The organism is Shinella sp. (genome assembly GCF_052438155.1).
Taxonomy (GTDB): Bacteria; Pseudomonadota; Alphaproteobacteria; order Rhizobiales; family Rhizobiaceae; genus Shinella.
The window spans coordinates 54,911-109,990 of sequence record NZ_JBQVPI010000009.1 but is presented as its reverse complement, the minus strand read 5'-3'; the positions used below and the strand labels follow the sequence as shown (position 1 = coordinate 109,990).

The window sequence follows — 55,080 nt, the reverse complement described above, 5'->3', positions numbered from 1 at the left end:
CCAAGCAGCGTGATTTCGCGCACGCCGCCGTCGACGAGGCGCTCGGCCTCGGAGACGATCTGCGAAACAGGGCGGGAAACTTCGGATCCACGCGTGTAAGGCACCACGCAGAACGTACAGAACTTGTCGCAGCCTTCCTGCACGGTGAGGAAGGCGGTGACGCCGCGGGCGCGAGTCCTGGCCTTTTCCGGTGCCGGCAGGTGTTCGAACTTGTCCTCGATCGCATAGTCCGTCTCGACGACGCGCTCGCCACCCTTGGCGCGACGCAGCGCGTCGGGCAGGCGATGATAGGTCTGCGGGCCGATCACCAGGTCGACGGCGGGCGCGCGGCGCAGGATTTCCTTGCCTTCGGCCTGGGCGACGCAGCCGGTGACGCCGATCACCATTTCGCGGCCATCCTTGGCGCGGGCCTTCTTCATGTCGCGCAGACGGCCGAGTTCGGAATAGACCTTTTCCGCCGCCTTCTCTCGGATGTGACAGGTGTTGAGGAGGACGAGGTCGGCCTCTTCCAGCACATCCGTCGCCTGATAGCCGTCCTTCGCCAGCGCATCCGTCATGCGCTCGCTGTCATAGACGTTCATCTGACAGCCATAGGTCTTCACGAAGACCTTGCGGGTGTTTGGCGTGGCGATTGCGACGGGCGTGGAGAGGGATTGTTCGCTCATGGCCGCTTCCATAGTGGAAAAACCCCGGAAAATGAAGCCCTGTCTGCCGTGGATCTACCGGCCGCGCAGCCGCGCACCCAGCATGGCGCGGATGCGCGCCTCCACATGGCGGCTCACCTGCTTGCGATTGCTCGCCCGGGTGTAGTCCACGCGCTCGCCAAAATCGACGTCGACATCGACCGCGCCTTCGCGCGCCACGCCGAGCAGATGCGGCAAGAGTTGGATATCGCCCGGCCAGGCGGCGAGCGGTCGGTGGAAACGCCCCATCGCCATGCCATGCACGCCGGTATAGGCAATCGACACCGGCTGGATATGCACCACGCCGCCCGGCGCATGCGGCACGGCGGACGCGGCGGCGCCAAACAGCGAGGTCTTCATCTCCAGCAGGCGATTGCCGTCCGAGGTCGTACCTTCCGGGAAGAGCACGACGATTTCGCCATCGGTCAGGCGGCGTGCGATCTCGTCCACCTGGTCGCCGGTCTTCTGGCGCTGCTCGCGCTCCACGAAGATCGTCGCCTGCAAGCGGGCAAGCAGGCCGAAGACCGGCCAGCCACGCACCTCGGCCTTGGCGATATAGACGACATCGGCCACCGAGCCGAGCACCATGATGTCCTTCCAGGAGGCATGGTTGGCGGCGATCAGCAGCGGACGGCTGGGCTCCAGCGTACCGTGCACGCGCACCTTCAGACCGAGCACACGGCAGGCGACGCGATGCCAGAGACGTGGCACGCGGCGGCGGAGTTTCAGATTGAAGCGCAGGCCGACAAGCTGGATCGGCAGCAGGACCAGCGTCACCGTGACGAGGACGATCAGGGCAATGGCAAGGCGCAGCCAGGTGATCAAATGATCACCGGCAGGCATTCAAAGAGAGCAAGGGTTTGCCTCACTCGCCCTCCTTGAGGGGAACGCCGTAGAGCTCCAGGCGGTGGTCGACGAGCCGAAAACCGTGCTCGCGCGCGATGCGCTCCTGCAAGGCCTCGATTTCCGGCGAATGGAACTCGATGACCAGGCCGGTCTTGAGGTCGATCAGGTGGTCGTGATGCTCGTCCGGAACCGTCTCGTAGCGTGAGCGACCGTCGCGAAAATCGTGACGCTCGATAATGCCGGCATCCTCGAAGAGTTTGACGGTGCGATAAACGGTCGAGATGGAAATGCGCGCATCGACAGCGGACGAACGGCGGTAGAGCTCCTCGACGTCCGGATGATCGGCAGAACCTTCCAGCACGCGCGCGATGATTCGGCGCTGCTCCGTCATGCGCATGCCGCGCTCGACACAAAGCTCTTCCAGCGTTTTCTCCACTTCCGTCATGCGACCCGCCCTTGTTCGTTCAGCCTCCCAATACAGGGGAACTAGCGAAGATCACGCCGCATGACAAGCGCCGTGGACCGGCGGCCATCGGCTGCGGCATAATAGGCCTTGCGCTCGCCCACCTTGATGAAGCCAAGCTTGGTGTAAAGCCCGCAAGCCGCAACATTGCCGTCATCGACCTCGAGGAAAATATCCTCCGCGCCGCGCATTTTCGCCTCGCGAAGCGCCGCCTGCATCAGCCGCCAGCCGAGGCCGGCCCGCTCGAAGCGCAGATCGACGCCGATCGTCAGGATTTCTGCCTCACCGGCCACGGCGCGCGCCAGCACGAAGCCGCCGGCGGTTCGGCCGAGTACGCCTTCCCGCAGCGCGACGAAGCCGTAGACCGGCTGCTGCGACAGCAGGGAATGGAATTCGCCGTCGTTCCACGGCTGGGGAAACCGCGCGCGATGCAGCGTCGCGGCAATGCCGGCATCGGCGGTTTCGAGCGGGAAGATGTCGAAGGCCGGCTTGCGGGTGAAATAGTCGGTGAGCGACATGAGATCACGCCCTCCGGATCGCGAATCCCGCCTGCGGCTTGGCATCGGGGCCGCGCAGATAGAGCGGTTTCGGCAGGCTGGTTTGCGGATCAAGGCTTGCACCGAGGCGGGCTACGGTGGCGATGGAGACGCCATCGCCCGTCTGCGGGGCGCCATCGCGCAGCAATGCAGCGGCAGAGCCCGCGAGTGCGCCATCATGTGCCGCGGCAATGCCGCGCGCCTCGTCAAGGGCGGCGATCGCAGGCGGCGATGCTTCCGCGCCATCGGCTGCAAATCGCTGCCAGTAGACCTCGTCGCGCTTGGCATCCATCGCGACCATGAGGGGCGTTCCCGTCTTGTGGTCGGCAGCGAGCGCCGCAAGCGTCGAGACGCCGACGGCCGGCACGCCGAGCGCCAGCGCCAGGCCACGGGCCGCCGCCACGCCGACGCGAATGCCGGTGAAGGAGCCGGGGCCGACGGTGACCGCGATGCGGCCGATGTCCTGCAAGGTCATGCCGGCGGCATCAAGTGCCGCATCGACGAAATCCATCAGCCGCTCGGCATGGCCGCGGCCGATATCGGCGCCGGCGGCGCCGAGGATCGTGTCCTGATCGGTGTCATAGAGCGCCGCGTAACAGCCCGTGCCCGCCGTATCGATCGCAAGGAGGATCATGTCGGCGACCTGCGGTTCGCGGGGCAGGCATTACATAACGGCTTCAACTTCCTGCACTTCCGGTACGAAATGGCGAAGAAGGTTCTGCACGCCGTGCTTCAACGTCGCCGTCGAAGACGGGCAGCCCGAGCAGGCACCCTTCATGTTGAGATAGACGACGCCATCGCGGAAACCCTTGAAGGTGATGTCGCCGCCGTCCTGCGCCACGGCCGGGCGGACGCGGGTGTCGAGTAGTTCCTTGATGGTCGCGACAATCGTTTCGTCGCCTTCGTTGAAGAACTCGCCCTCTTCCGGTTCGCCGTGGCCGGCAAGCGCACCGCTCGCCACGACCGGCTGGCCGGACATGAAGTGTTCCATGATGTTGCCAAGGATCGCCGGCTTCATGTGCTGCCAGTCGGCGCTGTCCTTGGTGACCGTGATGAAATCGTAGCCGAGGAACACGCCGGTGACGCCGGGCACGCCGAAAAGGCGGGCGGCGAGCGGAGAGGCGGCACGCGCCTCCGTCTCGTCGCGGAACTCGGCCGTGCCGCTCTCCAGCACGATCTTGCCTGGCAGGAACTTCAGGGTCGCCGGGTTCGGCGTCGCTTCGGTCTGGATGAACATCTTTCTCTCCGTGCGGCACGGCGCTTGCCGGCCGGCCAAGACATTTAGAATAATTCAAAAGAAGATAGGCTTTTCCGCGCCCGTCTTCAAGACCGAGGCCATCCTTGCCGGTCGCAAATCCGCAGCGCACTTTTGCTGGAATTGCTTTAGCTCAGCGCGTCGAGTTCCTCGTCGCTGAGCTGGTCAGGAATGACGGTGACCGGGATCGGAAACGCCTGCGCACGGCTTGCGAGCGACGAGACCAGCGGCCCCGGCCCTTCCTTGGCGGATCCGGCCGCCAGAACGAGGATCGCGATATCGCGGTCCTCCTCGATCAGCCCGTTGATGGCTTCGCTTGCGACACCTTCGCGGATGACCATTTCCGCCTCGATGCCGACCGCTTCGCGCAGCGCCTGCGCCGCCTTGGCGAGCACGGCTTCCGCCGCCTCGCGCGCTTCCGCCCGCATGATCTCCTCGACGCCCAGCCATTGCTGGAAATCGGCGTTGGCGATCACATAGAGCAGCACGACGCCGCCATTGGAATTCTTCGCCCGGCTTCCCGCATAGTGGACGGCGCGCTGGCATTCCGGCGTGTCGTCGATGACCGCCAGAAATTTCCGGCGGTGGCCTTCAAGGCGGGAAAGTCGTCGAGAAACCATACGGCCCCTTTTCTTTGTTTCCTACGCAATTCCAGGCGCAAAACCGCTGCACACTTTTGCCGAATTGCGTCAGGACGTTTCGCGGCGACCTTACTGCACAAAACCGACGATGTCGCGAACTTCCTTCATAGTTTTTTCGGCCCGCGCCCGCGCCCTTTCGCCACCATCCCGCAGGATCGCGTCGATATGGGTCGTGTCGTCCATCAGGCGGCGCATCTCGTCGGTGATCGGCGACAGCACGTTAACGGAAAGGTCGACCAGCGCTGGCTTGAAGGCGGAAAACTGCTGGCCGCCGAACTCGGACAGAATCTCGGCCTTGGTCTTGTCGGAGAGCGCCGCATAGATGCCGACGAGGTTATCCGCCTCGGGGCGACCCTTCAGGCCTTCGACTTCGCTCGGCAACGCGTCCGGGTCGGTCTTCGCCTTGCGGATCTTCTTGGAGATCGTGTCGGCATCGTCGGTGAGGTTGATGCGCGAGAGATCGGACGCATCCGACTTCGACATCTTCTTCGTACCGTCGCGGAGCGACATGACACGCGGCGCCGGACCGCCGATCAGCGGCTCGACCATCGGGAAATAGGCATGCACCGGCTCCTCGCCGACAACGATATCGACGCCGGTACCGGCGTTGCGGATGTGGCTGCTGAAGTCGATGTTGAATTTCTGGGCGATGTCGCGGGTCAGTTCCAGGTGCTGCTTCTGGTCGTCGCCGACCGGCACGTGGGTGGCGCGGTAGACAAGGATGTCGGCCGCCATCAGGCTTGGATAGGCAAGCAGGCCGAGCGAGACCTGCTCGGCGTTCTTGCCGCCGGTCTTGTCCTTGAACTGGGTCATGCGCTCCATCCAGCCGATGCGCGCCACGCAGTTGAAGATCCAGGCAAGCTCCGCATGCTGCGGCACCGCGGACTGGTTGAAAACGATGTGTTTCGTCGGGTCGATGCCCGACGCGATGAACGCCGCCGCAATCGAGCGGATCTGGCCGCGCATGTCCTCGTGCACCAGCTGCGCCGTGAGAGCGTGCAGATCCACGACACAGTAGATGCAGTCGTTGTCGGCCTGAAGGGCCACAAACTTGCGGATCGCGCCCAGATAGTTGCCGAGATGGAGGTTTCCGGTCGGCTGGACGCCGGAGAAGACGAGAGGCTTGAATGCGCTCATGACGTTTATCCTTCAGGCGGGTGGAGGGCCTGATCCTGTTGCTGAAGCCGTTCCAGGGCGGTTTTCCGTCCGGAATTGCACGAAAAATATGTGGGCGCTTATGCACGGCGCGGGGATGTCGATCAAGAGGGCCAGCACGGCGGGTTCTGCGCGCCGAAGCCTCAATCGGCCTCTCATCAGCAGCTCCTCATAAATGACACTTTCCGGGCCTCTGCTCCCGGCGGGGAAAAGGGGCAATCGGATTTTGATCGGCCGCGTTTCGACGCGGTGGCGCAAACCGGAGTGTGCCATGCGCAACAATTGCTCGACCTTATTTGCCTGTGTGATCGCACTGACATCGATTTTCGCGGCCGAAGCCACGGCAGGCGGCAATCACAGACACGTCGCCAAAAACGAAAAAGGCGGCGTCGCGAAGGTCTACACCGTCCAGACGACACGCGTGCGGCACCGATGTTTTCCGGGCAAATTGCGGGTGATCCTCTCCCATATTGCTCGCCAGGTCGGGCGGCGCCCGCTTGTCACGTCCGGTCATCGTTCAGGTGGTCGCCGCGGATCGCTGCACCGAAAATGCCTCGCCGCCGATATCCGGGTGCCGGGCGTTTCCGTGAAGCGGATTGTTGCCGCCGCGCGATCCGCCCCGTCGATCGGCGGCATCGGCACCTATTGCAACGGCATCGTCCATGTCGATGTCGGGTCGAAGCGGCGCTGGCACTATTGCGGCGGACTGGCCCGGCTTGGGCGGCGCACGGCACTCGCCGCGCGCTGAAAGCCTATTCCGACGGCTCGTCCGTGGGCGTTGCCGCAGCCTTCGGCTTGCGCTTGATGTTGCGGCGGATCATGCCAAGGTTTGCGCCGCCGATCAGGAAGGCGACGGAAAAATAGACGACCATGGCAAGGCCGATGAGCAGGCCAAGCGCCAGAAGCTGCTCGTAGAGCGGCGATGCAGGCGCAAGTCGATCGGCGAGATAGTCGGAGGCATAGTCGAGCGCCACGGCCATGATGACCGTCGCGATCAGCAGCCTTGCGACACGCCAGAGCAGCGCTTTCTCCAACGGCCAATGGCCACGACGCACCAGCGTCACGAAAAGCAGGATTGCCGTCAGCCAGCCGGACACGGCTTCCGCCGTGGCGATGCCGCGCTCGAAAAACAGCGGGAAAAGCGAGACCGCGAGCACGCAGTTAATGACGACCGACATGAGCGTGATGCGCATCGGCGTCTTGGTATCCTCGCGGGCGAAGAAGCTGGGGTTCAGCGCCTTGATCATCACGAAGCCCGGCAGGCCGAGACCGTAGATAGCGAGCGTGCCCGCCACAATAGAAGTGGTTTCCGGGCTGAAGGCGCCGCGCTCGTAGAGCACGCGCACGATCTCGTCGGAAATCACCCAGAGGGCACCGGCGGCCGGCAAAGTCAGGAAGAGCACGAATTCCAGCGAGCGGTTCTGCAGGTTGCTGGCTTCCCGCTCCTGTCCGCCCTTCAGCGCCCGCGCCAGTTCCGGCAGCAGCACGACACCGACGGCGATGCCGACGACGCCGAGCGGCAGTTGGTAGACGCGGTCGGCATATTGCAGAACGGAAATCGCGCCGTCCCTGGTGGAGGCGATCATCTGGCCGATGATCTGGTTGATCTGGGTGATGCCGCCGGTGACGGCTGCGGGAAACGCCAGCCACAGCAGACGCTTGACGTTCGGCGTGATGCGCGGGCGGCGAAAGCCGATCTTTATGCCCGCATGGCGCACGCCGGCATAGAGCACGGCCATCTGCAACAGGCCGGAGACAAGCACGCCCCAGGAGAGATACCACGCCGTCTCAAGCGGCGAGGCGCCCTGCCAGAGACCGTAGCCGAGTGCGCCGATCAGCACGATATTGAGGAAGACAGGCGCGATGGCGGCGGCGAAATAGTGATGCAGCGAGTTCAGCATGCCCGACAGCATCGCCGTCAGCGACATGCACATCAGGTAGGGGAACATGACGACGGCAAGCTTGACCGTCACGTCGAACTTTTCCGCATCCCCCACGAAGCCCGGCGCGATGACCCAGGCGACGAGGAGCGGCATCAACAGCTCCATCGCGATGGTCAGCAACAGAAGCACGGAGAACAGCACGCCAAACACTTCTTCGGAGAAGCGCTTTGCCCCGTCGATACCGCCGGCCTCGATCTCCTTGGCGAAGAGCGGCACGAAGGCGGCGTTGAAGGCGCCTTCGGCAAACAGGCGGCGGAAGAGGTTCGGGAAACGGAAGGCGGCGTAGAAGGCGTCGGCCATCGGCCCGGTGCCGAGTGCCGCCGCCATCAGCGTTTCGCGCGCAAAACCGAGCACGCGGCTGCCGAGCGTCGCGCCGCCGACGGTCGCGAATTTCTTGACCAGACTCATTGTTGTGCCTTGACCCTTCTCGGCGCCGGGGCGGCCGGCGCGATCATGCCCGGCGGCATGCGGTCACGCACTTCATCCGCCTCGTCCGCCATCACAGCCTTCAACCGGGCGATGATGTTGGTATGCCTGTTGTCGTTGGTGACCTTCTGGCCGACGAGATCGGTGACGTAGAACGTGTCGATGACCTTTTCGCCGAAGGTGGTGATATGCGCCGAGGCGATGTCGAGCGACAGATCCGACAGCACCGCCGTCACCTCGGACAGCAGGCCGGGCCGGTCGAGGCATTCGATCTCGATGACCGTGAACTTGTTCGACAGCGTATTCGAGATGGTGACGGCCGGCGGCACGGTGAAAGTGCGGTTGCGCTTGCGGCTCTTGGTGCGGGTCGCGATCACCTCCGGCAGGCGCTTGCGGCCGGACAGCACGTCCTCGATCATCCGGCCGATCGTGGCGGCGCGGCGTGTCTCGTCGGCATCGTTGGGGAACTCGCGGTTGACGAGGATCGTGTCGAGCGCCCGCCCGTCGGAGGTCGTGAAGATCTGCGCGTCGACGATGTTGGCGCCCGCTGCCGCACACGCTCCGGCAATTACCGTCAAGAGACGCGGATGGTCGGGCGACAGCACCGTGATTTCGGTGATGGCGTGGAATGAATGCGTGCGCACCATGGTGGCGAGCGGCTTGCCGGCCTTGTCCGCCTCGCGGATGAACGCGGCATGGCGCACCTGATCCTCCAGCGACACAGTTAGCAGGTAGGGATCGTAGTGCAGCTTCGTGCAGGCCTTGCGGTCCTTCTGGCTCCAGTCGGCCGGAAGCGCATTGGACAGGACTTCGCGCGCCGCCTGGGCACGCTCCTTGCGTGACAGCTCGGAAAAACCACCGGAAATCAGCAGCTCGGTTTCGTAGTAGAGTGTGCGCAGCAACTGGCCCTTCCAGCCGTTCCACACGCCGGGGCCGACGGCGCGGATGTCGCAGACCGTCAGCACCAAGAGCATCTTCAACCGCTCCATCGACTGCACTTTTTCGGCAAAGTCGACGATGGTCTTGCGGTCGTTCAAGTCGCGTGTCTGCGCGACCATCGACATGGTGAGGTGTTCCTCGATCAGCCAGACCACCAATTCCGTCTGCTTCGGCGAAAGACCGAAGCGCGGGCAAAGTTTGCGCGCGACTTTCGCGCCCGCTTCGGAATGGTCCTCCGGCCGGCCCTTGGCGATGTCGTGCAGCAGGACTGCGACATAAAGCGATATGCGGTCCTCGATGCCGGGCATCACCTGATAGCTCAGCGGGTGCGCTTCCTTCTCGCGGCCCTGGTCGATGTCGGCGAGCACGCCGACAGCCCGGATCAGGTGTTCGTCGACCGTGTAGTGGTGATACATGTTGAACTGCATCATCGCGACGATCTTGCCGAATTCCGGGATGAACTTACCGAGCACGCCGGCCTCGTTCATGCGGCGCAGAATGAGCGCCGGGTCGCGCGGCGAGGTCAGGATCGACAGGAAGAGACGGTTTGCTTCCTCGTTCTCGCGCAGTGCCCCGTTGATGAGCTTCAGCGAGCGCGTCACCTGTTTCAACGCATCGGGATGGAACTCCAGCCCGTTGATGTCGGCGATATGGAACAGCCGGATGAGATTGACCGGGTCGCGCTTGAAGACGTCAGGATCGGCAATCGTGATGCGGCCGCGGTCTTCGAGGAAATCCAGCGTGCCGGCAATCTTTCGCGTGCGGCGGGTAAAGCGGCTGATGGCGGCCGAGATGCCGGGCGCTTCCTTCGCCTGCTGGTCCTCCAGCGTGGCGCAGAAGATGCGCGTCAGGTCGCCGATGTCCTTCGCGACCAGGAAATAGTGCTTCATGAAGCGTTCGACGGCGGAGAGACCCGGATGCGGCTGGTAGCCCAGGCATTCGGCGATCTCGCGCTGGATGTCGAAGGACAGCCGCTCCTCTGCCTTGCCCGTCAGGAAATGCATGTGGCAGCGCACCGCCCAGAGGAAATCGTCCGCCTTCTGGAAGAGCTTGTATTCCTGCCGCGACAGCACGCCGAGCTTCACCAGTTCGGCCGGATCGCGGATGTGATAGAAGTACTTGGCGATCCAGAACAGCGTGTGCAGGTCGCGAAGCCCGCCCTTGCCTTCCTTGACGTTCGGCTCGACAAGGTAGCGCGTATCGCCGGCCTTGCGGTGGCGTTCGTCACGCTCGGCGAGTTTCGCCGCGATGAATTCCGGGCCGGTATTGCGCACGATCTCGCGGTCGAAGCGCACGGCCAATTCCTCGAACAGCGCGACCGAACCGCAGATATAGCGGGCCTCGAGGATCGCGGTGCGGATCGTCATGTCGCCCTTGGAGAGCTGGATGCACTCTTCCAGATTGCGCGTGGCATGGCCGACCTTGAAGCCGAGATCCCACAGGATATAGAGCATGAACTCGATGGCCGGCTCGCTCCAGGCGGCGGGTTTCGCCGGCAGCAGGAAGAGCAGGTCGATATCCGAGCCCGGTGCCAGCGTCCCGCGGCCATAGCCACCGACGGCCGTGACCGTGATGCGGCTGGCAGGCGAGGCCTGGCCGGCACTGAAGACGTGGTTCAGGGCGAAATCGTGCAGGACGGCGATCAGCTGGTCCTGCAGCCAGGAAATGCGGGCGGCGCATTGCAGGCCGCTGCCATCGGCAAAAAGCAGTTCGCGCGCCCGTTCGCGCCCGGCCGCATTGACCTTCTTGAATTCGGCCAGAAGTGCGCTGCGCATGCGGTCGCGGTAATCGGCATTGGTGCTGGCGATGAATTCACATCTGGCGCGCAACGCCGGCACGTCGAGAAGGCCGGAATCGGCCGGTGCCAAAAGCTTATGTTCCATCGGATGCCGGCCTGCGTCCCGCTTGTCTTCCACCGCCCGTTCGGTTCGCATGCGCTATAGACCCTTTCAGCGCCGGAAAACAGCCATCCTAGGCGCTAGCGATTGCCAAGTTCTTTCTTCAGCGCGTAAAGGGCATCAAGCGCCTCGCGCGGCGTCATGTCGTCCGGGTTGATATCCTTGACCAGCGCCTCGACCTTGGACGGCGCAGGATCCCGCCTGGCCTCCTCGCGACGCACCGCAACCTGGAACAGCGGCAGATCATCGATGAGCTGGCTTGCCGGATTCTTGCGGTCCGCATCCTCCAGTTTGGCGAGCACGTCTTTTGCGCGCGCCACCACGGAGGCCGGCAGACCCGCAAGCCGCGCCACCTGTATGCCGTAGGAACGATCCGCCGCACCGGGGCCGACCTCATGCAGGAAGATCACGTCGCCGTCCCACTCCTTGACGCGCATTGTGGCGTTGGAAAGGCGCGCGAGTTTTTCGGACAGCACCGTCAACTCGTGGAAATGCGTGGCGAAAAGCCCGCGGCAGCGATTGGCCTCGTGCAGGTGCTCGACGGCCGCCCAGGCGATGGACAGGCCGTCGAAAGTGGCGGTGCCGCGGCCGATTTCGTCGAGGATGACGAGCGAACGGTCGGTCGCCTGATTGAGGATCGCCGCCGTCTCGACCATCTCGACCATGAAGGTCGAGCGGCCACGGGCCAGATCGTCGGAGGCACCGACGCGTGAAAACAGCCGGTCGACGATGCCGATATGCGCGCTTTCGGCCGGAACGTAAGACCCCATCTGGGCAAGGATGGCAATCAACGCGTTCTGGCGCAGGAAGGTCGACTTACCCCCCATGTTCGGACCGGTGAGCAACCAGATCGCGCCATGACCCTTGCCGTCCGCAGGCGAGAGGTCGCAGGAATTGGCGACGAAGGCGGCACCCTGCTGGCGGCGCAGCGCTTGCTCGACGACCGGATGCCGCCCGCCGACGATGGCGAACATGGTGGAATGATCGACGATCGGCCGGCAATAGGCCTGCTCCTCGGCCAGTGCCGCAAGCCCGACGGACACATCGATGACAGCAAGTGCGCGGGCCGCCGCCTTGATGGGCTCGGCTTCGGCCACGACCGCTTCGACAAGGCCGTCGAAGGCTTTCAGTTCGATGGCGAGCGCCCGGTCGGCGGCGTTGGCGATCTTCGTCTCCAGTTCGGAGAGCACGGTCGTCGTAAACCGCATGGCGCCGGCCATGGTCTGGCGATGGATGAAGCGCGCCTTCGCCTCGTCGCCATCGGTCAGTGCCGAAGCGTTGCCGGCGGAAACCTCGATGAAATAGCCCAACACATTGTTGTGTTTGATCTTGAGCGACTTGACGCCCGTCTCCTCGGCATATTGCAGCTGGAGGCCTGCGATGACCCGGCGCGACTGGTCGCGCAGCGCCCGCATCTCGTCGAGTTCGCCATCCGCCGCCTCGCGAACGAAGCTACCGTCGCGCTTGAGAAGCGGCAGTTCGTCGGCCAGCATGAAGGCGAGGCGGTGCGACAGATCCACCGGCAGGGCGACAATCGCGCCAGCGGCCGCCGCAAGTTCACCCTCCAGCGCCTCGGCGGCCATCAGGCGTGCGACCTCGGCAGAGGTGGAAAGGCCCTGCAAGATCGCGCCGAGATCCCGCGGGCCGCCGCGGCCGAGCGCGATGCGGGAAAGGGCGCGCGGCATGTCGGGAAGCCGCTTCAGAGCCCGTCGCAAGTCTTCACAGAAAGACGCACGGTCAGCGAGGGTCGAAATCGAATCGAGCCGCGCATTGATCGCGTCGGGATCGGTGAGCGGCGACATCAGTCGTTCGGCAAGAAGCCGCGCACCGCCCCCCGTCACAGTGCGGTCGATGGCCTTCAACAGCGTGCCGCTACGCTCGCCGGAAAGCGTGCGCACCAGTTCGAGATTGGCGCGCGTGGCGGGATCGATGAACAGCGTGGAGGCCGAGCTTTCGCGCTCCGGCCGACCGAGCGGCGGGCGCTCGGCAATCTGCGTCTTTTCCACATAGGCAACAGCGGCGGACGCTGCCGCCAGCTCGGCGCGCGAAAAAGTGCCGAAACCGTCCAGCGTGGAAACGCCGAAATAGCGGGCGATGCGGCCTTCCGCCGTCGCGCTGTCGAACAGCACCGCCGGCTGCGGCACCGCCACGCGGCCGACGACATCCAGCACCGGCCGGAACTCCGGATCATGGAACAGCGTGTCCGGCACGATCAGTTCACGCGGGTCGATGCGCAGGATGTCGGCGAGAAGCTGGCCCTGCGCCGTCTCGGACAGGCGAAAGATGCCGGTCGAGATATCGATCCAGGCAAGTGCCATGGCAGGCTCGCCGCCGCCGCGGATGCGAACGACGGTCATCAGGTAGTTGGCGTCGGACGGCGAGAGCAGCCTTTCTTCCGTCAGCGTGCCGGGCGTCACCAGGCGCACGACGTCGCGGCGCACCACGGATTTCGAGCCGCGCTTCTTCGCCTCCGCCGGGTCCTCGACCTGCTCGCAGACAGCGACGCGGAAGCCGACGGAAATCAGCCTTTGCAGGTAATCGTCCGCCGCATGCACCGGCACGCCGCACATCGGGATGTCGAGCCCCATATGCTGGCCGCGTTTGGTGAGCGTGATGCCGAGCGCGCGGGACGCGTCCACAGCGTCCTGAAAGAACAGCTCGTAGAAGTCGCCCATGCGGTAGAACAGCATGCTGTCGGGATTGTTCGCCTTGATCTCGATATATTGTTCCATCATCGGCGTCGCCGATGCGCGGCTTTCGTCGCTGGCAAGCTCGGCTGTCGAGAGGATATCGTTCTGGCGGGCGATCTGATCGTTCACGGACTGACTGTTCTTCCCAAAAAAGAGGTGTCACCCTAGCCATGCAGCGATATAGAAAACAACAGCTGTGAGCAGCTATGGGTCTATCGCCCACAGGAGTGTAAGGGGGGAACATGCCGGGTACCGACAAAACCGATCGCCAGAGGGCAACCGTCACGGACAAGGAAGCGCTGGATTTCCATTCGTCCGGCCGTCCCGGCAAGCTGGAAATCACGCCGACCAAGCCGATGGCGACGCAGCGCGACCTTTCGCTTGCCTATTCGCCGGGCGTCGCCGTGCCGGTGAAAGCCATCGCCGAGGATCCCTCCAAGGCCTATGACTACACGACGCGCGGCAACATGGTCGCCGTCATCTCGAACGGCACCGCCATCCTCGGCCTCGGCAATCTCGGCGCGCTCGCCTCCAAGCCGGTGATGGAAGGCAAGTCCGTCCTCTTCAAGCGCTTTGCCGACGTCGATTCGATCGACCTCGAGGTCGACACGGAAAATGTCGACGAATTCATCAACTGCGTGCGCTACCTCGGCCCCTCCTTCGGTGGTATCAATCTCGAGGACATCAAGGCGCCTGACTGTTTCATCATCGAGCAACGCCTGCGCGAACTGATGGACATACCGGTCTTCCACGACGACCAGCACGGCACCGCCATCATCGCCGCCGCCGGCCTGATCAACGCGCTGGCGCTGACAGGACGCGACTTCAAGACGACCAAGCTCGTCTGCAATGGTGCTGGTGCTGCTGCCATCGCCTGCGTCGAGCTCATCAAGTCGATGGGTTTTGCGCCGGAGAACGTCATTCTTTGCGACACCAAGGGCGTCATCTATCAGGGTCGTGAAGAGGGCATGAACCAGTGGAAATCGGCGCATGCGGTGAAGACCGACCGCCGCACGCTCACGGAGGCGATGGACGGCGCGGATGTCGTTTTCGGCCTTTCGGCCCAAGGCGCCTTCTCGGAAGAGATGATCCGCTCCATGGCGCCGCGGCCGATCATCTTCGCCATGGCCAACCCCGACCCGGAAATCACGCCGGAAGAAGTCGCGCGCATCCGTGACGATGCGATCGTCGCGACCGGCCGTTCGGATTATCCGAACCAGGTCAATAACGTACTCGGCTTCCCCTACATCTTCCGCGGCGCGCTTGACGTGCGCGCCTACACCATCAACGACGCGATGAAGATCGCGGCAGCCGAAGCGCTCGCCCATCTCGCCAAGGAAGATGTGCCGGACGATGTCGCCGCCGCCTATCAGGGCGTACGCCCGCGTTTCGGCGCGCAGTACATCATCCCCGTGCCGTTCGATCCGCGGCTGATCTCGGCAATCCCGGTCGCCGTCGCCAAGGCGGCGATGGAGACGGGTGTCGCGCGCAAGGATATTCCGGATCTCGACGCCTATGCCCGCGATCTGAAGGCGCGGCGTGACCCGATCGCCTCGACACTGCAGCAGATCTATGCCCGTGTGCGCCGCCACCCGAAACGGGTCGTCTTCGCCGAGGGCGAGGAAGAGCAGATGATGCGCGCCGCCGTGTCCTATGCCAACCAGCAGCTCGGCACGGCGATCCTCGTCGGCCGGGATGACCGCATGCGCGAAGTGGCGGAACGTGCCGGCATCGATCTCGACCGGCCGGGCATCGAGCTGCTCAATGCCCGCATCTCGACGCGCAACGATGCCTATATCGACTATCTCTACGCCCGCATCCAGCGCAAGGGTTACCTCTACCGTGATGCGCAGCGCCTGATCCACAACGACCGCAACCACTTCGCGGCCTGCATGGTGGCGCTCGGCGATGCGGATGCGATGGTGACAGGTCTGACCCGCAACTATTCCACCGCGCTGGAAGACGTGCGCCGCTGCATCGACGCCAAGCCCGGCCATCGCGTCATCGGCGCGTCGCTGGCGCTTTGCCGCGGTCGCACGGTGCTGGTTGCCGATACGGCCGTGCACGACATGCCGTCGTCGGAAGAGCTGGCCGACATTGCGGAAGAAGCAGCCGGCCTTGCCCGCCGCCTTGGCTACGACCCGCGTGTGGCGATGCTTGCCTACTCGACCTTCGGCCATCCGTCCGGCGAACGCTCGGAACGGGTGCGGGAAGCGGTGAAGATTCTTGACCGCCGCCGCGTCGATTTCGAATATGACGGAGAGATGGCGGCCGATGTGGCGCTCAACCCGCGCATCATGGAGCAGTATCCGTTCTGCCGCCTCTCCGGCCCCGGCAACGTGCTCGTCATGCCGGCGTTCCACTCGGCCTCGATCGCGACCAAGATGTTGCAGGAACTCGGTGGCGCGATGGTCATCGGCCCGATGCTCGTCGGTCTCGACAAATCCGTGCAGATCGTCTCGATGGGGGCGAAGGACGCCGATATCGTCAACATGGCAGCCCTTGCCGCCTACAATGCCGGCTGACGGCACGATAAAAAGCCGCCCGCCCCGGGATCGGGACGGGCGGCAAATCAAACTATGCTGACCTTCATCGAATGTGCTTCTAGCGTCATGCACTTCCGAACGGAAAACCGTTTCACAGTCTTCCCGGAATTGCTTAGCTGGCGAAACGCCCGGCGTCCGCGCCGTAATAGTTGAGATAGCGACCGGAAATCTTGCCGATCGGCAGCACGACCAGCACGTCCGTCGTGTTGAAGCCGTGATCGACGACGGCGCCGTTGCCGACCGTGGCGCCCAGGCGCAGATAGCCCTTGATCAGCGGCGGCATGGCGGAGAGCGCCTTGCGCGCATCGATGCCTTCCGACGGCATCAGGTCCATGGTGCGGAAAAGCTCCGGCCGGGCCGAGACGGTCCATTCGTCCTTCGCCAGCACATTGTGATGCAGGAAGGACAGCGCCAGCGCATGTTCCTCCGGCACCGTCCCGTGGAAGGAGGCGCAGCCGAACATCACGTCGATGCCGTGTTTCAGCGCATAGGCCCAGTTGCCCTGCCAGAGCAGCTCCACCGTGCGCTTGGTGCGGTAGGCCGGCAGCACGCAGGAGCGGCCGAGCTCCATGAAGCGCTTTTCCGGATGGCGTGCGATCAGCGCATCGACGTCGAATTCGGATTGGGAATAGAAGCCACCGGAGACCGCGGCGACATCCTGCCGCAGCAGGCGATAGGTGCCGACGATCTGCTCTTCGGCGTCACCCTCGATCGAGGTGTCGAGCACGAGCAGGTGGTCGCAGACCATATCCCAGGCATCGATGTCGCGCTTGCGGCGCACCGCGTCGGGCGAAAGTTTTGCGTTCATCTCTTCGGCGAAGACACGGTAGCGCACGGCCTGGGCGGCGTCGATTTCCGTCACCGAGCGGGCGATGCGCGTCTCGAGATTGCCGATGCGGCCGAGCACGGCCGTTCCCGAGCGGCCCGCGACCGCAACCGTCTTCTGGGCGATCTCCACCGGAGCGATGGTCTGGGCGAGTTCGAGCGTCATGGCAGTGTATCCGTCCAACGAAACTTCATGGTTTTAACCACGATTCTGCAACAGGACAATGACGCAAGTCTGGCCTCGCCAGCGAAAAGCTGGCTCGACCGGAGATCAGCTCGTGGCGCGACGGGCCAGACGGGCAATTTCCGCAATCAGATGAACGGGATCCGCGGGTTTCGATAGGACCGCATCGGCGCCGATCGCCAGCAGCTCCTCGCTCAGCCCCTGCCGGCTGTCGGCGGTCAGCACCACGACCGGCAGGCGGGCATTGCCATAGTCGCGCTGCACGATGCGCGCGATCATCTCCTTGCCGTCCCCACCCGGCATGCCGAGGTCGGTGACAAGCAGATCGGCGGCAAACGGGCCGGCATCCGTAGCGCCGGCGAGCGCGGAAACGAGCGCCGGGTAATCCGGCACATGGCGCACAACATGGCCCGCGCGCTCCAGCACCGCACGCACCAGCATCGCATTCACCGGATCATCCTCCGCAAGCAGGATGCGAACACCCGTGGGCGCGGCCGGTGTCGGCTCTGAGGCTATCTCCGGCAGTTCCGTCAGGATCGGGCGGTTGTCGTTGATCGCATCGCGCACCTCGATACCCTTCATGCGGCCGCGCAAGACCTCGACCAGCGAGCGCTCGCGCAACGGCCGGATGAGCCAGGAATCATAACCCTCGCCATTGCCGATCGCCCGGCCGCTGCGTTCTTCCGGATTGACGAGATAGATACGGCGCGCGCGGCTGTCGCGCAGATAGCCGAGATCGGCAAGCTCGCGGCGGAAGGCACCGGCGAGACGATTGTCGACGATGATGTCGGTCAACTCGGCTCTGCGGCCGGCCAGTTCCTGAACAAGATCGAGCGCCTCGTCGACGGAGGTGGCAAGGCGGCAGGTGCCGCCGAGCGCATCGATGGTACGCACGAGCGCCTTCGATGCCGGGCCTGCCGGCGCCAGCACGAAGACCAGGCTGCCCTTCAGCACACCCTTGCTGGAGCCGGCCGCGCCCGCCGTCTTGCGCCGGTCGGCCGGCATGCGGATGGTGAAGGTGCTGCCCTTGCCGGGCGTGCTTTCCAGCGTCAGTGCGCCGCCGGCCTCGTTGAGGATGCGGGCGGAAATGGCAAGGCCGAGGCCGGTGCCGCCGCTGCGCTGGGAGGTACTTCCCGTCTGCTCGAACTCCTGGAAGATGCGCGCCTGCTCCTCGGCATTCATGCCGGGGCCGGTATCGGTGACGCGAATGACGACGGCGCCGCGATCCAGCGTGGTTTCGAGCGAGACGCCGCCCGTATGGGTGAATTTCACGGCATTGCCGACGACATTGTAGAGCACCTGGCGCAGCCGCGGCGCATCGTAGAGCAGCAGGCCCGGCACCTCGGGTGCCACGAAGGAGCCGATCTCGATGCCCTTTTCATGGGCGCGGTGCGAGAGCATCTCCACGACACTTTCCAGCAGCGGCCGAACCGGCTCTTCCGATGGGCGAAGCTGGAAACGGCCCGCCTCGATGGTCGAGAAATCGAGCAGGTCGTCGACGAGCTGAACCAGCGCATGGCCGGACTGGCGGATGCCGGCTAAATAATTCTTCTGCTCGGCGGTCAGCCGCGTCTGGCCGATGAGGTGCGACATGCCGAGAATGCCGGAGAGCGGCGTGCGGATTTCGTGGCTGACGGTGGCGAGCAGGCGGGACTTGGCGGCACTCGCCTCCTCTGCACGTTGGCGGGCGCGCTCACGCTCGCCTTCGGCCCGGCGCTCCTCCGTCACGTCGCGGGCGATGGAATGCACCACGAGGTCACCCGAGGCAGGATCACGCACCGTGACGTCATGCCAGGAATAGATACGCTTGCCGGCCGGACCGTTCACGTCGACATCATAGCGGTGCGCCATGGCCTGCGAGCGAAAGGCAAGACCGAGCGCCTCGCAGGTCTTGCCTTCGACAGCGGTCGTGCCGGTCAACTCGCCAAGCACGGCATTAGCACGCAGGATACGGCCATCGAGCGTACGCATGACGACGATATCGCCGAGCACGTCATGGATGGCGGAGAGAATTTCGGAGGTTTCGCTGCGTTCCCAGGACCGGTCATGGGCTGCTTCGACGGCGGCTACCGGACGGCGCGACCAGAAGAGGAATGCGGCACCTGCGACACCAGCAAGACCGAGGCCGATCGCCGCGATGTAGAACCCGGTCGCCATGCCGGTTGCCAGCACAAGCGCGCCGCAGAGCAGGCCGACCCCGGCAATCACACTGCGGATCATCGCGTGGCTTTCCGGCTCGGGCCGGTGCGCTGCACCCTCCGCATCGATATCGTGGATATCGTGTGCCGCGTCAAAACGGTCGCCCGCGGAACGCTGCGGGGCTTCGGCAAATTCGGCCTTGAGCCGATTCTGTAGCTTGACGGGTTCGCTCATGACGATCCGCTTAGCACACGGACCGTTCAAATCGGCTTCAGCAAGTCGTTAAAAATTTAACGTTTCGCGCGACGCAACAGCAGAAGCTCATCGAGGATGACGAGGCCTGCGCCGATGGTGATGAACGTGTCGGCGAGGTTGAACACCGCGAAAGACCAGGTCTCCGTATAGAACAGGACATAGTCGATCACATAGCCGAACAGCGCCCGGTCGATGAGGTTGCCAAAGGCGCCCGCGATGATGAAGGCATAGCCGGCATGGGCAAAACCCCGCGCCTTCGGTGTCTGCCGCCAGAGCCAGACGACGAAGCCGACGACGAAGAGGCGCAGCGTCACGATGAACCAGCCCTCCATGCCAGACAGCATGGAGAAGGCGACGCCGTAATTGTAGGTGCGGTAGAGCGCCAGCATGGGCACGACATGCACCGCCTCCTGGAAGGGCAGCCACATTTCGACGGCGAATTTCACCGCCTGATCGAGAAGCAGCGCCAGCAGGATGACGACGATGACAGGCACCGGCCGGGACATCAGCGGAATGCGTTCGTTCATGCGCGCTCGTCCAGCGTCAGCAGGTGACGGCGTGCTTCGAACAGCATGACGCCGGTGGCAATCGCAAGGTTCAGCGAATCCGCGCGACCGGCCTGCGGGATGCGGGCAAGGGCATCCGCCTCGCGGGCGAGCTCCTCCGGCAGGCCAGACTGCTCGTTGCCCATCAAGAGCACGACGGGCTTTTTCTTGTAGTCGATGGTGCGGTAATCGACGGCGCCGGCCAGATGGGTCGCGACGACCTGGACACCCGCCGTCTTCTTCCAGCCAAGGAAATCGCCGACATTCGTTTTCACCAGCGGCACGGCGAAGACCGAGCCCATGGTGGCGCGCACGGTTTCCATCGAGAACGGATCGGTGCTCTCGCCGACGAGAATGACGCCGCTGGCACCCGCTGCATCCGCGGTGCGGATGATCGTGCCGAGATTGCCGGGGTCGCGCACGCGGTCGAGCGCGATATAGGTTTCGCCGGTCTTCGGCTTGATATCCCGGAGGCTCGTCCAGCGCTGCGTGAAGATGCCGACGACCATCTGCGGATTGTCGCGCCGGGTGATCGAGGACAGCACCTTCTCGCTGACTTCCAGCACCAGCCCGCCACGCGCCACCGTCTTCGTGGCGACCTGCACGACCTGCGGCTTGTCCTTGACGTTCTTGGCATAGACGAGCGTCTTGATTTCGAAGCCAAGTTCCAGCGCGTCGATGACGAGCTTCAGACCCTCCGCCATGAAACTTTTCGTCTCGTCGCGGTCCTTCTTGTTGGCAAGCGCCTTGATGTCCTTGATGATCGGGTTCGAGAGGCTCGTCACCTCCTTCACCTGTCCGACGCGGCGCGTTGCGGAATAATCTTGGCTCATGCGCTGATCCATCGGCTGAAGAGGGAGGTCGAAAGCGCGCGGCCGGCGTGCCTGCCGTCCGTGCCGCTTTCGCGGATGACGAGTTCGCCCGATTCCACGGTGCCGCCGGCGCCGCGCATCGTCTCACGCATCAGTTCGTGGATGGAATAGAAGCTCGCGCGGATCGAATAGGCTGTCAGCACGAGACCGATGGCCTTGGGCGAAAGAATCTCGCGGCAGATGTCGAGCATCAGCGGCAGGTGGTCGAAGAGGTGCCAGACCTCGCCATTCGGGCCGCGGCCGAATTTCGGCGGGTCGGTCAGGATGATGTCGTAATGGCTGCCGCGGCGCTCCTCGCGCTGGATGAACTTCATCGCGTCTTCGCAGATCCAGCGGATCGGCAGCTTTTCCATGCGGCCGAGCGCCTGGTTTTCGCGCGCCCAGCCGATCGCCTTTTTGGAGGCGTCGACATGGGTGACTTCCGCACCCGCTGCGGCCGCTATCAGCGAGGCAACGCCGGTATAGCCGAAAAGGTTCAGCACCTTGACCGGGCGGCCAGCCGTCTCGACCTTCTCCTTCATCCAACTCCAGTGAGCGAGCTGTTCCGGGAAGACGCCGACATGGCGGAAGGCCGTGAAGCGGCCGTGGAAATCGACGCCGAGAAGCTGCATCGGCCAGGTTTCACCGAGCATGATCTTGGGGAATTTCCAGCGTCCCATGCCGTCTTCGTCCGTATCGCCGGTGAAGAGGGCGTCCGCCTTGTCCCAGACGCCATCCGAGAGGCCACGCTGCCAGAGCGCCTGCGCTTCGGGGCGAACAATGCGATAGGGGCCATATTGTTCGAGCTTTTCGCCCGCACCCGTGTCGATCAGGCGATACTGGTCGGAGCCCGCGGTCTCGAGGATGACCGGCAGGCGCTCGGCCGGCTTTTCGCCCTCGCGGCGCATCAGCGGGCGGGCGGGCGTCTCTGGCGCCGGGCGCGGCTCCTTCTTCGGGGCCGGCGCCTTTGCGGCCGGGGCCCTTTGGGCTTGCGCCCGAACGGGAGCGGCGGTGCCGGTCTTCGGCCAGCGAGGTCTGTCCTTCACGATCGATCATCCGTCGTCGGTTGAATACATGCCGGCAGCGCCGGGAAACGAGCGGTCCCCTTACCATTCCTCCCCCTCTTGGCAAAGCGCTTTCCGATTGCGACAATCGGCGCAGCTCCAGGGAGGACCGATCATGGACATGTCCGGCGAAGAACGCATTGCCGCCCCGCGCGAGGCCGTATGGGCAGCGCTCAACGATCCGGACATCCTGAAGGCCTGTATTCCGGGCTGTCAGGCGCTCACCATGAAATCGCCGACCGAGCTGGAAGCGACCGTCAAGATCAAGATCGGCCCGGTCTCCGCCACCTTCAGCGGCGAAGTGACGCTTTCGAACCTCAACCCACCGCTCGGCTACACGATCTCCGGCGAAGGCAAGGGCGGCATTGCCGGTTTTGCCAAGGGCGGTGCCGACGTGCGCCTCACCGAAGACGGCGACGGCACTATCCTTTCCTATGACGTCAAGGCGCAGATCGGCGGCAAACTCGCCCAGCTCGGATCGCGGCTGATCGATTCCTCATCGAAGAAGTTGGCGGCGCAGTTCTTCGCCGATCTTGGCGCGAAACTGAACGGCGGCACAGCGTAGGATTTTATTTCCCGGAAACAGGCACGACGGCCTGCGAGGCGATCGCTTCGGCACGTGTGCGGTGTTTGTCCGCCTCGTTGTGCCATTTTACAGCCTCGTGCGCCTCGATGCGGGCGCGCTTGCGGTATTTGCCCTGGGTAAACCAGGTGATGAGGGCGCCAAGAACGAGGCCGATGATCACCGCGAGGAAGAGGTAGACAAAGAACGGCGCGGTGACGGAGAGCATGCTGTCTTCGGGCCGGAACGGATTGAGCGCCAGCGTCACCGCCTGGCGGTTTGCCACCGACAGCACGATCAGCACGATGGCGATCGGGATGAGGACGAGGATGTTGACGACTCTCTTGATCATGGCATCACCTGCTTGGCGCGAGGCGCCGATCAGGCGCCCCGGGCTTTAATCGTCTTGGTCGGTCTGACCGGGATTGAGCCGCTCGCGCAGCTCCTTGCCGGTCTTGAAGAACGGAACCCACTTCTCCTCGACGAAGACCGCATCGCCCGTGCGCGGGTTGCGGCCCGAGCGAGAGGGCCGGTTCTTCACAGAGAAGGCGCCGAAGCCGCGCAGCTCGACCCGGTTTCCGCCCGCGAGCGCATCCGTGATTTCGTCGAGCACCGCGTTGACGATATTCTCGACGTCGCGGTGGTAGAGGTGGGGATTGCGCGCCGCGACAATCTGAACCAATTCCGACTTGATCACTGTGTCCCCCTCAAAAATTCTTGTTTTTCAATCACGAGCAACCTGCCAAACCGAGACCAGACCGTCAAGAAACAACTTTTGACCAGCCAGTTTTTCGACCGTCGATTGAAGATCGAGCGGCAATCCGACGATGGAGCGTGCAAGATCGGCGACACTGCTGCCCAGGAAAGAGAAGCCCGAGCGATTCGGGGCCGCGTAGTCGATGAACGGCAGATCGGCCGCCACCTTGCGCTCGTCGAGATAGGCGCGGATTTCCTCCGGTCCGCCGAGCCGGTCGACAAGCTTGGCGGCAAGCGCCTGGCGGCCGGTGAAGATGCTGCCGTCCGCAAGGCGCAGAACCTCGTCGCGCGGCAGTTTGCGGCGTTCGACGACGAGATCGACGAACCAGTCATAGCTGTCCATCACCATGGCGCGGATCATCGTCTTCGCCTCCTCGCTCGCCGGATGGAACGGCGAGGGCTCGGCTTTCAGCGGCGCGGATTTGATTTCTTCGAGCGACACCCCGATCTTGTCCATCAGTTCCTTCATCTGCGGATACTGGAAGAGCACGCCGATCGAGCCGGTGATCGAGCTTTCGCCAGCAATGATCGTGTCGCCGGCCGTCGCGATCATGTAACCGGCGGATGCAGCCAACGTGCGCACATCCGAGACGACGGGCTTCTTTTCCGCCACCTTGCGCAGCGCCTTGAAGATCACCTCGCCGCCATAGGTCGTGCCGCCGGGCGAGGAAATCGTCACGACGAGCGCCTTCGCCCGATCGTTGCGGGCAATGCGGTCGAGGCGCTCCAGAAGCTCGGTATCGTCCTGGATGATGCCGGAAATGCTGACCCGTGCGATATGATCGCGTGCGCCGCTGCCCGGCCAGCGCCAGGCGGCGGCGGCAAAGACTGCGATGAGCGCGATCAGGATGGCGACGACCCGCCAGAAGGTGAGCTTGCGGCGCAGCTGCCGGCGGTCGGCGATGGCGGAGTGATCCATTCCCAGTCCTCAATGCTAAAGGCGGCCTATCCCATGAGGTGGCTTGCCGAAGGCCCTATCGATATGGCATTCCAGACGCAAATGGCAATTCGTCGCTGAACATTCTTGGACAGGCATTGTTTGTTCATGAATAATCGCCATATGGGGCCCGTTATCCGAGGCGGCCGCCGTTTCGCAGCGAAGGCCGTACCGCGAGATTTTAGCAGGCAAAATGCTGGACACCGTGACAGAAGCACCAATGACCGGTGCACAGGGCATAGGCGTATCCGCCGAGGCTTACCGCCTCGCGACGCGGCACTCCTCCCGCGTGCGCGTTTTAAAGGTCGCCCTGCCGGTCATCGCCATCATCATCGGCGTCGTCTTCGTCATCGTTTCGATCGTGCGCACCTATGTGCCCGATAACCTGCAGGTGGAAAGCGCCTCCATCGAAGACGGCAAGATCGTCATGCGCAACCCGGCAATTTCCGGCCGCAACAAAGACGGTATCAGCTATTCCATGAAGGCGGAGCGGGCGCTGCAGGATATCAAGCAGCCAGATGTGCTCACGCTGGAAAATATCAAGGCGAAAGTGCCGGTCAACGAAAGCACGATCGCCGAGGTGATCGCCGCGACCGGCGTCTATGATCGCGGCAAAAACCTGCTCGACATGATCGCCCCCTTCACCATCAACCTCAATACCGGCCTCGAAGCCGCCTTCCGCTCTGCCCATCTCGATATCGACGGTGGCAACATGTCGACGGAGGAGCCCGTTTCCATCCGTTCGCGCGAAGCATCCATTGTTGCGCAGTCGCTGCGAATGACAGATAAAGGCAGGGTCGTCGTCTTCGAAGGCAAGGTCGTCGTTGACGTCGATCCCGCCGCCATCCGCAACCGAGAAAAGTAAGAGCGCCATGTTCGCCACTCTTTCCGCCCCCGTCCGGGCCGCCAGCATCTCCGTTCTTGCAGCAAGCCTTGCGCTCATCTCGGTTCCTGCGGGCGCCCAGCAGACGTCGAGCCGCATGAAGGGCATGCAGCTGTCGAACGACCAGCCGATCCAGATCCAGAGCGACAAGCTCGAGATCCGCGACCAGGAAAACAAAGCTGAATTCGTCGGCAATGTGAAGGTCGTGCAGGGCACGACGACGCTTCAGGCCGGCAAGATGATCGTCTACTATGCTGCCGGTGGCAGCGGTTCGGTTGCGAGCGGCAACGCGGATATCGAGAAGATCGACGTTTCGGAAAAAGTCTACCTGAAGTCGGGCACGCAGGAAGCGACGGCCGATACCGGCACGTTCAACCTTGTCAACGAGACGCTGCTGCTGAAGGGCGAGAAGGTCGTGCTGTCGGAAGGCAAGAACGTTTTCGTCGGCTGCCAGCTGCTGGTGACCATGAGCACAGGGGAAGCCAAGCTCGACGCCTGCGGCGGCCGGGTAATGATCCAGCTGGACCCCAAGTCCCGCAAGACCACGAACTGATATAGCGCCCTGCCCGTGACTTCCTCCCTCATCACCCGCCTGACGCGCCGCCCGAAGAAAGCCGCGCAGGAACCCCAGCGCAGCGCCGATCTCTCGCGCTACGACGGGACCCTCATTGCCCGCGGGCTGACCAAGACCTATCGCGACCGCCGTGTCGTCAACGGCGTGTCGCTTGTCGTGCGCCGCGGCGAGGCCGTTGGCCTGCTCGGCCCGAACGGTGCGGGCAAGACGACCTGTTTCTACATGATCACCGGTCTCGTGCCGGTGGACGAAGGCTCGATCGAGATCAACGGCAACGACGTCACGACCATGCCGATGTACCGGCGCGCGCGCCTCGGCGTCGGCTACCTGCCGCAGGAAGCCTCGATCTTTCGCGGCCTGACGGTCGAAGACAATATCCGCGCCGTGCTGGAAGTGCACCACAAGGACAAGGCGGAGCGCGAGCACAAGCTCGACAGCCTGCTTGCCGAATTCTCGATCTCGCATCTCCGGAAGTCGCCGGCCATCGCGCTGTCGGGCGGCGAGCGTCGTCGTCTTGAAATCGCCCGCGCGCTCGCGACCGACCCGACCTTCATGCTGCTCGACGAACCCTTTGCCGGCGTCGACCCCATTTCGGTCGCCGACATCCAGGCGCTGGTGCGTCACCTCACCTCGCGCGGCATCGGCGTGCTCATCACCGACCACAATGTGCGCGAGACGCTTGGCCTCATCGACCGGGCCTATATCATCCATGCGGGCGAAGTGCTGACACATGGCCGGGCGAACGACATCGTCGCCAATCCCGATGTGCGCCGCCTCTATCTTGGCGATAATTTCAGCCTGTAGAGCAAAAAACGCACCTGATCGCCGCGATCTTCACCAAGTTCGTGGCTGCGGCTTGACCAAACTTCTCAAAAAAGCAATTTTTGGGCCAGTTGGATCTTGTCGCCCCGCCACGATGGCCGAGAGCGAGGTTTCCGGGGAGTAAAGCGTCCGCATGGCACTCGCAGCCAGCCTTTTCCTGCGCCAAAGCCAATCGCTGGTGATGACCCCCCAGCTTATGCAGTCCATCCAGCTGCTGCAGATGACGCATATCGAGCTCAACCAGTTCATCGAGCAGGAAGTCGAGAGAAATCCGCTGATCGAGGTCGTCACCGGCGATGAAGGCGCGCGCGACCATGAACGCGGCGCCGAGGACTATTCCACGCCCAGCGAAGATCGTGCGCATGCCGAGAATACCAGCGGCGACGACGGTTTCCAGCCCGATCTCTACGATTCCGCCACCGCGGCCAGCGCGTCCGAAACGCTCGACGGCGGCCTCGACAATATGTTCCCCGACGATGCCGGTCCCCGGGCCGCCGATGCGCCGGAACTCGCCGGCCAGTGGAAGTCCATGCCCGGTGGTGGTGGAGACGGCGAGGGCTACGACCTCGACGACTTCGTGGCGAACCGCAAGACCCTGCGGGACGTTCTGGGCGAACAAATCCCCTTTCTCCTGCCCGACCCGATCGACCGGCTGATCGCCCAGCATCTCGTCGACCAGCTCGACGAGGCCGGCTACCTGCAGGGCAGCACGGCCGAGACAGCGCTTCGCCTCGGCAAGCCCGTCGCAGAGGTCGACCGCGTGCTCTACCGGCTCCAGGAACTCGATCCGCCCGGCGTCTTCGCCCGTTCGCTCAGCGAGTGCCTGGCGATCCAGCTGAGAGCCCGCGACCGGTTCGATCCGGCCATGGCAGCACTCGTCGACAATCTCGAGCTTCTCGCACGGCGCGACTTCGCGACGCTGAAAAAACTCTGCGGCGTCAACGAGGAAGACCTTCTCGATATGCTGGCGGAAATTCGCAAGCTCGACCCCAAGCCCGGCACGCGCTACGAGACGAGCGCCTCGGAAGCCGTGGTGCCGGATATCCTCGTGCGCGCCGCGCCCGACGGCAGCTGGCATATCGAACTCAATGCCGACACCTTGCCGCGCGTGCTGGTCAACCGCGACTACTATGCCTCCGTCTCCAGCCGCACCCGCCGCGACAGCGAGGACCAGGGTTTTCTCAACGAATGCCTGCAGACGGCCAACTGGCTGACGCGCAGCCTCGACCAGCGCGCTCGCACCATCATGAAGGTGGCGACCGAGATCGTGCGCCAGCAGGATGCCTTTCTCATGCACGGTGTCGACCATCTGCGCCCGCTGAACCTGAAGACGATCGCCGAGGCGATCAAGATGCATGAATCGACGGTGAGCCGCGTCACCTCCAACAAGTTCATGCTGACGCCACGCGGCCTGTTCGAGCTCAAATATTTCTTCACCGTCTCGATCGGCTCGGCGGAGGGTGGCGATTCCCATTCGGCGGAATCCGTCCGCCACCGCATCCGTGCAATGATCGTGCAGGAGCAGCCGGATGCCGTGCTCTCGGACGACGATATCGTGGATATCCTGCGCAAGGGCGGCGTCGATCTCGCCCGCCGGACGGTCGCGAAGTATCGCGAAGCGATGAACATCCCGTCTTCCGTACAGCGGCGGCGGGAAAAACGGGCGCTCGCGAAGGCCGCCGCCTCCTGAAACAAAGCCGGGAGAACCGGCATTTCAGACGGCCAAACATTAACAATGCCTGAATCCACTAATTGACTTCGCCACCGGGACGGGCTACTGCGCGCCCTCTTCTGAAGAGAAGGCAGGCCGGAATTCCGGACATATCCCCGCTTTTCTTGCCGCATGTGACGGAAATTCCATCGCGTGCGTAAAAGCTTGGAACGTGGAGAAGGTTGGAATAGACTGTTGCACGCAAATCACGAACGAGAGGAAACCTCCATGAGTGTGCGTGTATCCGGTAAACATATGGAAATCGGCGAAACTTTCCGACAGCGCATTGAAGACCAGGTCGGAGAGGCCGTAACCAAATATTTTGACGGAGGATATTCGAGCCAGGTCACCGTGGAAAAAGCGGGATCGCGGTACAGCGCGGACTGCAAGATCCACCTGGATACGGGCATGGCCTTGCAGGCAAATGGCGAAGCAAACGACCCCTTCGTGGCCTTCCAATCGGCCTCCGAACGGATCGAGAAACGCCTGCGCCGGTACAAGCGCAAACTCAAGGCACACCACAACGGCAATGGTCACGATGCCTTTGCAGAAGTGGCCTACACGGTGATGGATTCGGTCCCCGACGAAGACGATGAGCTTCCCGAGGACTACGCTCCGACCATCGTTGCGGAAAGCACGAAGAAACTGAGGACAATGTCCGTCGCAAGCGCCGTCATGGCGCTCGATATGACGGACGATCCGGTTCTTCTCTTCCGCAGCGCCGGATCGGAGCAGCTCAATATCGTCTACCGACGCAACGACGGCAATATTGGCTGGATCGACGCAGCCAATATCAAAGGCTGAGTGAAGGGAGCGTGGTGCCGGAAACCGGCACCACGTTTCTTCAATCCCTTCACCCGCCTCACGAGGACAAAAGCATGGCATTGGCAGGTTTGCTGCAGCAAAGTGCGATTATTCCGGCGATGAAGGCCAATTCCAAGAAGCAGATGCTTCAGGAACTGGCAGCAAAAGCGGCGAAGCTCACCGGAATTCCGGAACGCGAGATTTTTGACGTCATTCTTCAGCGCGAACGGCTCGGTTCGACCGGCGTGGGCAATGGTATTGCCATCCCGCACGGCAAGCTGAAGGAGCTTTCACAGATCACCGGCCTCTTCGCGAGACTGGAGACTCCTGTGGACTTCGAGGCATTGGACGACCAGCCGGTCGACCTTGTCTTCCTGCTTCTGGCGCCGGAAGGCGCCGGTGCGGACCATTTGAAGGCGCTGTCACGCATCGCCCGCGTGCTGCGCGATCCATCGATGGTCGCGAAGCTGCGCGCCTCCGACAGCGAGAGCGCGATCTACGCCTGCCTCAGCGAGGAGCAGGCGTCGAACGCGGCCTGACCATTTCGAATTCACATGAAAAAACCGGCGGTTTTGCGACCGCCGGTTTTTCTTTTTCGTTCGATTGAAAATCAGGCCTGCGCAGCACTTGCCTCGCCGGCGGGAGCCTTCGGGCCGCCCTTCGACACGCCGACCATGGCGGGGCGCAGCACGCGCTCGCCGATGACGAAGCCGGCCTGCACGACCTGCACGACCGTGTTGTTGGCGACTTCCGGGTTCGGCACTTCAAACATCGCCTGGTGGAAGTTCGGGTCGAACTTTTCGCCGACCGGATCGAGCTTGCGCACGCCGTGGCGTTCGAGGGCGGCGAGCATGGAGCGCTCGGTCATCTCGACACCTTCCGCAAGCGCCTTCAGGCCCGCATCGCCGCTTTCCAGGGCGTCGGCCGGAATGGCATCCAGCGCGCGGCGCAGGTTGTCGGACACGGCCAGCATGTCGCGTGCAAAACCGGCAACGGAATAGGACTTGGCGTCCTTCACATCACGCTCGGTGCGACGGCGCAGGTTGTCCATCTCCGCGGCGAGGCGGAGATACCTGTCCCTGAGGTCGCTGTTTTCCGCGCGCAGAACGTCGATCGGATCCGGCTCGGCTGGGGCGTCAACCTCGGCAGCCACGTCTTCGAATGCGGACGTTTCTGCTGCAAAGTCGTTTTCCACGCCTTCGTCAGGTCCATGTTTCTTGTTGTCGTCGGTCATGACGTACTCCGAATTGCATCTTTTAAGGGTTGGGCCCGATATCGAGCTTTGAACCCGAAAAATCAAGGGCTGATGGCTGGATTGCCAGAGTTCAGCGCGAAAGCCGCGACATGAGCTGGGCCGTATAGTCCACCATGGGCACGATACGGGAATAGTTGAGCCGGGTCGGCCCGATGACGCCGACGGCGCCGACGATCTTCTCGTCGCTGTCGCGGTAGGGCGCCACGATCAGCGAAGAACCGGAGAGCGAGAAGAGCTTGTTTTCCGAGCCGATGAAGATACGCACGCCCGGGCCGGTCTCGGCGAGGTTCAACAGTTCGATCAGGCTGTCCTTGCGCTCCAGGTCATCGAACAGCATGCGCAGACGATCGATATCTTCTGCCCCGGCAAGGCCTTCCAACAGGTTTGCCCGGCCGCGCACGATGAGCCGCGTCGGTTTCGCCACATCGAACCCGCCGGACCAGACCGCAAGCCCGCGCTCGACCAGGTCCTGCGACAGCTTGTCGAGCTCACCGCTGATTTCGCCGCGCAGGCGCTCCAGCTGGGCGCGCGCTTCAAACAGCGTGTTGCCGGCAAGATGAGCGTTGAGGAAGTTGGCCGCCTCCGTGAGCTGCGAGCTGGTGACGCCGGCCGGAAGCTCGATGATGCGGTTTTCGATCTGATCGTGATCGCCGACCAGCACGACAAGCGCCTTGGTCGGCTCCAGCCGGATGAATTCGACATGTTTCAATATGGCGTCGTTCTTCGAGGTGATGACGAGGCCAGCGCCACGCGACATGCCGGACAGCGCCTGGCTCGCCTCCTTCATCATCGTCTCGACGGCGGTATGTTTCTGGCCGTGCGGGCGCACATGCCGCTCGATCGAGGCGCGGTCTTCCGCCGAAATGTTGCCGACCTGCATGAAGGCATCAACGAAGAAGCGCAGGCCAAGCTGCGTCGGCAGCCGCCCGGCGCTGGTATGCGGTGAATAGATGAGACCGAGTTCTTCCAGGTCGCTCATCACGTTGCGCACGGAGGCGGGCGACAGCGACATGGGCAGGATACGCGACAGGTTGCGCGAGCCGAGCGGCTCCCCGCTTTCCAGATAGCTTTCCACGATGCGGCGAAAGACTTCGCCCGAACGCTCGTCGAGCGCCGCCTGACTGTCAGGACCCGGAGATTTCAAAACCATCTTTCTGCTGCAACCTCGTTATTTCCAGGGAATATAGTGATTTCGTGCGGAAGCGCAAAACGGATTTTCGCGGCGCAGCATCCCGAGAAATCGCGCGGGGTGCCGCCGCGCCATTCCCTCGCCCGGCGAACTGGTCTAAAGCAGCGTTCCAGATATCACGAGACAGGAGTTCGCAATGCGGCCGTCCGGCAGAAAAACCGATCAGATGCGCAAGGTTACCTTCGAGCGCAACATCTCCAAGCATGCCGAAGGCTCCTGTCTCGTCAAGTTCGGCGACACGCACGTGCTCGTCACTGCAAGCCTCGAAGAGAAGACGCCGCCGTGGCTGCGCAACAGCGGCAAGGGCTGGGTCACCGCCGAATACGGCATGTTGCCGCGCGCCACCGGTGACCGCATGCGCCGCGAGGCCGCTACCGGCAAGCAGGGTGGCCGCACGCAGGAAATCCAGCGCCTCATCGGCCGGTCGCTGCGCGCCGTCGTCGATCTCGAAGCGCTCGGCGAACGCCAGATCACCATCGACTGCGACGTCATCCAGGCCGATGGCGGCACCCGCACCGCCTCGATCACCGGCGCCTTCATCGCCCTTCACGACTGCCTGAAGTGGATGGAAGCGCGCAGCATGATCAAGGTCGAGAAGGTCCTGAAGGACCATGTCGCCGCGATCTCCTGCGGCATCTTCGCCAGCCAGTCGGTCATCGACCTCGACTATCTGGAAGATTCCGCTGCCGAGACGGACGCCAACTTCGTCATGACCGGCTCGGGCGGCATCGTCGAAATCCAAGGCACGGCCGAAGGCAAGCCGTTCTCCGAAGAAGAGTTCTCCAGCCTGATGGCACTTGCCCGCAATGGCATCGCCGAACTGGTTACCCTGCAGAAGCAGACCATCGCCTAAGGAAGGCGCCCATGACCGCCGCGATCGAAGGCATTCTCGAAACCGCGCTCTATGCGGACGACCTCGACGCGGCGGAAGCCTTCTATGGCGGTGTTCTGGGCCTTGAAAAGATCACGCGGCAGGCGAACCGCCACGTCTTCTTCCGCTGCGGTCCCGGCGTTCTCCTGATCTTCAATGCGAAGGAGACCATGGTTCCGCCGCCGCCCCACGCCTTTCCCGTGCCGGTCCATGGCGCGACTGGACCGGGCCATGCCTGTTTCCGCGTGCCGGGGCCAGCGCTTGATTTCTGGGTAAAAAAGCTCGAAGAAGCCGGCATCACCATCGAAGCGGATTTTTGTTGGCCGAACGGCGCCCGCTCCATCTATTTCCGCGACCCTGCCGGCAACAGTCTTGAATGTGCCGAGCCGAGCCTCTGGAACATCGCTTAGGGACTTTTATGCGCAAGCTCGACACCAAGACGATCGTCGTCGCCAGCCACAATGCCGGAAAAATCCGCGAGATCGAGGACCTGATCGGCCCCTTCGGCTTCTCGGCCAAATCGGCCGCCGAGCTGAAATTCGAAGAGCCGGACGAGACGGGCACGACCTTCGAGGAGAATGCGGCGATCAAGGCGCTCGCCTCGGCCAGGGCTTCCGGCCTGCCTTCCCTTTCGGACGATTCCGGCCTCGTCATCGACGCGCTCGACGGTGCGCCGGGCGTCTACACGGCAAACTGGGCGGAGAAAGAAGACGGCACGCGTGACTTCGCGATGGCCATGGAAAAGGTCGAGAAGGCGCTTGCCGACAAGGGCGCGACCGACGCGAAGGACCGCACCGCGCGCTTCGTCTCCGTGCTCTGCCTTGCCTGGCCGGATGGCCATACGGAACTGTTCCGCGGTGAAGTCGAGGGCACCGTCGTCTGGCCGCCACGCGGCAGCCAGGGTTTTGGTTACGACCCCGTCTTCCAGCCCGTGGGCTACGAGACAACCTTCGGCGAAATGAGTGCGGAAGAAAAGCATGGCTGGAAGCCGGGTGACGCGGCAGCGCTGTCGCACCGCGCCCGCGCCTTCAAGCTCTTCGTCGAAACCTGCCTGAAGGCTTGAGGCTCAATGACGGCGGCACCCTTCGATATACGGCCGAATTCCGCGGTGGATCTCTCCGATCCCGGCTTCGGTATCTATGTGCACTGGCCGTTCTGTGCCGCCAAATGCCCCTATTGCGACTTCAACAGCCATGTGCGCCACCAGCCGGTGGACCAGCCGCGCTTCGTACAGGCGTTTCTGAAGGAAATGGCGACGATGCGCCGCCTCACCGGCTCGCGCAGCGTCACCAGCATCTTCATGGGCGGCGGCACGCCTTCGCTGATGGCGCCGGAGACGGTCGACGCGATCCTGAACGGTATTGCCCGCCACTGGCATGTGCCGGACGGCATCGAGATCACCATGGAGGCCAATCCGTCGAGCGTCGAGGCCGAGCGGTTTCGCGGTTATCGCGCGGCGGGCGTCAACCGCGTCTCGCTCGGCGTGCAGGCGCTGAACGACCGGGACCTGAAATTCCTCGGCCGGCTGCATGACGTCGCCGATGCACTGAAGGCGATACGGCTGGCGCGGGACATCTTTCCGCGCATGTCCTTCGACCTGATCTATGCCCGCCCGAACCAGACGGTCGAGGAATGGGATCGTGAACTTAAGGAAGCGGTCTCCTACGCCGTCGACCATCTCTCGCTCTACCAGCTCACCATCGAGGAGGGCACGCCCTTCTATGGCCTGCACAAGGCCGGCAAACTGATCGTGCCGGACGGCGAACACTCTGCCGTGCTCTACGAAGCGACCCAGGAAATTACCGAGCGCGAGGGCATGCCGGCCTACGAGGTCTCCAACCATGCCCGCCCCGGCTCCGAAAGCCGCCACAACCTCACCTACTGGCGCTATGGCGATTATGTCGGCATCGGCCCCGGCGCGCATGGCCGGTTGACGACCGGCGGCGCGAAGATCGCGACCGCCACGGAACGGCGGCCGGAAGGCTGGCTTGAACTGGTCGAGGCAGAGGGCCACGGCATGGTCGAGCAAGAACTGCTGGAGCGCGAGGCGCAGTCGGACGAGTTGTTGCTGATGGGGCTGCGCCTCAAGGAAGGCATCGATCTCGTCCGCTGGCAGATGCTGTCTGGTCGCGATCTGGATCCGGATCGCGAACAGTTTCTCATCGATCACGGCTTCATCGAGCGGCTCGGCAATTCACGGCTGCGCTGTACACCGGCCGGCATGCTGATCCTCGACGCGGTCGTTGCCGATCTCGCCTGCTGAGCCGCCTCAGCTCTTGGCGTCCGAGCCAATCGGCCGACGCTTCTCCAGAAACATCCGCACGAGCCGCCCGTCGATCGCCGCAAGCCCGACAGCGATCAGCGCCATGCCGGCAAAATGTTTTGGCGCCAGCATCTCGCCCAGCACCATCGCGCCGAGCAGGATAGCGCTGACCGGAATGAGGAAGGTGACGAGCATCAGGTTCGTTGCCCCCGCCGTTGCGAGAATGCGGAAGAAGATGACATAGGCGAGCGCGGTGGCGAGGAAGGCGAGGCCGAAGAGGGCCGCCCATGCTTCCGCGGATGGCATCGCGAGTGTCCACGGCCGATCGACCACCAGGGCCACAGGCAGCATCAGCAGCGCCGACGTCGTCACCTGCCCTGCGGCCGGCAGCAGCGGCGGCAGGCCCATGCTGCGGAAGCGGCGGCCGAAGATGCCGGCAATCGAATAGGAGACGGCGCCGCCCAGCACAGCGAGCTGCGCCAGCACGTTCGTGCCAAGATCGGAGAGCACCGAGGGACCGATCATCAGCGCGACACCGGCAAAGCCGACGAGCACGCCGACCAACCTGCCTCCCGTCATCTTCTCATCCTGCGTCAGCAGATGGGCGGCGATCACGGCGAAGAGCGGCGTTGTGGCGTTGAGGATCGACGCGAGGCCGCTCGCGATATGCGTCTGCCCCCAGACGATCAGCGAAAAGGGAATGATGTTGTTGAGCACGCCCATGCCGAGGAAGGCGAGCCAGACCTCCTTGCTGCGCGGAATGGCGTGGCCGGAGAGACGAACGATGGTCCAGAGGACTATGGCCGCCAGCGCCACACGCGCGGCAACAATGGTGAGCGTCGGCAGCTCACGCACAAGAATGCCGTTGAACAGGAACGAGCCGCCCCAGAGGATCGACAAGGCGATGAGCAGGCCCCATTCGGTGGTGGTCATGTAGCGGTTCGCCATAACGGCCTCCTAAGCGATTTTTTCTAAATCAAGCGGGATATCCGAGTGCCAAAACCCGGCGTTGACGCTATAATTCCCCGTCTTTTCGCTTCGTACAAACGATCATATTTCGGGGAAACAGCGAGGAAAACTAAATCATGAGCAGCCGCCTTCCTTCCCTGTCCGGCCTGCGCGCCTTCGAGGCGACGGCACGCCATTTGAGCGTCACGCTCGCTGCCGGCGAGCTCAACGTCACGCCCGGTGCGGTGAGCCTGCAGATCCGGGATCTCGAGCAAGCGCTTGGCGTGCGCCTGTTCGGCCGGCTGCCGCGGCAGCTCCGGCTGACGGAGGATGGCGAGGGCTATTTCAAGGCCATGCGCTCAGCTTTCCGGCTGATGCGTGAGGCGACCGAGGAACTGCTGGCCCGCGCCCGGCCCGCGACGCTGTCGATCAGCTGCACGCCGACCTTCGCGGCGCAATGGCTCGTGCCGCGACTGCCGAATTTCGAGGAGCGCATGCCTGGCGTCGACATTCGGATCAGTGCCTCGAACCGCCTGGTCGATTTCGTGCGGGACGGCGTCGATATCGCGATCCGCCACGGTTTTGGCCGCTACGAGGGCCTCGTCAGCGAACGCCTGCTCGACGACAACCTTGTGCCGGTCATCGCGCCGGCGCTGCGCGAGACCCGGCCGCTCGACACCCCCGACGATCTCAGAAACCACGTACTGATCCACGACGTGCACCGGCAGGACTGGCGGCTCTGGCTGGAGGCGATGGGCGTGACCGAAATCGACGCCATGCGCGGCCCCGTCTTCAACGACAGCAACGGCGCAATCGAGGCGGTGAAGGCGGGTGATGGCGTCGGGCTGGTACGGCTCTCGCTGGTGGCGCGCGAAATTCAGGAGCGTCGGCTCGTCGCGCCCTTTTCACGGGGCGTCTCGACGGGTCTTGCCTATTACATCGTCTACCCGCCGGGCGCCCTCGACCGGCCAGCGGTCACGGCGCTGCGGCAATGGCTGACGGATGAGGCCCGCGCAGTGCGCGGAAGCTGACCGAGGACAGGAAACCGGCTCAATCCGGAAAGTCTTCCATCCGCTGCATGTAGGTCTTGAATCCCGCCCGGGCGTAAACCGCCTGTGCCTTCGGATGATCATTCGTGTCGGTATGGAGCCAGATACGCCGTGTTCCCGCGCGCCAGACCGCATGCAGCGCATTCGCGAGCAGGAAAGGCCCGAGCCGTCGGCCATAGGCCGCCGGAACCAGGCCGAAATGCGTAAGCTCGATATCCTCGGCCTCGGCGGCGTCGAATTCACAAAGGCCGACCGGCTGCCCCTCCTCTCTCAGGATGAAGGTGCGCGTGGACGGGGCGGACAGGAACTGCGCGACCTCCTCCACCGGCATGCGAAGACGGAGGTCCCAGGTGAGCGGCTCACCGATGGCGCGATAGAGCGACAGATAGTCTTCCACCGCCAGATGCTCGGCATGGATCTCCAGATTGGTGGAGGGTGCCGGATGGGCTACCGCGCCCGATGGCTGCGCGAGCAATTCCATGTAGGTGACGAGGAGATTCATGCCGCGGCCTCATGTGCCTGCCAAAAGCAGAACGCCGTGCCGTCCGAAGACCGTGCACAGCGTTCATGCATTCTATGGCGATCGAAGCGCCTATTCGTTGATCAGGCGCTTCAGCAGCTCGATCTCGTGGCTGAGCTTGGTGTCACCCGAGATCAGGTCCTCGATCTTGCGCACGGCGTGCAGCACGGTCGTATGATCGCGTCCGCCAAAACGGCGGCCGATTTCCGGGAAGGAACGCGGCGTCAGCGTTTTCGACAGATACATGGCGATCTGGCGCGGCTTGACGATGACGCGCGTGCGGCGGTTCGAGACCAGTTCCTGACGCGACACGTTGTAGTGTTTCGCAACGACGCGCTGGATGTCTTCGATGCGCACGCGGCGTGGCTCGCCGGCGGCGACGAGATGGCTGAGCAGTTCGTCGACACGCTCGATTGTCAGGTTCGGCTCGAAGGAGAGCCGGAAGAGCAGCTGGTTGAAGGCGCCTTCCAATTCGCGACCGCTGGCCGTGATGTTGCGCGCAACGTGGCTCAGAATTTCGGGCGAGATATCGAGCGTGTGGTCTTCCTGCTGGGCGACGGCGAGCCGGCGCTTGAGGATTTCGAGGCGCATCTCATAGTCCGGCGCTTCCATCTCGATGGCAACGCCGCCCTGGAGACGGGAGCGCACACGCGGATCGAGCGATTCCAGCTCCCACGGCGCACGGTCGGCGGCGACCACGACCTGCTTGGCGGAATCGAGCAGCATGTTGAGCAGATGACAGAACTCGTTCTGGATCGAGTTGCCCTGCAGGAACTGCATGTCATCGATGATCAGAAGATCGATGTTGCGCAGCGTCTCCTTGAGGGAGAGCGCATCATTGTCGCGGATCGCGGTTGCGAAACGCCACATGAAATATTCGGCCGTCAGATAGACGACGCGCGGGTTGCGGGCGCTCGAAAGAGCCCCGAGCGCGATCGCCTGCAGAAGGTGCGTCTTGCCGAGGCCGACGCTCGAATGGATGAACAGCGGATTGAAGCGCACGGCGCCGGCACCGGCTTCCGCAATGGTGCGGGCCGCGGCAAGGGCCACGCGGTTCGAGGTGCCTTCAACGAAAGCATCGAACGTGTAACGCTGGTCGAGCGGCGAGCCGAAGAGCGGACCACTGTGCTGGACACGCGGCTGAGCCGAGGCTGCAACCGTTGCAGCAGCACTTGCCACCGTCTGCGGGCCACCGGCCGAACGGCGCGGCTGGGCCTGCGGTGCAGGCTGTTCGACAATGGCCTCATCGACAGATCCCGGACGAATGCCACGGGTCGCTGTGCGCACCAGGACTTCCACCTTGAGGATTTCCGCATCCTCATGCTGGAACAGGCTGGTGATGAGGTCGAGATAGCGGTTGTTGATCCAGGACTTCAGAAAGGTCGTGGGCACCGAAAGGCGCACGACACTCTTGGAGACCGAATGGAGCTTCAGCCGACCGAACCAGCTCGCGAAAACGTCCGGGCCGACCTGCGCCTTCAGGCGCGTACTAACCCGCTCGAAAATCGCGTCTTGTTTCATCTCGGATGGAACCCCCGCCACTGTCTGCGCTCCTTCTTGCGGGAGCATTTTCAGTGCATTTTCCCCGTTTGCGAATGCCCGGGCCTTCGTGGCCGTATTCATCTGCATCTTGCCGCCTTTCATGCTTCCTTCGCCACGTCGGCATTCCTGCCGACGCCTTTCATGTTTGCCATTTCCCGGCCGTGCCGAGCCATCGCCCGGTCCGGAATCTGGAGCCCCGATCACGTCGGCCCCCTACACCGACGCAATCCTTTTTCTCAAACACATGTCAGGTCGGCGGGATCTGGTGTCATGCCCGATCCGCAGCCCCGTCTGTGATCCTTGCCGCCCGCTCCCTCGTCGAGCGTCCGGCAAGTTCTTCTCCTTTTCATCAGGCCGTCCTCGCGACCCGTAACCGGTGCAACCAAAGGCCACAAAAAGCCTTCGCCAGATTGCCGGTAGGCATCTGGGGTAAGCATCGCCGGTTTGATGAATTTACGAAGCGGAACCGCTCCGTTACAAGGGACAGAACAATCACCGCTGCCTCGAAAGACAGTCTTGTCGGTAATCATTTTTAGGCTGTGTCCGCGCCCCCTGTGGAAACCATTTAGGCAGGATCATGCACCAAGATCAATCACGAATTTTACGCAAAATTAAGGGCCGGGCGTTGACTCGCAAGGTGCTTCCTGACTCGGAATCAGCCCGTCGGAGGAGAATCCGTTAGGAATCAATGGCTTTGTTTTTGGACCCTTTCCGGGAGGCCGGAAAAACCGAAAAAATAAAAATTCGCTTGACTCAAATTGCCGTCAAACTCTCGTAACGAAAGGCCGCCAGAACGGGATAACCTCCGGCAACTAACTGAATTTAAAGGATTTTTCTCGTCACGCTTTTGACACGATCGAGCCTTGCACATTAACCATAGCGAGGTCGAAAAAACAAAGAAAAGCCCGGCGCAAGCGCCGGGCTTTTTCTAATATTGCATAGCTCGATGAGTCTGATCAGATCAGACCGTCATCGTCTTAACGCGGCTCGCCAGGCGCGAGACCTTGCGGGATGCTGTGTTGGAATGGAACACACCGCGGGTGGCGGCACGCATCAGTTCCGGCTGGGCAGCCTTCAGAGCGGCGGCGGCCTGCGTCTGGTCACCAGAGGCGATAGCCTCTTCGACCTTGCGGATGAAGTTGCGGACGCGCGAGCGGCGCGACTTGTTGACTGCTGTACGCGCGGCGATCTTGCGGGTCGCCTTCTTTGCCGAGGTTGTATTGGCCATGTATGCCTCTCTTCAGAAATCTGACACAAACTCCGCCCTCGCCGTGCCGGGTCACTGCGACCTGTCATCATAGCAATTCGGGAGCAATATCGGAAAACCTCAGAATTCGGCTTTCCAAACTGTGGGCGGCGTATAGCTGGAAACCGCGATGACGTCAACGCGGATTCTGCAAGAAACGCCGCCCGGCTACCTTGAAGCCACTCACCGGTGGCGGAAGACGGGCTTGCGCTTCTCGATGAAGGCCGCCATGCCCTCCTTCTGGTCCTCGGTCGCGAAGAGCGCGTGGAACAGCCGGCGCTCGGCCTGCATGCCTTCCGACAACACGGTCTCGTAGGCGCGGCCCACGGCCTCCTTGGCCATCATGGCGGCGGTGAGCGAGAAGCCGGCAATCTTCTCCGCGGCGGCCAGCGCCTCTTCCATAAGCTTCTCCGGCGCCACCACGCGGGCGACAAGACCGGAGCGCTCGGCTTCGGCCGCATCCATCAGCCGGCCTGTCAGGCAAAGGTCCATCGCCTTCGATTTGCCGAGCGCACGCGTCAGTCGCTGCGTGCCGCCCATGCCGGGAATGACGCCGAGCGTGATTTCCGGCTGGCCGAATTTCGCGGTTTCGGACGCGATGATGAAATCGCACATCATGGCGAGCTCGCAGCCGCCGCCGAGCGCAAAACCGCTGACGGCGGCGATCATCGGCTTGCGGCAGCCCGCCACGTCGTCCCAGCCGGCGGCGAGGTCCTCCAGCATGGCCTGCGCAAAGCCGTAGGGCTGCATCTCCTTGATGTCGGCCCCGGCGGCAAACGCCTTTTCCGAACCGGTGATGACGATGGCGCCGATGCCGGCATCGGCCTCGAAGCCGGCAAGCACGCCCTTCAGTTCTTCCAGCAGCTGGCGGTTCAGCGCGTTCAGCGCCTGTGGCCGGTTCAGCGTGATGAGACCGACGCGTCCGCGCGTCTCCACCAGCAGGGTTTCATAAGTCATGTCTCTCTCCTCAGTTTTGCCGGACAATGCGCACTTTCCGGCATTGTTCTACTTCTGGCAGGCAGCACAGTAAAAGGTCGAGCGGCCGCTCTGCACGATGCGGCCGATCGTGCCCGTGCAGCCGGGCGTGCGGCAAGGCTGCTTTTCGCGGTCATAGGCGGAAAAGGAATGCTGGAAGTAGCCGAGCGATCCGTCGGCGCGGATATGGTCGCGCAGCGTCGAGCCGCCGGCCTCAATAGCATCGGCAATCACCTCGCGGATCGACTGTGTCAACGCGAGCAACTCCTTCTTCGGCTTGCCAGTCGCCGTGACCAGCGAGCCCGCCAGCCGTTCCGGCGACAGGTGCGACCGCCACAGCGCCTCGCACACATAGATGTTACCGAGGCCGGCAATGTTCTTCTGGTCGAGCAGGGCGGCCTTCAGCGGCGTCTGGCGCCCCCGGAACTTTGCCGCGATGTAATCGGCATCGAGCGTATTGCCGGTCGGCTCGGCGCCGAGATCGCGGAAGAAGGCGTGGCCGGCGAGATCCTCGCGGCGGGCAAGATCCATGAAACCGAAGCGGCGCGGATCGTTGTAGATGACGCGGCGCTCGCCGTACGGCGTTTCCAGATGGAAGACGACGTGGTCGTGGCGCTGGTCCTTGCTGCGCGGCATCTGGAAATCGCCGGGGGTCTCGGCGGGAACCTCGTTCCCCTCGACCCTGAACGAGCCGGACATGCCGAGATGGGCAATCACCACGTCGCCGCCTTCGAGGTCGATCAGCAGATATTTGGCGCGCCGGCCGAGCGAGACCACATGGCGGCCTTCGAGCGCCTCGGAAAAGGCCGGCGGGAAGGGAAAACGCAGATCCGGACGGCGCAGTTCCGCGCGACGGATCCGTGACCCTTCCATGACGGGGGCGAGGCCACGCTTCACCGTTTCCACTTCCGGCAATTCCGGCATGTTCCACTCCTTGAAGTCGCTTTAACCTTGGGCGCATTTGCCGCGGTCGGGCATTTCCCTCCCGGCAATCTATGTCCTATATACGCGAGCGCATCGACACTCGAATGCCGGGTTCGGTGCTCAGATAGCGCGGCCAATGCCAATTCGCTATGGTCTTTGCGGCAATTCGGCTGCGACAGACCGGCCCATGGAGACGATGATGACGGAACAGCGCACATCCGCGGACGGCGGCATGGAAACCTCCTACGGCTTTCGCCAGGTGGCCGAGGGCGAAAAGCAGGCGCTCGTCAACGACGTCTTCCACAAGGTCGCCAAGCGCTACGACATCATGAACGACGTCATGTCCGCCGGCCTGCACCGGGCCTGGAAGGACTCGATGATCGCCAGCCTCAATCCGCGCAAGGATCCGTCCTACAATGTGCTGGACGTCGCCGGCGGCACTGGCGACATCGCCTTCCGCATCGTGGAGGCCTCCGACCGCCTGGCGCACGCCACCGTGCTCGACATCAACGGTTCGATGCTCGGCGTCGGTGCCGACCGCGCGGCGAAGAAGGGGCTTTCGGCCAATCTCGACTTCGTCGAGGCCAATGCCGAGGAACTGCCCTTCGATAATGGCACCTTCGACGCCTATACGATCGCGTTTGGCATCCGCAACGTGCCACGCATCGACGTGGCGCTGTCGGAAGCCTATCGCGTGTTGAAACGCGGCGGCCGGCTGCTCGTGCTGGAATTCTCCGAAGTGGAGATGCCGCTGCTCGACAAGTTTTACGAAACCTGGTCGTTCAAGGCGATCCCGCAATTCGGCAAGATGATCACCGGCGAAGCGGAGCCCTATCAGTATCTCGTGGAATCGATCCGCAAGTTCCCGAACCAGCAGGATTTTGCCGCGATGATCCGCACGGCCGGCTTCTCGCGCGTCAATTTCACCAATTACACAGGCGGTATCGCGGCCTTGCATTCGGGCTGGAAGCTCTGAGCATGGCCCTTCCCCCTCGCATGGATAATCGTCCCGCATGAGCGTTTTCGGCGCCTATCTTCGCCTTGCCCGCGTGGGCTGGGTCCTCGTGCGCGAAGGCGTCGTCTCGGCGTTTCCGACCGAAGGCATGCCGCCGCTTGCCCGCATGGCACACGGCGTTGCCGGCCTCTTCGCCCGTCGTAAGGCCTCTCGCGAAGACCGCGGTGATCGCCTCGCCCGCGCCATCGAGCGCCTCGGCCCCTCCTATGTGAAGATGGGCCAGTTCCTGGCGACCCGGCCGGACGTCGTCGGCGCCGAGATCGCCGTGGAACTGTCCGCCCTTCAGGACCGCATGGCGACCTTTCCGCGCGAGGCGGCGGTTGCCACGGTGGAGGGTTCGCTCGGCCGCACGCTCGATGACCTCTATGTCGAATTCGGCGATCCGGTCGCCGCCGCCTCCATCGCGCAGGTCCATCCGGCAATCGTGCGCGACGCGAATGGCGAGCACCGCGTCGCCGTCAAAGTCATCCGCCCCGGCGTGCGCCAGCGTTTCGGCCATGACCTGGAGGCGATGTATGCCGCCGCCAGACTTCAGGAAAAGATCCTGCCCAACACGCGCCGGCTGAAGCCGGTCGAGGTGACGCGCACGCTGGAGCAGACGACGAAGATCGAAATGGACCTTCGCCTGGAAGCCGCGGCCCTTTCCGAGCTTGGCGAAAACACCAAGGACGACCCCGGCTTTCGCGTGCCGACAGTCGACTGGGAGCGCACGGGTCGCGACGTCGTCACCATGGAATGGATCGACGGAACAAAAATGTCGGATGTCGAAGGCCTGCGCGCCGCCGGCTTCGACCTCGACAAGCTCGCCGATACGCTGATCCAGTCCTTCCTGCGCCACACGTTGCGTGACGGCTTCTTCCATGCCGACATGCACCAGGGCAATCTCTTCGTCGATCCGCAGGGCGTGATCGTCGCCGTCGACATGGGTATCGTCGGACGGCTCGGCAAGAAGGAACGCCGCTTCCTCGCCGAAATCCTCTTCGGCTTCATTACCCGCGACTACCAGCGCGTCGCAAATGTGCATTTCGAGGCGGGCTACGTGCCCTCCCACCACAATACGGCGAGCTTCGCCCAGGCGATCCGCGCCATCGGCGAACCGATCCACGGCCAGCCGGCCGAGACCATCTCCATGGCGAAGCTTTTGACGCTGCTGTTCGAAGTAACGGAACTCTTCGACATGGAGACCCGCACCGAACTCGTCATGCTGCAGAAGACGATGGTGGTGGTGGAAGGCGTGTCGCGCACGCTCAACCCGCGCTTCAACATGTGGAAGGCCTCCGAAGGCGTCGTCGGCGACTGGATCCGCGACAATCTCGGCCCGAAACGCATTCTGACGGACCTGCGCGACGGCGCGCACGCAGCACTCCGGCTCGCAGAAGCTGCCCCGCAGATTGCCGCCAAGGCGGAAATGCTGTCGCAGGAATTCTCCTCCATGGCCGAAAAAGGCCTGCGTTTCGACCCCGAGACCGCCGAAGCGATCGGCCGCTCCGAAGCCCGCCACAGCCGCTCCGGCCGCTTGGCGCTCTGGGCCATCGCCGCGATACTCGCCTACATCGCCTGGCAGGTCAGCTAAAGGACGGCGAGCGCTTGACCGGCACCGGGCGGGCGCTAGTCTCTCCCGCATGATCGACGAACCGCTCAGCATAACCGAACCGCCACCCTTCATCGAACGGTTGCGCCGGCAACTGCGCGGGCTCTATTTCGGGCGGGACCGCGAGGCTGTTCGTTTCCAGGTCGCGATGCTCCTTGTCGATATCGCGATCCTTTGTTTCTTCATCCTGGGGCCGTATTTGCGCAAAGGTCCCGCCTACATCATCGTCGACTACGCCATTGCGCTCGTCATCGCCTTCGAGCTCGGCGCACGCGCGCTGATCGCGCCGAACCTGCGCTACTGGGCGATGCGGCCGATGACCTGGGTGGACATCGTCGTGCTCGGCACGCTGCTGTTTCCCAACCAGCTGCACAATTTCGCGTTCCTGCGCGTGCTGCGGATCTGGACGATCAGCCAGAGCAAGCTCGTCACGCTGACGCTGCGGCGGCTGGGGCATGGTGACAAGGAAGACGTCATCCAGGCCTGCGTAAACTTTCTGGTCTTCCTCTTCCTCGTTACCGGCTTCGTCTACAGCAACTTCTTCTACGGCGAAGACGGTTTTGCGGGCTTCGTCGATGCGCTCTATTTTTCCGTCGCGACGGTCACGACCACCGGCTTCGGCGACATCGTATTGCCCGGCACGCTCGGCAAGCTTACCTCCATCGTCACCATGATCGTCGGCATTTCGCTTTTCGTGCGGCTCGCCCAGGCGATCGTGCGGCCCTATAAGGTGACATTCCCCTGTCCGCAATGCGGCCTGTCGCGCCATGATGCTGACGCGGTGCACTGCAAGGCCTGCGGCCATGTGCTGAACATTCCCGACGAAGGCGCCTGACGGAAGAACACCCCCTTGTTGGCCCGCGCCGGCAGTTCCCGTCGGCTCGCGATCGTGGTATTTTAGCAAAGCCGGAACAACCGGCGCTTTGCACTGCAAGACCGTATTCTCCAAGGGCCAAAGGGGAGCCGTACATGCGCAAGATCATGATATCCGCCACCATCGCAGCCTTGTCCCTCGTCGCCTTCGCCGCACCGGCCTTTGCCGGCAGGATGCCGGACGCCGCGACGATCCGGCCAGCCGGCCTCGTCGACCTCGCCACGCACTACTACGGCCACAAACCGAAGTGTTTCTGGAAGAAGGTCAAGAAGTACGATTACTACGGCAATGTCATCATCAAGAAGATCAAGGTCTGCCACTGAGGCGTTCGCGGCCGGCGCAGACTTGGAAATGCCACGGCAACGGGGTAGGAGGGAATGACCGCCCTCCCCGAGGGTATCCATGTGCCTCACGCGTTCAGGACCCGCCATGCCGCTTGCAGGAAAACGCATCCTCCTCGTCATCTCCGGCGGCATCGCCGCCTATAAGAGCCTAGACCTGATCCGGCGCCTACGGGAACGGGGCGCGGAGGTGCGGCCTGTTATGACCGCCGGTGCCCGAGAGTTCGTGACGCCGCTTGCCGTCGGCGCGCTGTCGGCCGGCCATGTCTATACGGATCTCTTCTCGCGCGAGGACGAGCAGGATGTCGGGCATATAAGGCTGGCGCGCGACTGCGACCTCATCATCGTCGCCCCCGCCACCGCCGACCTGATGGCCAAGATGGCGAACGGCCTTGCCGACGACCTCGCCTCCACCCTGCTGCTCGCCACCGATCGCCCGGTGCTGCTGGCGCCCGCCATGAACCCGAAAATGTGGTCGCACCCCGCGACACGCCGCAATGTCGCAACGTTGCGCAAGGATGGCATCGCCTTCATCGGCCCCAATGCCGGCGAGATGGCGGAGGGCGGCGAGGCTGGCCTCGGCCGCATGGCCGAACCCTTGGAAATCGTTGCCGCCGCCGAAGGCCTGCTCGACGGCGGAGCCAGGCCGCTTTCCGGCCGCACCGCCATCGTCACCTCCGGCCCGACGCATGAGCCGATCGACCCGGTGCGCTACATCGCCAACCGTTCTTCCGGCCGGCAGGGCCATGCCATCGCCGCCGCCCTTGCCCGGCTTGGTGCGCAGGTGACGCTCGTCTCCGGGCCTGTCACACTCGCCGATCCGCCGGGTGTCACCGTCATCAAGGTGGAACGGGCGGACGAGATGCTGCAGGCGGTGCTTGGCGCGCTGCCGGCGGACATCGCGGTGATGGTTGCGGCCGTCGCCGACTGGCGCGTCGCGACGCCGAACGCAGAAAAGATCAAGAAGCAGCCGGGCGAAGGCCCGCCGCCGCTGATGCTGGCGGAAAACCCGGACATCCTGAAGACCGTCGGCCACCATGCAAAACGCCCGAAGGTCGTCGTCGGCTTTGCCGCCGAGACGCAGGATGTCGAGAAAAACGGACGGGTAAAACTTCAGAAGAAGGGTGCCGATCTTATCGTCGCCAACGACGTTTCGCCGGAAACCGGCATCATGGGCGGCACGCGCAACAGCGTGAAGCTGATCACCGCAGCCGGGGTCGAGCAATGGCCGGACCTGTCGAAGGAAGACGTCGCCGGCCGCCTTGCCGGCTGGATCGCGGAGCGGCTTATTTGACGAGGGCGAGCTTCGCGTCCATCGTGCTCGCCGGCCGGCCGGCGGGCGTGAAGATGCGCACGTCAACACCGTTTTCGCCGAGCACCACGGCACTGCCATCCGGGATTTCCACCCAGGCTTCCGTGTCGTCGTTCAGTGGTTCGGAAACGAGGCAGTAGCCGCCGGTTTCCCCCATCGGTGCTGCATAGAGCGTCGGGGCGGCGTAGTCCGTCGCATAACGCACGGCATAAAGCTGGTCGCCATCGGTGAAGGCAGCGGTGAAACGCACGAGCACGCGGCGCTCCAGATGCGCGGCAAGGCGCTCGACGAAGGCGATCGTCTCCGCCATCGCGCCGAGTGGATCGCGAGCCAGGCCGAATTGCAGCGCCAGCAGGAAGAGCAGCTCCGAATCCGTCGAGCCCGTGCGGGCATTGTAGAGGTCGTTGTCGAGCATGGTTTCGAGCGGCCGGCGCAGGTGCTCGAAATCCGCGATCTGGCCGTTGTGCATGAAGGACCAGATGCCGTTGACGAAGGGATGGCAATTGTCGCGCCGTGTGCCGCCGCCCGTTGCCGCGCGCACATGGGCGAGGAAAAGCGGCGAGCGGACCTGGCGCGCGATACTTCGGAGATTGCAGTCGGACCAGGCGGGCAGGATATCGCGGTAGCGGCCGGGCTCCGGGCGCTCGCCGTACCAGGCAATGCCGAAACCGTCGCCATTGGTGGACGTCTTGGCGCGCGTGGCGCAATGGGATTGTTCGATCAGCGAGTGAGCCGGCGAGGACACCAGTTCCTCGAGATAAAGCGGCTCTCCGCGATAGGCTGCCCAACGGCACATGACGCTATTCTCGCTTTCGAAGACCGGCACGAACCGGTGTTTGACCAGACGCATTAACCATGGCACTGCCCTGATTTTCAACGCAAATGGGTAAAAATGCGTTAACGAATGTAAACGGGCCGAAACCATGCGTGTCATTCTGATGACAATGCGGCCTGCCGGCAGTTTCCGGCGGAACAGCGTGGTCATCCTGTTGACGGTGCGACGTGAGGGCCTATCCTCTCACGACAAGGGAAGGACGCACCATGCGCATCGACGGGCAATGCCATTGCGGCGACGTGACCTATACGGCCGAGATCGACCCGGACGCCGTTTCGATCTGCCATTGCACGGACTGCCAGCGGCTGACCGGCTCGCCCTATCGCGTGACCGTCAGCGCGCCGTGCGAGGCCGTGACCCTCACCGGCAACCCGCCGAAACTCTACGTCAAGACGGCGGAAAGCGGCCGGAAGCGCCTGCAATATTTCTGCGCCCAATGCGGCTCGCCGCTTTTCGTCACCGGCACGGACGAGGATGCTGACACCTGGGGCATCCGCTGGGGCAGCATCAATCAGCGGGCCGCCCTGAGGCCGAAGCGCCAGAGCTGGTGTGCGTCCGCCATGAACTGGTTCGGCGAAACGGCGGCCCTTCCGCCCGAGCAGCGGGACTGAACCATGGCGACCGGGCACTTCCAGATTTTGCGGACGGGTATAGACGGCATCGAGGCGGTGATCGCCGAAAGCAGCCACGTCTTTGCACGCCACAGCCATGACGCCTATGGCGTCGGCATGATCGAGCGCGGCGCGCAGAAATCGGCAAGCGGGCGCGGCATGGTGGAGGCCGAAGCCGGCAACACCATCACCGTCAATCCCGGCGAGGTGCATGACGGCGCGCCGCTTGGCGACGCCCCGCGCGCCTGGCGCATGCTCTATATACAGCCGGCTGTCGTTGCCGCCGCTGCAGATGACATTTTTGAAGGCCGGCCGCGCGAGGAGTTTTATGCGCCCGTGCTGGAGGATGGCCGTATTGCGGGCCTCGCCGCCGCCGCCCTCACCGCGCTGCTGGATCGTCACACCACGTCCATCGGCCGTGACGAACACCTGTTAATGCTGCTCGCAGCCGTGTTGCGGGAACGGGCGCCGAACAGCAGCAGCGCTGCCGCATCGCGCGTCAACCGCGCCCGCGACCGCCTCGATAGCGACCCCGCCTCCGTGATCACCCTCGAAGAGCTTGCCGCAGAAAGCGGGCTCGGCCGCTTCCGTCTGGTGCGCGACTTCGCCCGCATCACCGGCCTCACGCCGCATGCCTATCTGCTCCAGCGCCGCACCGAGCTCGCCCGGCGGATGATTTCACGCGGCACCGCGCTTGCCGAGGTGGCGATTGCCGCGGGTTTTGCCGACCAGAGCCATATGACGCGCAATTTTACGCGCCGCTACGGCTACACGCCCGGCGCCTATCTCGCCGCAAGCGCCTGAACCTGCAATTTCGTTCAAGACCAATCATACCCTTCCGGTGTCCCCTGCAACCTCCTCCTATGCACGGGACCTGCCATGACCACTGAATTCCTTATTACCTCGCTCGTCGTCATCCTGCTGCCGGGCACCGGCGTGATCTACACGCTGGCGCTCGGCATCAGCGGCGGTTTTCGCGCCGGGCTGCTCGCCGCCTTCGGCTGCACGCTCGGCATCATTCCGCATATCCTCGCCAGCGTCGTCGGCCTTGCCGCGGTTCTGCATGCCAGCGCGCTTGCCTTCGAGGTGCTGCGCTATATCGGCGTCGCCTATCTTCTGTTCATCGCGTGGAGCCTGCTGAAGGATAGCAATGCGCTGGATATCGCGGACGAAAAGGCACCTGCCGAACGCGCGCTTCGCATCGTGCGAAAGGGCATCCTCACCAATATCTTCAACCCGAAACTCTCGCTGTTCTTTCTGGCATTCCTGCCGCAATTCGTGCCGGCAGACGCATCGGACGCCACGGCGCAAATGCTCTTTCTCGGCGGCATCTTCATGCTGCTCACTTTCCTGGTCTTCGCCCTCTACGGCGCGCTTGCCGCAGGGTTTCGACACCAGGTCCTTAGCCGGCCAAAGATCATGGTCTGGACGCAGCGCAGCTTTGCGGCCGCCCTTGGCCTCATGGGCCTGCGGCTCGCACTGGCAGACCGCTGACGATCAGGTCCAGAGCGCGTGGAAGTGATGAAGCGGTCCGTGGCCGGAGCCAACGGCAAGGGCATCCGAGGTGCGCACCGCGCCGGCGATGAAGCTCTTCGCGGTGGCAACGGCATCCGCAAGCGGCTTGCCCTTGCCAAGCTCCGCCGCGATCGCACTCGACAGCGAGCAACCGGTGCCGTGGGTGTTGCGCGTCAGCACGCGCACACCCTCGAACCAGCGTTGCCCGTCGGTCGTCGCAAGCACATCGGGGCTTTGCCCACCCGGCAGGTGGCCACCCTTCAAAAGCACGGCCTTCGGGCCGAGCGCCAGCAAGCGCTTCGCCTGATCTTCCATTCCCGCGCGGTCGATCGCCTCCGGCTCGCCGAGCAACGCGGCCGCCTCCGGCAGGTTGGGGGTCAGCACGGTCGCAAGCGGCAGCAGGCGCCGCGTCAGCGCCTCGACGGCCTGGCTCTCCAGCAGGGATGCCCCACCCTTCGCAACCATCACCGGATCCACCACGATCGGCAGCCCGCGACGCGACGAAAGTGCCCTGGCGACAGCCTCGGCGATTTCCGCCGAGGCGATCATGCCGATCTTCACCGCATGCACGCGAATGTCGCCAAAAATATCCGAAATCTGCGCCGCGACGAAGGCGGGAGGCACGAGGTGCACGCCGGAGACGCCCTGCGTGTTCTGTGCCGTCAAAGCGGTCAGCACCGCCATGCCATAGGTGCCGCGGGCGGCAAAGGTCTTGAGGTCGGCCTGGATGCCGGCGCCGCCCGAAGGGTCGGAGCCCGCGATCGAGAGAATGTTTGCAATCGCCTCAGTCAACGCGCCTCCTCGCGACGAAGGCAGCAGACGGGCAGCACCCAGTCGACTCCCTCCGCCGGCATGATCCGGTTCAGGTTCAAAGGGTGCTTCTCAGCCCGCCTTACGGCGGACGCCCCTGTCTCGGGGCAGGTTTTCGCAAATGCCGCAGCACCTGTCACGCCGAAAGTGACAGGTGCACCCGTTCAATCACCATGGGCCAATCACGCCTTGGCGACGTGGTATTCCTTGATGGCGACCATCTTGATCGCCGGATAGCGCTCCGACTCGTAGCGCAACGAGAAAGAATCCTGCGCCAGGAACACCGGATCGCCATCAAGGTCGCGGGCAATATCGCCGCGGCGCTGGGTGACGAATTTTTCCAGCTCGGCGGGATTGTCCGAAGAAATCCAGCGGCAGACGGAGAAGCGCGACATTTCGAAGGAGACGGGCAGGCCGTATTCTCCCTGAAGCCGCTCCTTCAAGACATCAAGCTGTAGCGCGCCAACGACGCCGACGATGGCGGGCGAACCGTCTTCCGGCGAGAAGAGCTGCACGACGCCCTCTTCCGCCATCTGCTGGAGCGCCTCCTTCAGCTTCTTCGCCTTCATCGCGTCTTCCAGCCGCACGCGGCGGAGAATTTCCGGCGCGAAGTTCGGCACGCCTTCGAAGACCAGCGCCTCGCCTTCGGTCAGCGTATCGCCGATGCGCAGCGTGCCGTGGTTGGGAATACCCACCACGTCGCCGGCATAGGCCGTGTCGGCCAGCTGGCGCTGCGAGGCAAAGAAGAACTGCGGCGCCGACAGGCCGATCTGCTTGCCCGTACGGGCAAGGCGCACCTTCATGCCGCGCTCCAGCATGCCGGAGCAGACGCGGGCAAAGGCGATGCGGTCGCGATGGTTCGGGTCCATGTTCGCCTGGATCTTGAAGACGAAGGCCGTCATCTTGTCTTCGGCCGCATGCACCTTGCGCACGTCGGCAATCTGGTCACGCGGCGGCGGCGCGATGGCGCCGAGCGCGTTGATCAGATCGCGTACGCCGAAATTGCGCAGCGCCGAGCCGAAAAAGACCGGCGTCATGTGGCCTTCGAGGAAGGCCTGCCGATCGAACGGTCGGCAGACCCCGCGGGCAAGCTCGAGTTCCTCGATGAAGGTCTCGCGCTCGTTTTCCGGCAGGTTCTTGGCAACGACCGCAGGGTCGTCGATCTTCGTCGGCTGCACCTGCTTATCGGAGCCGCGGAACGTGCCTTCGGCGAGGTGGAAGGAGCCGCAGAAGGTCTTCGAGCGGCCGACCGGCCAGGTGATCGGCGCGGTATCGAGCGCCAGCTTCTCCTCGACCTCGTCGAGGATCTCGAAGGAATCGCGGCTCTCACGGTCCATCTTGTTGACGAAAGTGATGATCGGGATGTCGCGCAAGCGACAAACCTCGAAGAGTTTTAGCGTGCGCGGTTCGATACCCTTGGCCGCGTCGATGACCATGACGGCCGCATCCACCGCCGTCAGGGTGCGGTAGGTGTCGTCGGCGAAGTCTTCGTGGCCGGGCGTATCGAGAATATTGAAGACGTTGCCGTCATACTCGAAGGTCATCACCGAGGTCACGACCGAGATGCCGCGTTCGCGCTCGATCTTCATCCAGTCCGAACGGGTCTGGATGCGATCCTTCTTCGCCTTCACTTCGCCGGCAAGCTGGATGGCGCCGCCGAACAGAAGGAGCTTTTCGGTGAGGGTGGTTTTACCAGCGTCCGGGTGCGCGATGATCGCGAAGGTGCGGCGGCGGGAGACCGCCTCGGCAAGGGTTTCGGCCATTTTCTGCAATATCCTGTGAGTTGCCGCGTCTTTACAGTCTCCGTCGGGAAGATGCAATTGACGGTGAAAGCGACGGCACGGCTTATGGGCGCCATGAACGCGCACGCCCCTTCGAAGCCCACCCTTTCCCTCGTCCGCCTGCCGCATGGCGCGGAAATCGAGCTCCCCGCCTACGAGACCGCAGGTGCTGCCGGCATGGACCTGCGCGCCGCCGTCGAGATCGAAGCGCCGCTGACGCTGGCGCCCGGAAAACGCGCGCTCGTGCCGACCGGCTTCGTCTTCGAAATCCCGCATGGCTACGAGGGCCAGATCCGCCCCCGCTCCGGCCTCGCCTTCAAGAACGGCATCACCTGCCTCAACACGCCCGGCACGGTCGACAGCGATTATCGCGGCGAGGTGAAGGTGCTGCTCGCCAATCTCGGCGAGGAGCCCTTCGTTATCGAACGTGGCATGCGCATCGCCCAGATGGTAATCGCCCCCGTGACGCAGGTTGTTGTTCGCGAGGCGGCGGAAACGAGCGAGACCACCCGTGGTGCCGGCGGCTTCGGCTCGACCGGCGTTCGCTGAGACCATGCCTGTCGACCGGCCGGGCCTTACCTTCCGCACGGACTATTTTGATGATGCGGCCGCCTGGCAGGCAGTCGCCGATCTGCTCGATGACACTTTTGGCATCGACGTGACGGGGCTCGACCGGTTCGGAGGACCGGATCCGACCTGCACGGCCTTTGCCTGGTTCGACGATGCCGGCGCCTGCGTCGCCAATATCAGCGCCTTCGCCCTGCCCCTCGTCGTCGACGGCGTTTTCCTGCACGCCGCCGGACTGCAATCCGGCGCGGTGCGGCCGAGCCATCGCGGCCGCGGGCTCTACCGCGACGTCATGCAGGCGGCACTCGACCATTGCGATGCGAAGGGCTTTGAGGCCGTCGCGCTCTTGACGGAATCGCCGGGGCTTTACGAACGCCACGGTTTTCGAACGCTGCCGCAACACCGCTTTTCCGGCCCGCCGCCGGAGGGTGGACGCGCTTGCCCCGTGCGACGACTCCATATCCAAAGTGACGACGACGTCACGCTGCTTTGCCGACTGTTGGACGGGCGCAAGCCGGTTTCCGACCGTTTTTCACCGATGCGCCAGCGTGAAATGTTCCTTTTCAACGCCCTGCTGATGCCGGATGTGAAGCTCGATTTGCTCGAAGAGCACGATGCGGTGGTTGCCTGGCGACTAGACGAGCATGGTTGCTTTGAGCTGTTGGACATCGTCGGCGCGTCCATTCCAAGCCTTGCGGACATTCTCGCAAGCCTGGGGATTTCCCCTTCGGGCGTGATCGTCCGCTTCGCACCCGACCGGCTGGCGTGGAACGGCGCGGCCGTGCAGGATGAGGGCGACATGGTTCTCATGCTGCGTGGTGCAGAAAACCTGCGGCCGGAAAAACCCTTCGCGCTGCCGCCGATGGCGGAATTTTAGAGGCTTTCCGCGCTTCTTCTCTTTGCTTTGCGCAAAGCCGCTGCCCGCTTTTGCTGGAATGGCTCGAATCAGCGCCGGGCTTCCGTTGCCATGCGCAGGGCAAGGCCGGCCAGCACCGTGCCCATCAGCCAGCGCTGCATCAGTAGCCAGCGCGGGCGAGCGGCGAGCAGCCGGGCGATGGAGCCGGCCGACACGGCGATCAGCGCATTGACGCTGACACTGATCACGACCTGAATGCCGCCGAGCACGAGCGATTGCAGGAAGACGCTGCCTTTCGCCGGATCGATGAACTGTGGCAGCAGCGAGAGATAGAGCACCGCGATCTTCGGATTCAGGAGATTGGTCAAAAACCCCATGAAGAACAGTTTGCGGTTGCTGTCGCGCGGCAGCGCCCGCACCTCGAAGGCCGAGCGCCCGCCGGGACGCAGCGCCTGCCAGGCAAGCCACGCCAGATAAAGCGCACCGGCAAAGCGCAAGGCATCATAGGCATAGGGCACCGCCATCAGGAGCGCGGTGATGCCGAGGGCCGCAGAGAACATGTAGAAGACGAAGCCGAGCGCCACGCCGCCGAGCGAGACAAGGCCCGCGGCCGGCCCCTGGCAGAGCGAGCGGGACACGAGATAGACCATGTTCGGTCCCGGCGTCAGCACCATGCCAAGGGCAATGAGGGCAAAGGCAACGAGGCTGGCCGGTTCGGGCACGACGGTTCTCCGGGAAGATATACGGCATAGGATTATCCGGCAGTGCATCTCGCGGCAAGTGCGTGTTGGGCAAGCCATTTGGAGCGGTTCGCCCAATCCTCGCACGGCTCATCTTCACCATCGTCTCGCTGCGCATGCCCACGTCTGCCACCCGGCATGCAAGTGGCGAAGGCTATGGTCGTGATCCATCAAACCCGTTTTATACGTATTTAACGTGTCGTCGTGGTGGGTGGCTGTTGCTATCCCGATCCCGAGCGGTGCGGTTCATTGCCTGACACCGACCGTCGCCAATCGCTTTGCAATCTGCCTATCCGAGTCGGCGATTGCCGGGCCGTGCCACCCGTCGGGGCTTGTGTCGCGTCACCGAATTGGTCGATCGGCGCTCCACCAGCCCGCCGCGACCGCTTTGCAGCCCTCTTTCCCCACTGGCCTTTCCCCGGCGCTCAGCGCCGATCTCCCAGCGTCGCCGGGCATTTTCGCTCCGGCCGAACGCACGTCATTTTCATCAGTCAGCGGATCGCCGAACGAACCAGAC

General features: G+C 63.6%; 55 protein-coding genes and 1 riboswitch (1 of these 56 running past the window's edge). Of the genes, 24 read left to right on the top strand and 31 right to left on the bottom strand.

The genetic code is table 11. The features are described from left to right. The 8 genes from miaB to trpS form a co-directional block, all read right to left on the bottom strand. Positions 1-665, bottom strand: the 5' end (the start) of a protein-coding gene (gene miaB / locus ACT6VE_RS18035; protein ID WP_444799899.1) for a tRNA (N6-isopentenyl adenosine(37)-C2)-methylthiotransferase MiaB. It extends 724 nt beyond the left edge of the window; only the first 665 of its 1,389 coding nucleotides appear in the window; its start codon is at positions 663-665; the stop codon falls past the left edge of the window. Between the two features lie 54 nt (positions 666-719). Further along, positions 720-1,508 carry a lysophospholipid acyltransferase family protein gene (locus ACT6VE_RS18030; RefSeq protein ID WP_444799898.1) on the bottom strand — a complete coding sequence of 263 codons (789 nt, stop codon included), beginning with the start codon at positions 1,506-1,508 and terminating at the stop codon, positions 720-722. Between the two features lie 40 nt (positions 1,509-1,548). Next, positions 1,549-1,974 carry a Fur family transcriptional regulator gene (locus ACT6VE_RS18025; RefSeq protein ID WP_444799897.1) on the bottom strand — a complete coding sequence of 142 codons (426 nt, stop codon included), beginning with the start codon at positions 1,972-1,974 and terminating at the stop codon, positions 1,549-1,551. 41 nt (positions 1,975-2,015) lie between these two features. After that, positions 2,016-2,510 carry a GNAT family N-acetyltransferase gene (locus ACT6VE_RS18020; protein WP_444799896.1) on the bottom strand — a complete coding sequence of 165 codons (495 nt, stop codon included), beginning with the start codon at positions 2,508-2,510 and terminating at the stop codon, positions 2,016-2,018. Positions 2,511-2,514: 4 nt separating this feature from the next. Beyond that, complete coding sequence (gene tsaB, locus ACT6VE_RS18015; protein WP_444799895.1) at positions 2,515-3,162, bottom strand: tRNA (adenosine(37)-N6)-threonylcarbamoyltransferase complex dimerization subunit type 1 TsaB; 648 nt, start codon at positions 3,160-3,162, stop codon at positions 2,515-2,517. A 30-nt stretch (positions 3,163-3,192) separates the two neighbouring features. After that, complete coding sequence (locus ACT6VE_RS18010; protein ID WP_444799894.1) at positions 3,193-3,765, bottom strand: NifU family protein; 573 nt, start codon at positions 3,763-3,765, stop codon at positions 3,193-3,195. Between the two features lie 146 nt (positions 3,766-3,911). Continuing rightward, positions 3,912-4,403, bottom strand: coding sequence for a universal stress protein (locus ACT6VE_RS18005; RefSeq protein WP_444799893.1), 492 nt, complete (start codon positions 4,401-4,403; stop codon positions 3,912-3,914). 90 nt (positions 4,404-4,493) lie between these two features. Beyond that, complete coding sequence (gene trpS / locus ACT6VE_RS18000) at positions 4,494-5,561, bottom strand: tryptophan--tRNA ligase (protein WP_444799892.1); 1,068 nt, start codon at positions 5,559-5,561, stop codon at positions 4,494-4,496. 289 nt (positions 5,562-5,850) lie between these two features. Between trpS and ACT6VE_RS17995 the strand changes: the two genes are divergently transcribed. Continuing rightward, positions 5,851-6,327 (top strand): YcbK family protein, encoded by a 477-nt coding sequence (locus ACT6VE_RS17995; protein ID WP_444799891.1) that lies wholly within the window; start codon positions 5,851-5,853, stop codon positions 6,325-6,327. A gap of 4 nt (positions 6,328-6,331) precedes the next feature. Here ACT6VE_RS17995 and murJ read toward each other — a convergent pair whose 3' ends face one another. The 3 genes from murJ to mutS form a co-directional block, all read right to left on the bottom strand. Next, the gene (gene murJ / locus ACT6VE_RS17990) at positions 6,332-7,930 is read right to left on the bottom strand and encodes a murein biosynthesis integral membrane protein MurJ (RefSeq protein WP_444799890.1); all 1,599 of its coding nucleotides are present in this window, start codon (positions 7,928-7,930) and stop codon (positions 6,332-6,334) included. Further along, positions 7,927-10,770 carry a [protein-PII] uridylyltransferase gene (locus ACT6VE_RS17985; RefSeq protein WP_444799998.1) on the bottom strand — a complete coding sequence of 948 codons (2,844 nt, stop codon included), beginning with the start codon at positions 10,768-10,770 and terminating at the stop codon, positions 7,927-7,929. Before ACT6VE_RS17985 ends, murJ begins: the two co-directional genes overlap by 4 nt. A gap of 95 nt (positions 10,771-10,865) precedes the next feature. After that, complete coding sequence (mutS, locus tag ACT6VE_RS17980; protein WP_444799889.1) at positions 10,866-13,604, bottom strand: DNA mismatch repair protein MutS; 2,739 nt, start codon at positions 13,602-13,604, stop codon at positions 10,866-10,868. Between the two features lie 113 nt (positions 13,605-13,717). On the opposite strand from mutS, the gene ACT6VE_RS17975 reads away from it, so the two are divergent. Continuing rightward, on the top strand, positions 13,718-16,000 hold the full coding sequence (locus ACT6VE_RS17975; protein ID WP_444799888.1) for an NADP-dependent malic enzyme: 2,283 nt from the start codon (positions 13,718-13,720) through the stop codon (positions 15,998-16,000). Between the two features lie 133 nt (positions 16,001-16,133). On the opposite strand, the gene ACT6VE_RS17970 is transcribed toward ACT6VE_RS17975, so the two are convergent. The 5 genes from ACT6VE_RS17970 to ACT6VE_RS17950 form a co-directional block, all read right to left on the bottom strand. Continuing rightward, a complete protein-coding gene (locus ACT6VE_RS17970) occupies positions 16,134-17,012 on the bottom strand; it encodes a GNAT family N-acetyltransferase (RefSeq protein WP_444799887.1) in 879 nt (292 codons plus the stop codon). Between the two features lie 105 nt (positions 17,013-17,117). Beyond that, positions 17,118-19,403, bottom strand: a complete 2,286-nt coding sequence (locus ACT6VE_RS17965; protein ID WP_444799886.1) for an ATP-binding protein — start codon at positions 19,401-19,403, stop codon at positions 17,118-17,120. Positions 19,404-19,459: 56 nt separating this feature from the next. Continuing rightward, on the bottom strand, positions 19,460-19,951 hold the full coding sequence (gene lspA, locus ACT6VE_RS17960; RefSeq protein WP_444799885.1) for a signal peptidase II: 492 nt from the start codon (positions 19,949-19,951) through the stop codon (positions 19,460-19,462). Then, the gene (locus tag ACT6VE_RS17955; RefSeq protein WP_444799884.1) at positions 19,948-20,802 is read right to left on the bottom strand and encodes a TrmH family RNA methyltransferase; all 855 of its coding nucleotides are present in this window, start codon (positions 20,800-20,802) and stop codon (positions 19,948-19,950) included. Before ACT6VE_RS17955 ends, lspA begins: the two co-directional genes overlap by 4 nt. Next, positions 20,799-21,869: a class I SAM-dependent methyltransferase gene (locus ACT6VE_RS17950; RefSeq protein ID WP_444799997.1), complete on the bottom strand. Its 1,071-nt coding sequence runs from the start codon at positions 21,867-21,869 to the stop codon at positions 20,799-20,801. The genes ACT6VE_RS17955 and ACT6VE_RS17950 overlap by 4 nt, the downstream gene beginning before the upstream one ends. A gap of 130 nt (positions 21,870-21,999) precedes the next feature. Here ACT6VE_RS17950 and ACT6VE_RS17945 point away from each other — a divergent pair, with 130 nt between their 5' ends. Then, complete coding sequence (locus ACT6VE_RS17945; protein ID WP_444799883.1) at positions 22,000-22,449, top strand: SRPBCC family protein; 450 nt, start codon at positions 22,000-22,002, stop codon at positions 22,447-22,449. Positions 22,450-22,453: 4 nt separating this feature from the next. Here ACT6VE_RS17945 and ACT6VE_RS17940 read toward each other — a convergent pair whose 3' ends face one another. The 3 genes from ACT6VE_RS17940 to sppA are packed head-to-tail and all read right to left on the bottom strand — an operon-like array spanning position 22,454 to position 24,121. Beyond that, positions 22,454-22,798 (bottom strand): LapA family protein, encoded by a 345-nt coding sequence (locus tag ACT6VE_RS17940; RefSeq protein ID WP_444799882.1) that lies wholly within the window; start codon positions 22,796-22,798, stop codon positions 22,454-22,456. 45 nt (positions 22,799-22,843) lie between these two features. Then, positions 22,844-23,161, bottom strand: a complete 318-nt coding sequence (locus ACT6VE_RS17935) for an integration host factor subunit beta (RefSeq protein ID WP_444799996.1) — start codon at positions 23,159-23,161, stop codon at positions 22,844-22,846. Between the two features lie 9 nt (positions 23,162-23,170). Then, on the bottom strand, positions 23,171-24,121 hold the full coding sequence (gene sppA / locus ACT6VE_RS17930) for a signal peptide peptidase SppA (RefSeq protein WP_444799881.1): 951 nt from the start codon (positions 24,119-24,121) through the stop codon (positions 23,171-23,173). 211 nt (positions 24,122-24,332) lie between these two features. Between sppA and lptC the strand changes: the two genes are divergently transcribed. The 6 genes from lptC (at position 24,333) to ptsN (ending at position 29,472) form a co-directional block, all read left to right on the top strand. Beyond that, positions 24,333-25,004, top strand: coding sequence for an LPS export ABC transporter periplasmic protein LptC (lptC, locus tag ACT6VE_RS17925; RefSeq protein WP_444799880.1), 672 nt, complete (start codon positions 24,333-24,335; stop codon positions 25,002-25,004). 7 nt (positions 25,005-25,011) lie between these two features. Further along, positions 25,012-25,575 (top strand): LptA/OstA family protein, encoded by a 564-nt coding sequence (locus tag ACT6VE_RS17920; RefSeq protein WP_444799879.1) that lies wholly within the window; start codon positions 25,012-25,014, stop codon positions 25,573-25,575. A 39-nt stretch (positions 25,576-25,614) separates the two neighbouring features. Then, positions 25,615-26,400, top strand: coding sequence for an LPS export ABC transporter ATP-binding protein (gene lptB, locus ACT6VE_RS17915; protein WP_160858079.1), 786 nt, complete (start codon positions 25,615-25,617; stop codon positions 26,398-26,400). A gap of 151 nt (positions 26,401-26,551) precedes the next feature. Beyond that, on the top strand, positions 26,552-28,108 hold the full coding sequence (rpoN, locus tag ACT6VE_RS17910; RefSeq protein ID WP_444799878.1) for an RNA polymerase factor sigma-54: 1,557 nt from the start codon (positions 26,552-26,554) through the stop codon (positions 28,106-28,108). Between the two features lie 249 nt (positions 28,109-28,357). After that, entirely contained in the window at positions 28,358-28,933 is a 576-nt protein-coding gene (gene hpf, locus ACT6VE_RS17905; RefSeq protein ID WP_444799877.1) for a ribosome hibernation-promoting factor, HPF/YfiA family, read from the top strand. 74 nt (positions 28,934-29,007) lie between these two features. Next, entirely contained in the window at positions 29,008-29,472 is a 465-nt protein-coding gene (gene ptsN, locus ACT6VE_RS17900; protein WP_069060209.1) for a PTS IIA-like nitrogen regulatory protein PtsN, read from the top strand. Between the two features lie 71 nt (positions 29,473-29,543). Here the strand turns inward: ptsN and grpE are convergent, their stop codons facing one another. Both grpE and hrcA read right to left on the bottom strand, forming a co-directional pair. Then, positions 29,544-30,167: a nucleotide exchange factor GrpE gene (gene grpE, locus ACT6VE_RS17895; RefSeq protein ID WP_444799876.1), complete on the bottom strand. Its 624-nt coding sequence runs from the start codon at positions 30,165-30,167 to the stop codon at positions 29,544-29,546. A gap of 91 nt (positions 30,168-30,258) precedes the next feature. Then, positions 30,259-31,338, bottom strand: coding sequence for a heat-inducible transcriptional repressor HrcA (hrcA, locus tag ACT6VE_RS17890; protein ID WP_444799875.1), 1,080 nt, complete (start codon positions 31,336-31,338; stop codon positions 30,259-30,261). Positions 31,339-31,513: 175 nt separating this feature from the next. Here hrcA and rph point away from each other — a divergent pair, with 175 nt between their 5' ends. From rph to hemW, 4 genes are read left to right on the top strand one after another with little or no spacing between them, the layout of a single operon-like run. After that, positions 31,514-32,230: a ribonuclease PH gene (gene rph, locus ACT6VE_RS17885; protein WP_444799874.1), complete on the top strand. Its 717-nt coding sequence runs from the start codon at positions 31,514-31,516 to the stop codon at positions 32,228-32,230. A gap of 11 nt (positions 32,231-32,241) precedes the next feature. Continuing rightward, a complete protein-coding gene (locus ACT6VE_RS17880) occupies positions 32,242-32,658 on the top strand; it encodes a VOC family protein (RefSeq protein WP_444799873.1) in 417 nt (138 codons plus the stop codon). Between the two features lie 8 nt (positions 32,659-32,666). Continuing rightward, on the top strand, positions 32,667-33,311 hold the full coding sequence (gene rdgB, locus ACT6VE_RS17875; protein WP_444799872.1) for an RdgB/HAM1 family non-canonical purine NTP pyrophosphatase: 645 nt from the start codon (positions 32,667-32,669) through the stop codon (positions 33,309-33,311). A 6-nt stretch (positions 33,312-33,317) separates the two neighbouring features. Beyond that, entirely contained in the window at positions 33,318-34,511 is a 1,194-nt protein-coding gene (gene hemW / locus ACT6VE_RS17870) for a radical SAM family heme chaperone HemW (RefSeq protein ID WP_069060215.1), read from the top strand. A 6-nt stretch (positions 34,512-34,517) separates the two neighbouring features. On the opposite strand, the gene ACT6VE_RS17865 is transcribed toward hemW, so the two are convergent. Then, positions 34,518-35,459: a DMT family transporter gene (locus tag ACT6VE_RS17865; protein WP_444799871.1), complete on the bottom strand. Its 942-nt coding sequence runs from the start codon at positions 35,457-35,459 to the stop codon at positions 34,518-34,520. Positions 35,460-35,596: 137 nt separating this feature from the next. Between ACT6VE_RS17865 and gcvA the strand changes: the two genes are divergently transcribed. After that, positions 35,597-36,490, top strand: coding sequence for a transcriptional regulator GcvA (gene gcvA / locus ACT6VE_RS17860; protein WP_444799870.1), 894 nt, complete (start codon positions 35,597-35,599; stop codon positions 36,488-36,490). 19 nt (positions 36,491-36,509) lie between these two features. Here the strand turns inward: gcvA and ACT6VE_RS17855 are convergent, their stop codons facing one another. From ACT6VE_RS17855 to mutM, 5 genes are all read right to left on the bottom strand, one after another. Then, on the bottom strand, positions 36,510-37,010 hold the full coding sequence (locus ACT6VE_RS17855; RefSeq protein WP_444799869.1) for a GNAT family N-acetyltransferase: 501 nt from the start codon (positions 37,008-37,010) through the stop codon (positions 36,510-36,512). A 90-nt stretch (positions 37,011-37,100) separates the two neighbouring features. Further along, positions 37,101-38,549 (bottom strand): chromosomal replication initiator protein DnaA, encoded by a 1,449-nt coding sequence (dnaA, locus tag ACT6VE_RS17850; protein ID WP_444799868.1) that lies wholly within the window; start codon positions 38,547-38,549, stop codon positions 37,101-37,103. A gap of 982 nt (positions 38,550-39,531) precedes the next feature. After that, positions 39,532-39,798 (bottom strand): 30S ribosomal protein S20, encoded by a 267-nt coding sequence (rpsT, locus tag ACT6VE_RS17845; protein WP_444799867.1) that lies wholly within the window; start codon positions 39,796-39,798, stop codon positions 39,532-39,534. A gap of 201 nt (positions 39,799-39,999) precedes the next feature. Next, positions 40,000-40,773: an enoyl-CoA hydratase gene (locus ACT6VE_RS17840; protein WP_444799866.1), complete on the bottom strand. Its 774-nt coding sequence runs from the start codon at positions 40,771-40,773 to the stop codon at positions 40,000-40,002. Positions 40,774-40,821: 48 nt separating this feature from the next. Further along, positions 40,822-41,715 carry a bifunctional DNA-formamidopyrimidine glycosylase/DNA-(apurinic or apyrimidinic site) lyase gene (gene mutM, locus ACT6VE_RS17835; RefSeq protein WP_444799865.1) on the bottom strand — a complete coding sequence of 298 codons (894 nt, stop codon included), beginning with the start codon at positions 41,713-41,715 and terminating at the stop codon, positions 40,822-40,824. 199 nt (positions 41,716-41,914) lie between these two features. Here mutM and ubiE point away from each other — a divergent pair, with 199 nt between their 5' ends. From ubiE to coaBC, 5 genes are all read left to right on the top strand, one after another. Then, positions 41,915-42,691, top strand: a complete 777-nt coding sequence (ubiE, locus tag ACT6VE_RS17830; protein WP_444799864.1) for a bifunctional demethylmenaquinone methyltransferase/2-methoxy-6-polyprenyl-1,4-benzoquinol methylase UbiE — start codon at positions 41,915-41,917, stop codon at positions 42,689-42,691. A gap of 37 nt (positions 42,692-42,728) precedes the next feature. Then, positions 42,729-44,303 (top strand): 2-polyprenylphenol 6-hydroxylase, encoded by a 1,575-nt coding sequence (ubiB, locus tag ACT6VE_RS17825; protein WP_444799863.1) that lies wholly within the window; start codon positions 42,729-42,731, stop codon positions 44,301-44,303. Between the two features lie 49 nt (positions 44,304-44,352). Then, the gene (locus tag ACT6VE_RS17820) at positions 44,353-45,156 is read left to right on the top strand and encodes a potassium channel family protein (RefSeq protein WP_444799862.1); all 804 of its coding nucleotides are present in this window, start codon (positions 44,353-44,355) and stop codon (positions 45,154-45,156) included. 134 nt (positions 45,157-45,290) lie between these two features. After that, positions 45,291-45,518 (top strand): hypothetical protein, encoded by a 228-nt coding sequence (locus ACT6VE_RS17815; protein ID WP_444799861.1) that lies wholly within the window; start codon positions 45,291-45,293, stop codon positions 45,516-45,518. Positions 45,519-45,624: 106 nt separating this feature from the next. Further along, the gene (gene coaBC, locus ACT6VE_RS17810) at positions 45,625-46,830 is read left to right on the top strand and encodes a bifunctional phosphopantothenoylcysteine decarboxylase/phosphopantothenate--cysteine ligase CoaBC (RefSeq protein WP_444799860.1); all 1,206 of its coding nucleotides are present in this window, start codon (positions 45,625-45,627) and stop codon (positions 46,828-46,830) included. Here coaBC and ACT6VE_RS17805 read toward each other — a convergent pair. Continuing rightward, entirely contained in the window at positions 46,823-47,644 is an 822-nt protein-coding gene (locus ACT6VE_RS17805; protein WP_069060226.1) for a class II glutamine amidotransferase, read from the bottom strand. The genes coaBC and ACT6VE_RS17805 overlap by 8 nt on opposite strands. A 245-nt stretch (positions 47,645-47,889) precedes the next feature. Between ACT6VE_RS17805 and ACT6VE_RS17800 the strand changes: the two genes are divergently transcribed. From ACT6VE_RS17800 to ACT6VE_RS17790, 3 genes are all read left to right on the top strand, one after another. Beyond that, entirely contained in the window at positions 47,890-48,294 is a 405-nt protein-coding gene (locus tag ACT6VE_RS17800) for a GFA family protein (protein ID WP_444799859.1), read from the top strand. 3 nt (positions 48,295-48,297) lie between these two features. Beyond that, a complete protein-coding gene (locus ACT6VE_RS17795; protein ID WP_444799858.1) occupies positions 48,298-49,098 on the top strand; it encodes an AraC family transcriptional regulator in 801 nt (266 codons plus the stop codon). Between the two features lie 75 nt (positions 49,099-49,173). Further along, positions 49,174-49,788, top strand: coding sequence for a LysE family translocator (locus ACT6VE_RS17790; protein WP_444799857.1), 615 nt, complete (start codon positions 49,174-49,176; stop codon positions 49,786-49,788). Between the two features lie 3 nt (positions 49,789-49,791). Here ACT6VE_RS17790 and thiD read toward each other — a convergent pair whose 3' ends face one another. Further along, positions 49,792-50,601 carry a bifunctional hydroxymethylpyrimidine kinase/phosphomethylpyrimidine kinase gene (gene thiD / locus ACT6VE_RS17785; protein ID WP_444799856.1) on the bottom strand — a complete coding sequence of 270 codons (810 nt, stop codon included), beginning with the start codon at positions 50,599-50,601 and terminating at the stop codon, positions 49,792-49,794. Positions 50,602-50,631: 30 nt separating this feature from the next. Further along, a riboswitch (TPP riboswitch) is annotated at positions 50,632-50,728 on the bottom strand. Between the two features lie 73 nt (positions 50,729-50,801). Then, a complete protein-coding gene (locus ACT6VE_RS17780; protein WP_444799855.1) occupies positions 50,802-52,382 on the bottom strand; it encodes a peptide chain release factor 3 in 1,581 nt (526 codons plus the stop codon). 93 nt (positions 52,383-52,475) lie between these two features. On the opposite strand from ACT6VE_RS17780, the gene dut reads away from it, so the two are divergent. Together dut and ACT6VE_RS17770 are read left to right on the top strand one after the other, a co-directional pair. Further along, positions 52,476-52,949, top strand: a complete 474-nt coding sequence (dut, locus tag ACT6VE_RS17775) for a dUTP diphosphatase (RefSeq protein WP_444799995.1) — start codon at positions 52,476-52,478, stop codon at positions 52,947-52,949. Positions 52,950-52,953: 4 nt separating this feature from the next. After that, positions 52,954-53,844, top strand: coding sequence for a GNAT family N-acetyltransferase (locus ACT6VE_RS17770; protein ID WP_444799854.1), 891 nt, complete (start codon positions 52,954-52,956; stop codon positions 53,842-53,844). 68 nt (positions 53,845-53,912) lie between these two features. On the opposite strand, the gene ACT6VE_RS17765 is transcribed toward ACT6VE_RS17770, so the two are convergent. Continuing rightward, positions 53,913-54,497, bottom strand: a complete 585-nt coding sequence (locus ACT6VE_RS17765) for a LysE family translocator (RefSeq protein ID WP_444799994.1) — start codon at positions 54,495-54,497, stop codon at positions 53,913-53,915. Positions 54,498-55,080 lie beyond the last annotated feature (583 nt).

Bases quoted from the DNA above. Each gene is read 5' to 3' on its own strand.
- rph (WP_444799874.1), top strand. From the start codon at position 31,514: ATGCGGCCGTCCGGCAGAAAAACCGATCAGATGCGCAAGGTTACCTTC.
- hpf (WP_444799877.1), top strand. From the start codon at position 28,358: ATGAGTGTGCGTGTATCCGGTAAACATATGGAAATCGGCGAAACTTTC.
- hrcA (WP_444799875.1), bottom strand. From the start codon at position 31,338: ATGGTTTTGAAATCTCCGGGTCCTGACAGTCAGGCGGCGCTCGACGAG.
- ACT6VE_RS17790 (WP_444799857.1), top strand. From the start codon at position 49,174: ATGACCACTGAATTCCTTATTACCTCGCTCGTCGTCATCCTGCTGCCG.
- ACT6VE_RS17995 (WP_444799891.1), top strand. From the start codon at position 5,851: ATGCGCAACAATTGCTCGACCTTATTTGCCTGTGTGATCGCACTGACA.
- lspA (WP_444799885.1), bottom strand. From the start codon at position 19,951: ATGAACGAACGCATTCCGCTGATGTCCCGGCCGGTGCCTGTCATCGTC.
- ACT6VE_RS17840 (WP_444799866.1), bottom strand. From the start codon at position 40,773: ATGACTTATGAAACCCTGCTGGTGGAGACGCGCGGACGCGTCGGTCTC.
- tsaB (WP_444799895.1), bottom strand. From the start codon at position 3,162: ATGATCCTCCTTGCGATCGATACGGCGGGCACGGGCTGTTACGCGGCG.
- dnaA (WP_444799868.1), bottom strand. From the start codon at position 38,549: ATGAAACAAGACGCGATTTTCGAGCGGGTTAGTACGCGCCTGAAGGCG.
- ACT6VE_RS18020 (WP_444799896.1), bottom strand. From the start codon at position 2,510: ATGTCGCTCACCGACTATTTCACCCGCAAGCCGGCCTTCGACATCTTC.
- rdgB (WP_444799872.1), top strand. From the start codon at position 32,667: ATGCGCAAGCTCGACACCAAGACGATCGTCGTCGCCAGCCACAATGCC.
- ACT6VE_RS17855 (WP_444799869.1), bottom strand. From the start codon at position 37,010: ATGAATCTCCTCGTCACCTACATGGAATTGCTCGCGCAGCCATCGGGC.
- grpE (WP_444799876.1), bottom strand. From the start codon at position 30,167: ATGACCGACGACAACAAGAAACATGGACCTGACGAAGGCGTGGAAAAC.
- gcvA (WP_444799870.1), top strand. From the start codon at position 35,597: ATGAGCAGCCGCCTTCCTTCCCTGTCCGGCCTGCGCGCCTTCGAGGCG.
- ACT6VE_RS17780 (WP_444799855.1), bottom strand. From the start codon at position 52,382: ATGGCCGAAACCCTTGCCGAGGCGGTCTCCCGCCGCCGCACCTTCGCG.
- ubiE (WP_444799864.1), top strand. From the start codon at position 41,915: ATGACGGAACAGCGCACATCCGCGGACGGCGGCATGGAAACCTCCTAC.
- ACT6VE_RS18010 (WP_444799894.1), bottom strand. From the start codon at position 3,765: ATGTTCATCCAGACCGAAGCGACGCCGAACCCGGCGACCCTGAAGTTC.
- ACT6VE_RS18025 (WP_444799897.1), bottom strand. From the start codon at position 1,974: ATGACGGAAGTGGAGAAAACGCTGGAAGAGCTTTGTGTCGAGCGCGGC.
- ACT6VE_RS17795 (WP_444799858.1), top strand. From the start codon at position 48,298: ATGGCGACCGGGCACTTCCAGATTTTGCGGACGGGTATAGACGGCATC.
- ACT6VE_RS17955 (WP_444799884.1), bottom strand. From the start codon at position 20,802: ATGAGCCAAGATTATTCCGCAACGCGCCGCGTCGGACAGGTGAAGGAG.
- hemW (WP_069060215.1), top strand. From the start codon at position 33,318: ATGACGGCGGCACCCTTCGATATACGGCCGAATTCCGCGGTGGATCTC.
- rpsT (WP_444799867.1), bottom strand. From the start codon at position 39,798: ATGGCCAATACAACCTCGGCAAAGAAGGCGACCCGCAAGATCGCCGCG.
- coaBC (WP_444799860.1), top strand. From the start codon at position 45,625: ATGCCGCTTGCAGGAAAACGCATCCTCCTCGTCATCTCCGGCGGCATC.
- rpoN (WP_444799878.1), top strand. From the start codon at position 26,552: ATGGCACTCGCAGCCAGCCTTTTCCTGCGCCAAAGCCAATCGCTGGTG.
- ACT6VE_RS17800 (WP_444799859.1), top strand. From the start codon at position 47,890: ATGCGCATCGACGGGCAATGCCATTGCGGCGACGTGACCTATACGGCC.
- ACT6VE_RS17965 (WP_444799886.1), bottom strand. From the start codon at position 19,403: ATGAGCGAACCCGTCAAGCTACAGAATCGGCTCAAGGCCGAATTTGCC.
- ACT6VE_RS17880 (WP_444799873.1), top strand. From the start codon at position 32,242: ATGACCGCCGCGATCGAAGGCATTCTCGAAACCGCGCTCTATGCGGAC.
- ACT6VE_RS17985 (WP_444799998.1), bottom strand. From the start codon at position 10,770: ATGGAACATAAGCTTTTGGCACCGGCCGATTCCGGCCTTCTCGACGTG.
- ACT6VE_RS17975 (WP_444799888.1), top strand. From the start codon at position 13,718: ATGCCGGGTACCGACAAAACCGATCGCCAGAGGGCAACCGTCACGGAC.
- ACT6VE_RS18005 (WP_444799893.1), bottom strand. From the start codon at position 4,403: ATGGTTTCTCGACGACTTTCCCGCCTTGAAGGCCACCGCCGGAAATTT.
- ACT6VE_RS17805 (WP_069060226.1), bottom strand. From the start codon at position 47,644: ATGTGCCGTTGGGCAGCCTATCGCGGAGAGCCGCTTTATCTCGAGGAA.
- murJ (WP_444799890.1), bottom strand. From the start codon at position 7,930: ATGAGTCTGGTCAAGAAATTCGCGACCGTCGGCGGCGCGACGCTCGGC.
- ACT6VE_RS17770 (WP_444799854.1), top strand. From the start codon at position 52,954: ATGCCTGTCGACCGGCCGGGCCTTACCTTCCGCACGGACTATTTTGAT.
- ACT6VE_RS17765 (WP_444799994.1), bottom strand. From the start codon at position 54,497: ATGGTGCTGACGCCGGGACCGAACATGGTCTATCTCGTGTCCCGCTCG.
- sppA (WP_444799881.1), bottom strand. From the start codon at position 24,121: ATGGATCACTCCGCCATCGCCGACCGCCGGCAGCTGCGCCGCAAGCTC.
- ptsN (WP_069060209.1), top strand. From the start codon at position 29,008: ATGGCATTGGCAGGTTTGCTGCAGCAAAGTGCGATTATTCCGGCGATG.
- mutM (WP_444799865.1), bottom strand. From the start codon at position 41,715: ATGCCGGAATTGCCGGAAGTGGAAACGGTGAAGCGTGGCCTCGCCCCC.
- lptC (WP_444799880.1), top strand. From the start codon at position 24,333: ATGCTGGACACCGTGACAGAAGCACCAATGACCGGTGCACAGGGCATA.
- ubiB (WP_444799863.1), top strand. From the start codon at position 42,729: ATGAGCGTTTTCGGCGCCTATCTTCGCCTTGCCCGCGTGGGCTGGGTC.
- ACT6VE_RS17815 (WP_444799861.1), top strand. From the start codon at position 45,291: ATGCGCAAGATCATGATATCCGCCACCATCGCAGCCTTGTCCCTCGTC.
- ACT6VE_RS17920 (WP_444799879.1), top strand. From the start codon at position 25,012: ATGTTCGCCACTCTTTCCGCCCCCGTCCGGGCCGCCAGCATCTCCGTT.
- ACT6VE_RS17820 (WP_444799862.1), top strand. From the start codon at position 44,353: ATGATCGACGAACCGCTCAGCATAACCGAACCGCCACCCTTCATCGAA.
- dut (WP_444799995.1), top strand. From the start codon at position 52,476: ATGAACGCGCACGCCCCTTCGAAGCCCACCCTTTCCCTCGTCCGCCTG.
- ACT6VE_RS17940 (WP_444799882.1), bottom strand. From the start codon at position 22,798: ATGATCAAGAGAGTCGTCAACATCCTCGTCCTCATCCCGATCGCCATC.
- trpS (WP_444799892.1), bottom strand. From the start codon at position 5,561: ATGAGCGCATTCAAGCCTCTCGTCTTCTCCGGCGTCCAGCCGACCGGA.
- ACT6VE_RS17945 (WP_444799883.1), top strand. From the start codon at position 22,000: ATGGACATGTCCGGCGAAGAACGCATTGCCGCCCCGCGCGAGGCCGTA.
- ACT6VE_RS17865 (WP_444799871.1), bottom strand. From the start codon at position 35,459: ATGGCGAACCGCTACATGACCACCACCGAATGGGGCCTGCTCATCGCC.
- ACT6VE_RS17970 (WP_444799887.1), bottom strand. From the start codon at position 17,012: ATGACGCTCGAACTCGCCCAGACCATCGCTCCGGTGGAGATCGCCCAG.